Below are 57,671 nucleotides of genomic sequence, written 5' to 3'. Positions count from 1 at the left end.
AGTCGGTGAGGATGTGCTCCTGCCAGAGGGCTTGGTCGATGATGGGCTTGAGCACCTCGAACGAGTCGAACTCCACGGCCATCAGCAGGCCGCAGTTGCGCACTTCCCGAATGGCGGGGTGCCGGAGCTGCTGCCGGAAACGGGCCGCTTTGTCGGCCACGTCCGCCAGCAGGTTCTCCTCCTGAATAACCAGCAACGTAGCCAGCGCCGCCGCGGACGACACCGGGTGGCCGCCAAACGTGGTGCAATGGCCCAGAATCGGGTCGGTTTTGAAGCCGGCCATGATATGCTGGGGAGCAATGAAGGCCCCGATAGGCATCCCGCCGCCCATGCCCTTGGCCGTGAGCAGAATATCGGGCTCGATGCCGAACTGCTGGAAGGCCCAGAACGTGCCCGTCCGCCCGAACCCCGACTGAATTTCGTCCAGAATCAGCAAAGCTCCCACCTCAGTGCAGCGCTGGCGCAGGGCGGGCAGGTAGCCGGGCGCGGGCAGCCGCACGCCAGCCTCGCCCTGCACCGTTTCGATAACCACGGCCGCTGTGTGCTCGTCAATAAGAGCCAGGTCCGGGAAGTGGTTGTGGCGCAGGTGCTGCACGTCGGGCAGCAGGGGCCGAAAGGCATTCTTAAAGCCTTCGGACCCCGTGATGCTGAGGGCCCCGTGGGTGGAGCCGTGGTAGGCGTTGTAGCAACTGAGCAGCTTGCGGCGGCCGGTGTGGCGCTTGGCCAGCTTGAGGGCGCCCTCCACGGCCTCGGTGCCCGAGTTGGTGAAATACACATTGTCGAGGTGGGCGGGTAGGGTGGCCGTGAGGGCCTGGGCCAGGCGGGCGGGCGGGGCCTGCACCACTTCCCCGTACACCATCAGGTGCAGGTATTTATCCAGCTGGTCCTGAATAGCTTGCAGCACGCGAGGGTGGCGGTGGCCCACGTTGCTCACGCCGATGCCCGAAATCAGATCGAGGTAGCGCTGGCCTTTGGGGCCGTACATATACACGCCCTCGGCCCGCTCAATTTCCAGCAGCAGCGGAAAATCGGAGGTTTGGGCCTGGTGACGCAGGAAAAGCTGACGGGGGGTAAGCATCCGGCAAAGGTACGCCTCAAAACGGCGCAGTGCCACGGTTTGGGAGCCGTGGCACTGCGCCGCTTGTCATTCCAACATTCCGCGCATCAAGCGGCGAGAGGAATCTGGGTGAATCGTTGCTACGAAGCTGTTTAGTAGAACCAATCAGAACGTCATGCTGAGCTTGTCGAAGCATCTCTACCGCTTCGTTAGGGTCGTTCAACGAAGCGGTAGAGATGCTTCGACAAGCTCAGCATGACGGCCTTTCGACAAAACAATACACCCAAATTCCTCGCTCCGCTCGGGGTGACAGTTGATTATCTAATCATCTAAACCATCGGCCGCGGCGGGCATACCGGGGCGGCCGGCTACGCGCTTGAGCACTTCTTTGGTAAACTGTCGCTCGGCTAAAGCCAGCCGGCCCACCTGCCGCACACTGATAACGCGCTGGAACCGCTCGAAATACTCTTTTTCCAAGGTTATTTCCTGCTGCCGCAGCGCAAACGACTGGGCCAGCCCGTCCCGTATCTGCTGGTCGCTGAGGCCATCGGTGTTGACAGGGCGCAGCTGGCGGAGGCGGCGGTTCAGCTCCCGGCGCTTGGCCGTGAATTCGTTGTAGAGCGGCCAAAACTTTTGGGCCTGCTCGGGGGTGAGGGCTACTTGCTCGGTGAGGTAGGCAATGCGGGCATTTTCGAGCTGACTCAGGCGCTCCTGTCGACGCAGGCCACCCTGGGCCGCCGCCTCGGAGGCCGGCAGCGCCGCCAGCAGCCACAGCAGCAGCGCACTACGAAGGAGGTATTTCATGGGGAGAGTAAACAAAACGGATGGTAGAAGGATGGCTTACAAGTAGGTTTCTTCGGTGGGTTGGGTGTCCAGCAGGTCCTGCAGCTCATCGGGCGAGGCTTGCAGCGTACCGGCCGGTACGCTCTGGGCAGCGCCGGGCAGCTCGGCCAGGTCAGTGAGGGTTACGCGCTGGTCGCTGGCCAGCAGGTACTGCACCATTTCCTCCCGCGACACCTGGGCCAGCGAGGCCGTGGCCACGGGCTGGATGGTGGCCGGGGGGCTAAGCAGAAACGAGGCCGCAAACCCGCCCAGCACCACCCCCGAGGCCAGGGCCGTGCGCACCGGCGCCGATAGGGCCGACAGCCAGCCCCAGGCCGCCGGACTCGGGGCCGAGGTCTGCACGCGCTGCATCAGGCGCGTGGGCAACTGCTCGAAGTAGCGGTCCGGGGGCGGGGCCAGCGGCGGCTGGGGCCGGCGGCGGTGTTCATCCAGACGAAAAGGCTTGTTCATATAGGTTAGAGGCGGCCGGGGCCGCTGGGTTTAATGCATCATGTATTGACGCGGATTTTTGCGCGGGTTTCGCAGATTCCTGATTGGGATGTGCTTATGCAGTTGGAAAAAAAGCGAGTTCATAGTCTGTGAAATCCGCGCAAAAATCCACGTTAATCTGTGATGCTGTTGATGTATTGCTCAATCTTCTTGGCGGCGTGGTGGTAGGAGGCTTTCAGGGCACCTACGCTGGTGCCGGTTACTTCGGCCATCTGCTCGTAGGGCATCTCGTCGTAGTAGCGCAGGTTGAACACCAGGCGTTGCTTGTCGGGGAGGCGCAGGATGGCTTTTTGCAGCTTGAACTCCACTTCGTCGCCAGCCAGGCTTTCGTCGGCTTCGATTTTGGCCGTCAGCTCCGCGCCCACGTCGTTGAGAGGCAGAAAGAACTTGCGCCGCTTGCTGCCCAGAAAGCTCAGGCACTCGTTGGTAGCAATGCGGTAAATCCAGGTGAACAAGGACGCATCCTGGCGGAAATTCTCCAGGTGGTTCCACACCTTAATGAATACGTCCTGGGTCAGGTCGTCGGCGTCGTCGTGGTCCACCACCATCTTGCGCACATGCCAGTACACCTTGCTTTGGTACTTGCGCACCAGCTGGTTGAAGGCCACGTTGCGGGCGGCGGGGTCACGAAACTTAGCGAGTATCTCCTGGTCTTCCAAGGCGCAGGCAGGGCGGGGTTAGGGCGGCGGTTGTAGGAGGTTAGAGCAGCCGGGTGGGGCAGGGTTTAAAACCTGCGGCGTTAAATTATTCATCTTTATACTAGCGCGTTGATTTCCACTTATTTCTTGCCTTGCTTTTAATTATGATACTCAGCTCAGTATCCAGAATTATTAGTGGAACGCTTATCAGTGGCGCACTGATGTTGCCGGCGGAAAGCGAGCAGTACCGCCGCCATATCCTGACCAGCCCCGACTTGATGCCAACAGAGCAGGTGGCACGCTATGCATCCCGGTCGTTTGCCGGCGTCTGGCTGCATTCGGAGCCTGAAACGACGTTTGGCTTTATTGGCAGCGACTATCAGCGGTTGCGGGTGAAGCTACTCACGATACATCCTGATGCGCAGAAACCCGGCCGCTACGTGGTAACCGGAAAATCACAAGTGCGCGCTACAGTTGCGCCGTTTCAGGGAAGCTTTACAGTGGTACATGTCCGGGAGAACAAGCGGCTCCCCCGCACCCTCGATGATGTTCCATCGGATGCCGTGAAAGCCGGTATTGTGCTGGCTGAATATGAGTTGTGGGAGCCGGAAAGCCAGGCCACTAATGGTGTGTTTCGGGGGATTGTGTACACGCAGTGGTACCAGGACAAAGCCGGTAAGCTATGGTACAATGACCTGGAAAATTTCTCGGATGGCTACGCTAATAACCAGTTTGTGGGTACTTGGCAGTCCTATAAAACCGGCCGGACCAAACGCTGCAACTGGGGCAACAACCGTGTTCCGAACAGCGGACCGTTAGACCAAGGAGTGGGAGAGTTTAGTCCAACTGATGCTTACCTGCAAAACGGTTGGCAATCCTACCGCAAGGCTTGGGATCAGAACGACAAAGCCGCCCAACTGCAGGAGCGGGCGGCTTGGTGGAAATAAACTTGGGTCAACATAATATTCAAGAAACCCTACTTTTACCCCGTTCCACTACTCCCGCAACCACCAGCCGCAGCTATGAGCAACATGATTCAGTTCGTCGCCAACCACGACGACCTCAGCACCGACAAAGGCTTCCAGTTCAAATTCTACTGCGACAAATGTCGCAATGGGCACATGTCGCGCTTCTTGCCCAACAAAATCGGAATTGCCGGGGAGCTGATGCGGGCGGCCGGGAGCCTGTTTGGTGGGCATTTTTATGATGCTGGCACGGCGGCCTACCACGTGCAGCGTGCCATTGGGGGCAAGGCCCACGACGATGCCCTGGAAACGGCCGTGCAGGAAGGCAAAACCTACTTCAAGCAGTGTACCCGCTGCGGCCACTGGGTGTGCCCCGATGTATGCTGGAACCACCGCGCCGGCCTCTGCGAAGATTGTGCCCCCGATGAGCACGAGGAGCTGGCTGCCCAGCAGCGCCAGGCTGCTCGGGAGCAAATCCATACCAAAACCCGGGAGCAGGATTACACCCAAAACCTCGATTTTCTGGGTACGGCCTCTCTGGCGCAGTGCCCCAACTGCCAGAGCAAGCTGGCGGCCGGCCAGAAGTTCTGCCCCAGCTGCGGCACACCCAGCGCCGCCGCTCAGCCCCGGGGCAAGTTCTGCGGCGACTGTGGCGCCGAGGTAAAGCCCGGCCAGAAATTCTGCGCCGAGTGCGGTAGTAAACAGTAAGCGGGACCTCACCCCCAGCCCCTCTCCTCAGGGAGAGGGGTGCGTTCAACAGTTTTCCGTCTGATACCTCCCTTCCTGAAATGAGGAGTTGCGGGTAAAGTGCTGCACCGAAGGCGGCCGGCTTCTTGATAGACGTCACCCGCAGCCCGTTCATCTCGTCCATTCTGGTCATTAAAATTCATCTTCCGCCTGATCCTCACGGCACTATTGGTCAACCTGATTTTCAACCTCGTCACCCGCTACACCTTTTACGACCAGCTCAAGGTGCGGTACATCCAGGAACTCCACCGCACGGAGGATCAGGCGGGGACATCTGCTATTGAATAGGCAGCGGGTCGTTCTGAAATAATTGCGGGTAGGTATCGGTATATTCATGTCCGATTAGCGTACTATCATGCCCATTTTTAAGGATAAATCAGCGAGACAAGCATGAAGCTAAATGAAGTTATTGCCGCTATTGACGAGCAGCATGAAGCAGCAATTATATTCGTCAAAAAGGTGAATGGTAAGGTGTTGCCTAATTCAGAGGCAGTGCTGGTAGTGATAGGTGAGGAGGAGGGAGACTGGAAAACGGATCAAATAGCAAGTAAATACTGTCCTGGGTTTGAATACTTTTTAGAGGTGTTTATCATACAGGATATGATAGATGATTTAAAAGGTATGGCTAACTATAACACATTAGATCAGCAGGTAAATCGAATTATTCATTACGCTGAATTTGATGCATAAAATAATGCTATTCCTGCTGTTTACTGCAGTTGCAGCAGTAGCTAACGGCCAAACGGTGCTTCAGGGTGACTCGCTGTACCGAGGATTGCAAATAGGTAGGTCAACTTTCAAGGATATCAGGCGAGTAATGGGTAATGGATATAAGAGAGGGAAAATGATCCGGCAATTTCACGTCAAGTGGCGCGTGGGTAGTGCGGGTTCGTATCAAGTCGTTTATGGGTATACTCTTGAGTACCAAAAGGCAGGCGTTCAATTTGCCATAGAAACTACAGAAAAGCCCGAGGATCAGCAGACAATAACTGGAATACAGTTTAGATCTAAGGCATCCATAATTACTTCCAAAGGTATTTCGCCAACAAACACCTTTGCGGATGTCATAAGCCAATATGGCCCATTAGATACAACACAGACCAGAAGAACTATACCGTACGTTTATGGCTGGAGTGTTGATAGAGGAGAGAAGACAGAAAAGCGGTATACCATTCTCCGGTATGGCAATGGCATTCGCTTTGTGAGTTATGGTCCAATGAACAAAGCCGAAAATCTGAATATGCGTAGAGTAGATGAAATTTGGCTCGATTGAATGAGTAAACACAACGCCCCGACTGCAACAAGTGTAGTCGGGGCGTTGTACTTAGGAGAAGTCGTTAAAACCTACTTGCGGCGTTTCATCACCTTCTCCACGGCGGCCACAATGGCGTGCTCGTTGAGGCCGTATTTCTCCATCAGCTGGTCGGGGGTGCCGGACTCGCCGAAGGAGTCGTTGACGGCTACCATTTCCAGGGGCAGGGGTTCCTCGCGGGCCAGCAGCTGGGCGATGGAGTCGCCGAGGCCGCCGTGCATCTGGTGCTCCTCAGCCGTTACCACGCAGCGCGTTTTGCGGGCCGATTCCAGAATCAGCTGCGCATCCAGGGGCTTGATGGTGTGGATGTTGATAATTTCGGCGTTGATGCCCTTCTCCGCCAGTAGCTTGCCGGCCAGGATGGCCTTCCATACCAGGTGGCCTGTGGCGAAGATGCTCACGTCGGCCCCTTCGTTCAGCACGATGCCTTTGCCTACCTCAAACGGCTGGTCGGCGGGGGTGAAGTTGGGCACTACCGGGCGACCGAAGCGCAGGTACACGGGGCCTTCGTAGTCGGCAATGGCAATGGTGGCGGCTTTGGTCTGGTTGTAGTCGCAGGGGTTGATAACCGTCATGTGGGGCAGCATCTTCATCATGCCGATGTCCTCCAGAATCTGGTGAGTAGCGCCGTCTTCGCCCAGCGTGAGGCCGGCATGCGAGGCGCAGATCTTCACGTTCTTGCCCGAGTAGGCAATGCTCTGCCGAATCTGGTCGTACACGCGGCCGGTGCTGAAGTTGGCGAAAGTGCCCGTGAAAGGAATCTTACCACCAATGGTGAGGCCGGCGGCCAGGCCCATCATGTTGGCCTCGGCAATACCCACCTGGAAAAACCGCTCAGGGTTATCCTTGATGAAGGCATCCATCTTGAGCGAGCCGATGAGGTCGGCGCAGAGGGCTACCACGTTGGGGTTGGTGCGGCCCAACTCCTGCAAGCCAGCGCCAAAGCCGCTGCGGGTATCCTTCGATTCGGTGTAGGGAAAGTCTTTCATGAAGTATGGTAGGGAAATGGGTTGCGTTGGGTGAAATACCTCTGTCATCCTGAGCAGCGCGAAGGACCTTCCTCCGTTCTACTCACAAGCCGAGACAAAGCTCAAAGTTCCGCATAGTTAAGCGTCAACCATTGCGGATTATGGGTGGCAATCAGTGTGTTCTTCTTAGCCCGCGTCCAGCCTTTGATTTCCTTCTCGCGGGCAATGGCATCGTCCACGTGCTCGAAGAATTCATAGTAGACGAGGTTATAGCAAAAGTAGCGCCCGGCGAATGTGCTGGGGTTACCCCGGTTTTCAAAGTGTTCCTGAATTCTGCGCCGAACGTCATTGGTCACGCCCGTGTACACCGTTGATTTAGCCGGGTTAGTGACGATGTAGACGTAGTAGCAGTGGGTTGCCATGGATGGGATTAGCGCATTGACTTAGGGCTTCGAGTGTGTAAGAGAAAGGTCCTTCATTCCGCTGCGCTGCATTCAGGATGACAAATTACCTCCCGCCGCTCCTGCCACTGCAGGCCCGCTGGCAGCTCGGCGGCGCTGAACTCCAGGTGAATTACGCGGCGGGACCGGGTGCTGGTGCTGCGCTGGGAAGCGTGCAGGGTAAGGGGCTGCATCAGCATGAGTCCGCCGGCCGGCACCGCGCAGGTAACGGCCTGGGGCGTGAAGTCGGGGTGCTGCTCGTTCGGAATGACGCCGTGACGGTGGGAGCCGGGCACTACGCGCAGCGCCCCGTTGGTGGCGTCACAGTCGTCGAGGTGCAGGCGCAGGGTCACGATACTTTCCAGGATTCCGCGGGGAGGCAGCACGGCGGTTTCACCGTTCTTCCCCGACCAGGGGCCGTAGCCGGGCAGGTCGAGGCGCCGGTCCACGGCCACCATCACATCCTGGTGCCAGGCCACCAGCCAGTTGGAGCCGGCCGGCTTGTCGAAGTAAATGGCCTTCACCAGATGCGGCATTTGCTCCGGAAACAGCTCCGTCAGTACCGCCCGCAGCCGCGGCGTAAGCAACTGGGCCCACAGCTGCGGCACTTCGCTTAGCAAATTCCGAATGGCAAACACATCCTGACTGCGTCGGAAATTAGGCGAGCTAGCCTCGGCCGACTCGATGGTGCGCAGCAGACCGGCCGTTTCCTCCGGGGAGAAAACGTTAGGCAGAATAGCATAGCCGTCGGTGCGGAGGTGGGCGGCGGTAGCGGTTTCAGTTGAAAATGATACTGTTGATATAGTCATCGTTTAAAACCGAATGTTGTCGCGTTGGCAGTGTGCTCTTGCTCCGCCACTGATGCAGCCTTCATACAGTTTCCGGCCAATGATACTAGAGTAGGTAGTATCAGTTCCGGTGATAGTTCTACGAACCAGAGGAGCTTCGGAATTGACAATAGTCACCGTTTTATCCGACTTATGGCATTTGGGGCAGACGTAATGCCCAAGCAGGTTTTTGCGGAGCACCAGCGGAAGCCGCAGCTGCACCGCCGTATCCTGCGCCGCAACGGAGCCCACGTACAGTGTATCACTGCCGGGGCCTTGATAAAAGAACAGATCAGCCGGAACCGCATCAGCCGAAAGGTGATAAACGCCTGACTTCTGCCAGCCACCGGAGGAAAGCAGACCCATTTGGCGGGCCGTCAGCAGCTCCCCGATAATGTGTTGCTTTGAGGGTGGAAACGTTATCCGCACCGTAACTGGCGGCTTGTTCCCACTGGCAGCGCTTAGCAGGGCAGAAAGCAGCAGTAAGCCTGGTATTTTCATCGTCCAAAAATGCTGACTGAGGTGGTTTGGCCGGGGCGGATGGTGAACGTGCGCACATCGGTGAACTGGCTGCCGGTGGCGGTTTTGGTGCGGAACACGAGGCGGTAGGCCCCGGGCTGCATCGGCAGGTTTACTTTGCTGCTGGTTTCGGGCAGGTTGTACACCCACGTCTGCTGCTCGTCCTGGCCGAGGCGGTAGATGCTGCCGTAGCCTTTCAGGTCCGATATGATATTGAGGATGCCGGGCGCTTCGTAAGTTACGGTCGTTTCCTGGCTCTGCTTCACCGTGATGCGCCGCAGCTGCCGGGGCAGCGTGAGCAGCTCCACCTCGTAATTGCCGGCCAGCAGCTTCTGTCGCGCCCCGAAGGGCAGGGCCACCACCGTGGCCGGGTTGCCCTGGGCCCGCACTACCGCCTGCACCGTGCCGTAGGGGTTGGGCGAGGCGGCGGGGTTCTGTAGCCACAGCGTACCCTGAGGCGTTTTGTAGCTGAGCACGTTGGCCCGGCCTGGCCGGATAGGCAGGTTGGGCTGCCGCACCGGTGGTACCGTGTTAATCACCAGGTCGTAGCTCTGCAGCGCATCGATGTCGAGCACATCGGGCTTGCCCTGGGCGTCGCGCCAGTGCACGTAGTTGTACTCGGGCAGCTCCGTCACGCTGTTCATGAACGTCAGGTTCACGTTTGATTCCACGGGGCGGCCGGCGTCATCGGTGAGATTTACGCTCACGGTGGTTTTGGCCAGCGTCTGGGCCACTACATCGTTGAGGATGGTGCGAAAGGTCTTCACATCGGCTGCGTTGTAGTACTGGCCCAGGCATTCCAGTTGCTTGCCAAACTCCCGCTCGGCCCCGATGCCAATCACAAATGGCTTCAGGAACACCCGCTTGCGCTGCAGCGCCAGGGCCGTAGCGCACGGGTCGCCCTTGCACGATTCCAGCCCGTCGGTAATCAGAATGAGCACGTTGCGGGCCGCCTTATCGGCCGGAAAATCTCCGGCCGACTGCAGCAAAGAGTACGTAATCGGCGTGTTGCCCTTGGGCTCAATTGTTTTGAGCCGGGCTTTGATGGCCGCCGCGTTCTTGGGCGCAAAAGCCACTTCCAGCCGCGAATCCTCACAGTTGTTCTCCTTGTTCTCGTGCTGATGCCCGTAGGCCCGCAGCGCCAGCTCCAAGTGGGGGTAGGCGTTAAGCGAGTCCACCATTTTCGACAGCAGCCGCTTGGCTACGTCCCAGCGCTGCTCACCCTCCCAGGGTGCCCGCATCGAGCCGGAAGCATCCAGCACGAACAGAATGCGCGTGGTTTTAGGCTGAGTGGGCGCTGCGTTCTGGGCACGCGCAGGCCCGGGGGCCAGCAGCCCCGCAAACAAACACATAACCAGAACCAGATGGCGCATTTTGGATATAGCCGCAGGAAACGAACGTCATGCTGAGCTTGCCGAAGCATCTCTACCGCTTCATTGCAGTAGTAATCCAACGAAGCGGTAGAGATGCTTCGGCAGGCTCAGCATGACGGTTTTAGGAGCTTAGTAGTCGCCGGCTTTTTCAACGGCCAACTGCTGCAGGGCTTTTTCCAACTGCTCGTCGTTGGGAGCTACGCCGTGCCACTTGTGGGAGCCCATCATGAAGTCCACGCCGAAGCCCATCTGGGTGTCCATCAGCACCATGATGGGCTGACCCTGGCCGAGCAGGCGCTGGGCTTCCTCGATGGTAGGAAGCAGGGTTTCGAACTGGTTGCCGTCGGTTTCCAGTACGTGCCAGTTGAAGGCTTCGAACTTGGCGCGCAGGTCGCCGAGGCCCCCAATTTTCTCCGTGGGGCCGTCAATCTGCTGACCGTTGCGGTCCACGAAGGCAATCAGATTGTCTACTTTGTGGTGGGGGGCGTACATGGCCGCTTCCCACACCTGGCCTTCCTCCAGCTCACCGTCGCCCATCAGCACGAATACGGTTTGGGGGTCGTTGTTGATCTTTTTGGCTTGAGCAGCGCCCACGGCCACACTCAGGCCCTGGCCCAGGGAGCCCGAGGCCACCCGGATGCCGGGCAGGTGCTCATGGGTGGCGGGGTGGCCCTGCAGGCGCGAGTTCAGCTTCCGGAACGTAGTCAGCTCACTTACCGGAAAGTAGCCCGAGCGGGCCAGTACCGAGTAAAACACCGGCGAAATGTGACCGTTGGAGAGGAAAAATAGGTCCTGCCCGATGCCGTCCATATCGAAGGGCTGAGGCGTGTGCTTCATCACCTTGAAGTACAGGGCCACCAGCAGATCGGTGCAGCCCAGTGAGCCACCGGGGTGACCCGAATTTACGGCGTGTACCATGCGCACGATGTCGCGCCGCACCTGGGCGGCAATCTGTTTCAGCTCAGCTACCGATTTGGTGGCTTCGGGCGTGTGGGTTTCGGAAGAAGCGGCGAATGACGTGTCCTGCGACATGGGTTCGGGTTGAGAATGGAGTTAGTAAGGCAAAGGTAGGAAGTTGGCAGAGTAACCATTGTGGCACTCTCTGTCATCCTGAGCGCAGCGAAGGACCTTATCACACTGTAACGGTTTGTCTAAAAGTGATGCAGACATAATAAGGTCCTTCGCAAGCTCAGGATGACAGAAAAAGCCCTAAGTAAAAAGCCCCGCCGGAGGGGCGAGGCTTTCAGTGGGAAAACTACAGCAGCTGAGCCGCGTGGTTCTTGGTGTCGACTTTAGTAATGACTTTCTCAATCAGGCCCTTTTCATCAATGAGAAAGGTATAGCGCATGGTACCCATGTATTTGCGGCCGTACATCGACTTCTCCTGCCAAACGCCATAGTCCTGCACCAGCTTTTTATCCTCGTCTACCAGCAGCGGGAAGGGCAGCTCGTGCTTGGTGGCAAACTTCTGGTGCGACTTCTCCGAGTCGATGCTCACGCCCAGTACCTGCACGCCGGCGGCCTGAAGCTGCGCGTAATTGTCGCGGAGGTTGCAGGCCTGGGCCGTGCAGCCCGAGGTGTCGTCTTTGGGGTAGAAGTAGAGGGCCACTTTGCGGCCCGCGTAATCCTGGAGGCGGTGGAGGGTGCCGTTCTGGTCTTTGGCTTCGAAGGCCGGGGCCTGTTCGCCAGCGTGGGGTACTGCCATGCCGCGAAGATAAAAGGGATTTTTGGGGATTACAGGGGTAACATATCGATTTGTCTGTCATCCTGAGCGCAGCGAAGAACCTTGTCACGTTTGGGTGCTATGTGCAAACGTGACAAGGTCCTTCACTGCGCTCAGGATGATAATCAGTTCACTCTATCACACCTACGGCTTGCCGGCAATGGGTTGCGGGGTGAAAATCAGGTTTTCGACGGGGAAGCCCAGCTCCCGGCCTTTGGCCACCAGCCGGTCGCGGAGGTTACGCTCCAGGTGGGGCTGGCGGCTCAGAATCCAGAGGTTTTTGCGCTCCGGTTCGCCCACCAAGGCATACTGGTAGTCGGCGTGGTCGAGGTCCAGAATCCAGTAGTCGCCCTCAAAAGGCCAGAAGAACTGCACTTTGAGGCGGGCGTTGGTGGCATCCACGGCGCGGGCTACGGCGGTGGCGGTTTCGGCGGGGCCGTTGAGGCCTTCCTTATGACAGGTGTTACGCACGTTTACCTTGCCATCGGGCCGCAACTTGTACTCAGCCGTTACGTGCTGGCAGCCCTTCTCGAAGCGGGTGGGCAGGCGGGCCACCTCGTACCAGAGGCCGGCATACTTGTGCAGATCCACATGGGCCACGGTGGGCAGGTCAGGATGAGCTTTGCGGCGGGTGTAGGCATACGCGGCCACGCCGGTGGCAATAACGGCCGCCGCGGCTCCCAGCAGTACGGGCTGGCGGCGTTTGAGCAGGTTCTTGGGCATAGGGTTGAGGTTGGAAGTAGCCGCTGTTTACGCAGAATCACTGTTGGCGGCTTGGAGAATTGCAGAGGTTCAAACAGAACGGGAAATCTGAAAATAAGCGAATTACCGAACTCCTGAGTTCTACTCAGCCTCATCTTTCTCAGACCAGCGCAATACTACTTCAGGGAGATTGGGGTTTCCGATGTCAGCTACCCAATAATAACGCCAGTCATCTGCCGAGTGTACATATTGGGCGAGTGTACCGTCTTTCACCAGTTCCTGCAGGATCTGCGTCACTTTTGTGTCATTGGTCAGCGACGGGTATTTAGCCTGTATGGCTGGGTTGTTTTGGAGAAAATTTATCAGGAACCAAGGGTCAATGCCGGTACAACCACCTTCCTTCGCATAATCGAAATCCACCTCTACCCCGAACATGTTAACCAAACAGCCCGCGCCGTGGAACGCATACCGTACACGCTGTTGCGCATCCAGATAACCTGCCCGATAACCAGGGCTTTCTTCGCGCTGCTGAAAGCCGCAGTCTTGTTCTGACTTGGCATTCAGCAAGGCTACGGCTTTGTAAACAGCTGTTTGGTAGTCTTGGATAAGTTCTGTGACTTGCTGCTTGGCTGAAAACATGACAGAAGTAATGAGTGTACAGAAGCGGCCAGATTTTATAACAGACTTCACTTTCCGCATCTCGAAAAGCATCCTTGTCGAAACACAATAGTTGAAGGCATTTCAAAGATCTGGTGTTGCTCAGCCTCAGCACGTCTGCAAAGGCTACCAAAACGAGAACCCCGGAACTGGGCTCCGGACCGCGCAACAGGGGAATTACCTTCTCACGCAAGCCGGAGTTCAGCTCCGGGGTACTCGTTCTTACAGCACCAGATTAATCACCTTCTCATTACCGGCCTGGTCCATCAGGCGCAGGGTGGCGGGGCCGCGTAGGGGTGGGCCTAGCGTGTCGTCGCGCTCCGAGTAGATGGTGGCGTTCTTGTGCTCGAAGCGCAGCAGGCGGAACTGCCCGTTCACTTCCAGCTTGTAGCTGGCCAGGCCCGAAAGGTCGTCGCCCACCTTGAATACCACGCCGCTGGGGCCGCGGCTGATGAGGCGGGCCGAAGGCGGAATGGTATCGGTGAGGAGCTTGAATTGCCCAAAGGCCTTGATGGGAGCCGTAATGGCCGTGGCATCAGCGTTCCACTTGCCGCCCACGTAGGCCCGGCCGCCCTTGGCCGTTACGCTGTAAATGGCCGTGCGGCGCGGGTCGGTGGCCGGGGTTTCGGGCTTGAGGGTGAGGGCCAGGGTTTCGTAGAGCGGGGTGCGGGGGTGGTGCACCGTCCAGATGCCCTGCTTGTAGCTGGTTTGCACAAATAAGGTGTCGAACAGTGTTTTCGGCCCGAAACCCAGGGCCAGGTTAGCCGTGCTGAACCCAAACTCCCGGCCCGCCGGAATCAGGGCCTGCCGGTCGAACCGCTTGGTAACGCGGCCGAACTGCAGCGAATCGGGGCGGCCGGCGCGCAGGTCGTAGAGGTATACGTTCTGGCTGTTCTCGGTGTAGCTGGGCCGCAGCGTAAGGCGGCGGGCTCCCCGGTACAGCGTGAGGGGGCCACCCACCGCGGCCGTGTCGGGGTCCTGGGCCACGGCTACCAGCAGGTTACGGCTGATATCGAAGCGCAGGGCCGGGGTTTTCACGGCTGCCGAGCGGGTTTTGCGGTAGCTGTCGGCCACGCCCCGCAGCGTAAAGCGCAGGGGCGTGAGGTTGCCGTAGGAGTCGCTCAGGCGCACTTCCACGGCGTATACCTTGCCCGGCTCCACGCGCAGCTTGCCCTTGCCGGGGCCGGCGGTGTACATGCGCAGGTCGTTGCCGTCGTCCACGAACAGCTTTTCCAGCTGCCGGCCCTGGGTGGCGCGCCACTCGTAATCCAGGTGATTGTTGATCTGGCGGGAGCCTTCCGGAAACGGAATGGCATCCACCACGTGCTGGTAGTGGGGCTGGCCGTTCACGAGCACCTCCACCTTCTGAATGCCGTTCTTGTTCCACACCTGGTCGAACCGGTCGAAGCCCTGCATGAGCAGGCCCACGGTGCCGTTGGCGGCAATGGTATCGGCCCATACGTAGCCGCCACCGTTAGGCAGGGGCGGGGCCTTGGGCACGAAAACCGACTTGCCGAACCGGCCCTGTACCCGCGCATCGATGCTCAGGGCTTCCACCCCGAAGGCCAGCAGCACGGGGGCCACATGATCCTGAATTTCGGGAAAACCGTCCCACTGCAAGGGGTTCAGCTGCTCATCCTGGGCGGTGCGCACTTCCCAGTGCAGGTGCGGCCCGGCCGATCCGCCGGTATTGCCCGACAGCGCCACTACCTCACCGCGCTTCACCGGAAACTGCTCGGGCTTGAAAAACAGCTCCAGGTCGTAGGTCTGCTTTTCGTACTGGCGGCGGCGCAGCTCTTCGGCCACGGGGCCTTTGAAGCGGTTGAGGTGACCGTACACCGTGGTGAGGCCGTTGGGGTGGGTGATGTACAGTACATTGCCGTAGCCGTAGCTGCTTTGCTTCAGACGCGAAATGTAGCCGTCGGCCGAGGCGTGCACTGGCAAATCCACCCGGCCGTCGGTCTTAATATCGAGGCCGCCGTGGAAGTGGTTGGGGCGTAGCTCGCCCATGCTGCCGGCCAGGAAGTTCTGCTGACCCGGCTTGATGGGAAACAGAAAGTAGCCCTCGGGCACTTCAGGGCGGGACGGGGCCGCAGCCAGGGTGGGCTTGGGCTTCTCCGCCGAATCGGGTTCCTGCCCCCCGCAGGCAGTGGGCTGGAACCCCAGCAACAGCAAAAACGGCACCGCCACGCTCAGCAGGCGGCGGGGCCGGGTATTAAGGAAATCGGGCATTCAGGAAAGGAAATCAGCAGCAGGAAGGAAAAGCAGACGGATGCCGCAGCAACGCCAAGGACCGGCACCCTCGTGCCTCCCCGGACGGAAAAAAGAGTGTGAAGGTTGTTGAAAGCCGGAACGTCAGGCAACTAGCACGTTATTCTAAGCAGAACGTCATTCCGAGTGCAGCGGAGCGGAGCCGAGGAATCTCGCGTGCTGACGTTGCCAAAGTAGCTGTCATTCCGAGCCTGCGAAGAATCTAGCCTGCCTAACATTGCTTCACTAGCCCAGGGTTTGAACCCTGGGCTACGGAGCGGTTACCATTGAATTAGTCCAGCAAGCTCAATACGGGGGGATGCTTCGACAAGCGGCCGACCAATGAGGCATGACGTTCTGGGGTTTAGTTACCACTACAACGTCAGCACGCGAGATTTCTCGGCTCCGCCTTCGCTGCACTCGGAATGAGGGGCTGATTGCCCTACTTCACCGCCAGGTCAAACATCTTCTCCTCCCCGATGAAACCAGCCAGCTGGTCGCCGATGCGGACGGGGCCGACGCCACTGGGGGTGCCGGTGAAGATCAGGTCGCCCATTTTCAGGGTAATGAACCGGGAGATATAGCTGATGATTTTCGAGAAATCGTGCAGCATCAGCCCGGAGTTGCCCCGCTGGCGCACTTCGCCGTTTACCTCCAGCCGGAAGTCGATGTTGCGGAGGTCGGTAAATGCCGAAACCGGTTTAAACTCTTGGGAAATAGGGGCCGAGCCGTCGAAGCCCTTGGCCAGCTCCCAGGGCAGGCCCTTACTTTTGAGCTGGCTCTGCAGGTCGCGGGCCGTGAAGTCAATGCCCAGCCCGATGGCGTCGAAGTAAGTAGGCGCGAATTTCTCCTCAATGTTCTTGCCGTTTTTGCAGATGCGCAGCACCAGCTCCACCTCGTGGTGAATATCCTGGGAGAAATCAGGCAGAAAAAACGGCTGGTTGCGCTGAAGCAGGGCCGTATCGGGTTTGGCGAAGATGACGGGCGCGTCAGGTGTTTCGTTCTGGAGTTCAGCAATATGCTCGGCGTAGTTGCGGCCGATACAGAGAATTTTCATGCTCAGGAAGTTGAGAGATTGGGAGCGGATATAACCGCCAGGAGGCAGCAGGTGTAGAAAAACACGCGGCAGACGGTCAAAAATAGCGTTTAATTCGCGGGGCCAAAACCCAAAGTGCCGGCCAAGTCGGCTCCCAGCAGATGGGCCAAACATTTTGCCTACTGCTGCACGTATAGCACGCAAGTGAGGGACAGCTACGCCGTACCGCCCTCCGTAATTCCCGTATCCTACCCTGTTCTCTCTTCTCAACCGCTTTCCATCCATGTTCAGGAAAATAGCTCTGGCCAGCTGCTTGTTCGTAGCTGTGGCCTGCTCCACGGTGCCCATCACGGGCCGTCGGCAGCTCAGCCTCGTGTCCGATACCGAAATGAATACCATGGCCGCGCAGGAATACCAGAAAGTACTGGCCAGCAGCCGCGTTGTCAGCAGCGGCGAGCAGGCCGCCATGGTGAAGCGGGTGGGCCAGCGCATTCAGCAGGCCGTGGAGCAGTACTTCCGCCAGCAAAACCAGCAGGCCCAGCTGGAGGGCTACCAGTGGGAGTTCAACCTGCTGGACGACAAGCAGGAAAATGCCTGGTGTATGCCGGGCGGCAAAGTAGCCGTGTACAGCGGTATCCTGCCCATTACGCAGGACGAAAACGGCCTGGCCGTGGTTATGGGCCACGAAATTGCCCATGCCGTGGCCCGCCACAGCTCGGAGCGCATGAGCCAGCAAATGGCGGCTCAGGGCCTGGGCGGGGTAGTTTCGGCGGCGGTGGGCCAGAACCCCACGGCTACTCAGAGCGTGTTTTTGCAGGCAGTAGGCGTGGGTTCCTCGTTGGGACTGCTGAAGTACGGCCGCAGCCAGGAGTCGGAAGCCGACCACCTGGGGCTTATCTTTATGGCCATGGCTGGCTATAACCCCGATGGGGCTGTGCAGTTCTGGCAGCGGATGGATGCTCGCGAGAATACGGCCTCTCCACCCGAGTTTCTCTCTACTCACCCCTCCAACGGCACCCGCATTGCCAACATTCAGAAGGAGCTACCGGAGGCCCGAACGTATTACAAGCCCCGCTAGCCCTGCGCTGACTTACCTCGTTGCTAACTAGAATGAACTATATCCTGCGCCCTGCGCTGTTTTTGCTGAGTTCCGGCCTGCTTTTGCTGGGCGGGCTGACTGCCTGCGAAACTACTAAGCGAGGTTTCCCGGAAATGAGCACCCCCACCACCGACACGGAAGAGCTACGGCGGAAGCGGGAAGTGGTCAGTAAGCAGATAGCCGAAGTATCGGAGGGTAAAATCCGTTATGTAATTCCTCGGGAACAGCTTTCGGCAGCCTTCACCCGCGAGTTCGGGGATGGTACGGCCATCGACAAAACCATTATCCGCAAGGTGCAGGAAACGCCCAAGGATAAGGCCGTATACTACATTGTAGGCATGGGCCTGCGCAACGGCATGTACCGGGCCATGGCCCTGCCCCTACAAACTTCCACCGACAATAGCCTGTACCTGCCTTCCAACTCGGCCCGCTACATTATTACGGGGGTGGGCTGCACGTTCTGCTTCTTCAATTTTGAGAAAAACGAAATTGTGGGTACCACCTGCGAGGAGAATACCGGGGGCAGCCGCTGCGACCTGCGCGTGGAATCCAACAACACCTTTTTTGTACGCCGGTAGCCATGCTGAGTCGTAAGTGGATCCTGCGCCTTTCCCTCACAGCCCTGGCTTTGCTGGTCACCACCGACAGGCGCCGTAAGGGCAGCGGGGAAAAGTAAAAGGGAGAACGTCAAAGGGAAAAGCCCGGCGCTTACTATAAGCGCCGGGCTTTTCCCTTTGACGTTCTCCCTACACCATACCTTCCTCCACCGTTTCCACAAACCGGGCAATGCGATTCACGAGCACATCGGGGTTTACTTTTTCCAGTGGGTGGGGAGTATTCATGATAATTTCGAAGGAAGCACGAGGCATGTGGTCGGCGTACGCGCGGGAAGCATCTACGCCGGCCGTTTTATCCAGTTCCCCTACCAGCACCTGCACCGGCACCTCCAGAGTAGCCAGGTTGTGTGCGTGTAGCAGGGGGGCGTCGCCAAGACCGCGCAACAGAGCGGCCGTGGCAGCCAGGAACTGTGGCAGGGGCGTGGGCGCATGTAGCTGTTCCAACTGGCTGGCAAACTGCGGCACTTTCTCACGCATGATGGCCGCGTCCAGAAAGCCAGTAGCCTGAGCTGCCGTGGCCGGGGTCCAGTCGAACTTGGTGCCCAGGGTGGTGATGCTGCTGAACAGTTCCGGCCACTGTACGGCAGCCGTGAGGGCCGCGTAGCCACCCATGCTGTAGCCAAATACATGCACCGGGGGCAGGCCGTGGTCCAGAATAAACTGCCGAACTTCCTGGGCCATAGCCTTCATCGAAAACGCCGGGCCTGCCAGGGGCTGCCCCCCGTGCCCCCCGAAGGAAAAAGCGTGTACCGTGTAGAATGGTGGCAGCTCCCGCTTCAGGAACTTCAACTCAGCAGCTGAGCCCAAGGCTCCGTGCAGGAGCAGAATGGTATGCTTCATGACTTGGTCCGGCCCTATGCCGCCCGCATGAGCGCAAGGCTCATGCGGGCGGCATAAGCCAGCAAATTAAGTGGTTACCACGGTTGCCAGCTGGTGCAGGTCCAGCCCATCAAACGTGCCCGACGACATCATCAGCAGATTGGCATTATGCCAAGGTTGGGCGTGCAGAAAGGCTGCCAGTTCCTGGCTGTCGGTAAACACCCGCAGGTCGGGGCGTTGGAAGGCCTGCTGCACGGCTTCGGGGGGCAGCGGCGGCAGGCGCTTATGCTCCAGCACGTGGGGATTAAAATACACTACCGCCACATCAGGAGCATCGAAGGTATGGGCGTACTGGGGCAGAAAGGCCGGGTTGAGGGAGCTGAAGGTATGCAGTTCCAGGCAGGCCACCAGCCGGCGCTCCGGGTACTGGTTTTTGAAGGCCGTAGCTGTGGCTTTCAGCTTGCTGGGGGCGTGGGCAAAATCCTTGTACACCACCGAGTCGGCCCCCTCTTTCACCAACTCCAGGCGGCGGGCGGCTCCTTTAAAAGTGGATAGTGCTTCATAAAACTCTTTGCCCTTGATGCCCAACTGCTTGCACACCTCTTTGGCCGCCGAAATATTGCGCAGGTTGTGGGCCCCGAACACCTGTACGGGCACTTCCTCGTCCTTTTTAGTCAGCAGGAAAGTTTTGCCGTTCCGGATAATGTGCTCGTGGGGGCCGTACCCAATGTACTTCACGTCGGGCGAGCTGGGCACCGTTACCAGCTGCACCTGTTCGTCGTCTTGGTCGTAGATGAGCACCCCGGCCTTAGGCGTCATCTCCGCAAAAATTTTGAACTGCTCCCGGTACACCTCCTCCGTGGGAAACACGTTGATATGGTCCCAGCTGATGCCGGAAATTACGCCAATATGGTGCTGGTAGAGGTGGAACTTGGGCCGCCGGTCGATGGGAGAGGACAGATACTCGTCGCCCTCAATTATAATGATAGGCGCCTCATCCGTCAGCTGCACCATCAGGTCGAAGCCTTCCAGCTGGGCCCCCACGGCGTAATCGAACTGGCGGCCATGGTAGCGCAGCACATGCAGAATGAGGGAGGTAATGCTGGTTTTGCCGTGCGAGCCACCTATTACAATGCGCTGCTTGTCGCGGGAGGCTTCGTAGATAAACTCCGGAAACGAGTACACCCGCAGGCCTAGCTCCTGCGCCCGGAGCAGCTCCGGATTATCGGGGCGGGCATGCATACCCACAATTACAGCATCCAGGTCCTGAGTAATCTTCTCCGGAAACCAGCCTTCCTGGGCTGGCAGCAGGCCCGCCTTGGCCAAGCGGCTTTTGGCCGGCTCAAATATCTCGTCATCGGAACCCGTAACCTGCGCGCCGCGCCGGTGCAGGGCCAAAGCCAGGTTGTGCATAATACTGCCCCCGGTGGCAATCAGGTGCAGGCGTTGGAGAGAAGAAGGAGTAGCGGCCATTCAGCAAATAAGTAAACAGGCCGCAAAGGTACACTGCCCGGCCGAGGTGTGCATGGGCAATGCCGGGCACCGCAAAGCCGACCCTGGCCACGCGGCAGGTGGCGGGCCTGGCAATAAATGTACTCTTCTCACTCTTAGAGTGTCAGCTCGCTGCGGAGCCGTTGCACCTGCTCTCAGCATACAAAAAAGAAACCTTTTGCACTAGTCCCGGATTGTAAAGCCCAGCCGTTAGCTTTGTACCCCTTTCGCTGAAAAGTTGAAGAGCCCGGGAAGAAACTCTGCCCAAAACCGGCCCAACCTGCTTACCTTGTAGTGCTCAGTTAGTAATGAACGACCGGATGGATGACCGCCTGAAACTTTCGGCCTCACGGGCCAAAGCTGCCTGGAACAGCCGCCCGGCGCAGCTGCCCATGGGCGGAGCCGCCGGCAAACTGCCGCCGCAGGCCCTGGAGCTGGAAGCCGCCGTGCTAGGTGCCCTCATGCTGGAAAAGGACGCCCTAACTACGGTAATCGACATCCTGAAGCCCCAGAGCTTCTACAAGGAAGGTCACATCCGCATCTTCAAGGCCATCCTGAACCTGTTCGATAAGTCGGAGCCAATTGATATTCTGACGGTTACCCACGAGTTGCGGGAAATGGGTGAGCTGGAGGCCGCCGGCGGTGCTCATTACGTGGCCAACCTGACGTTCAAGGTAAACTCGGCCGCTAACATTGAGTACCACGCCCGCATCATCACCGAAAACGCCATCAAGCGGGAGCTAATCCGCATTGCTTCCGATATTCAGCGGGAGGCGTTTGAGGATACGACGGATGTGTTCAACCTGCTGGATAGTACTGAGCAGTCCTTATTCGAAGTGTCGGAATCCAACATCCGCAAGAACTTTGATGACATGCGCAGCCTCATGGGCAAGGCCATCAAGGAGCTGGAAGAAAAGAAGGATCAGAAGGACGGCCTCACCGGTGTGCCCTCCGGTTTCTCGGCTTTGGACCGCGTAACCTCCGGCTGGCAACCATCTGATCTGGTGATTATTGCGGCGCGGCCAGGCATGGGAAAATGTCTCGGCAAAGGCACCAAAGTGCTGATGTTCGATGGCACCCTGCGCAACGTGGAAGACGTGCGGGCGGGTGAGCTGCTGATGGGCGACGACTCCACCCCGCGCCGGGTGCTGAGCATTGCCCGGGGCCGCGAGAACATGTACTGGGTGCGCCAGAACAAGGGTGAGGCCTACCGCGTGAACGAGAGCCATATCCTCTCCCTGAAGCGCAGCCGCACCGAAGGCCCGCACCGTCACGGCGACGTGCTCAACATCACGGTAAAGGACTGGCTCGGCAAGTCGGCCAAGTTCCGCTCCAGCTACAAAGGCTACAAAGTGCCCGTGGAGTTTGCCGCGCAGGAAGTGCCAATTGATCCGTATTTTCTGGGCGTGTGGCTCGGCGACGGGGCTTCGGGTAACTGTCGTATCACGGGACAGGATGCCGAAATTATTGCCTATCTGCACGAATATGCCGCTGAGCTCGACATGCAGGTGACAGTAGGCACGGCGGAAGACCGATGCAACAGCTACGGCATCACCCGGGGCCGGCAGGGCGGCAACCTCACGCAATACTCGGTGCAGGATGAGCTACGGCAACTGGGCGTGCTCGGCAACAAGCACATTCCGCAGCAGTACCTGAGCAACAGCACCAAAAACCGCCTGCGCCTGCTGGCCGGGCTGATTGATTCCGACGGCCACCTCGACCCGGTATCCAACGGCTACGAAATCACCCAGAAGAACCACCGCCTGGCCCGGCAAATCAAGTTCCTGGCCGACTCGTTGGGTTTCCGCACTTCGCTGAAGAAGAAACGGGCAGCCATCAGCACTATCGGCTACGAGAGCGAGGTGTACCGGGTGCGCATCTACGGCGACATCAACCGGGTGCCAGTGCGCGTATCTCGCAAGCAGGCCCAGCCCTGGCCCAGCCCCGTAGACTGGCGCATGACCGGTATTTCGGTAGAGTTTGACGGCGAGGACGACTATTATGGCTTCAGCATCGACGGTAACCGGCTGTTTCTGCTTCAGGACATGACCGTGACGCACAACACCGCCTTCGTAGTATCGGCCATGCGCAATGCGGCGGTGGAGTTCAAGAAGCCGGTGGCTATTTTCTCGTTGGAAATGTCCTCGCTGCAGCTCGTGAACCGTCTGATTTCGGCCGAGGCGGAGCTGGATTCGGAGAAAATCAAGAAGGGCAACCTGGCCGACTACGAGTGGGCGCAGCTGAACCACAAGATTTCTGCCCTGTCGTCGGCTCCCATTTACATTGACGATACGCCGGGCCTGAGCATCCGGGAGCTGCGCACCAAGTGCCGCCGTCTCAAAGCCCACCACGACATCCAGATGATCATCATCGACTACCTGCAGCTAATGACGGGTAACACGGATGGCAAGGGCGGGGGCAACCGGGAACAGGAAATTGCCTCGATTTCGCGGGCCCTGAAAGGTATTGCCAAAGAGCTGAACGTGCCGGTGCTGGCCCTGTCGCAGCTGAGCCGCTCGGTGGAAACCCGCGGCGGCGACAAGAAGCCTCAGCTCAGTGACCTTCGGGAATCGGGCTCCATCGAGCAGGACGCCGACATGGTGGTGTTCCTGTACCGCCCCGAGTACTATAAGATTACGGAGGACGAAATGGGTAACCCCACCCAGGGTACCGGCGAGGTGATTATTGCCAAGCACCGGAACGGCTCCCTGGAAACCGTGCAGCTGAAGTTCATCGGCAAGTTCACCAAGTTTGCCGACCTCGACGGGGCCGGCGGTGGCTTCGGCGACGCGGGCTTCAACCCCGGCGCTTTCCCCACCAGCACCTTCGACGATGATGCCTCTGGTTTTGCCCCCAACACCATCCGCCTGGGCTCCCGCATCAACAACGACGGCCCGCCACCCGCGCAGCCCTTCCCCCGTAGCAACTTCGACGACGGCCCGCCGCCGTTTTAATATTTAAAGAAACACAAACCGCCCGCTGCTACCAGCGGGCGGTTTGTGTTTCCAGTACGTCATGCTGAGCTTGCCGAAGCATCACTACCGCTTCGTTGCAATGGTAATCCAACGAAGCGGTAGTGATGCTTCGGCAAGCTCAGCATGACGTTCTGTTCGGTTCCAAACGGCCTACCCAAACATGCCCACCGCGTCCTTGCTGGGCAGGGCGGTTTTGCCGGTCAGCAGCAAGTCTACCTGCCGGGCAGCTTCGCGGCCTTCGGATATGGCCCAGACCACCAGCGACTGGCCCCGGCGCATGTCACCGGCCACGAATACGTTGGGCTGAGAGGTGAGGAAGGCGGCGTCGGAGGTGGTGCGCACGTTGCCCCGGTCGTCGAGGGCTACGCCGAGCTGCTCCAGGAGGCCTTCGTAGCGGGGGGAGGCGAAGCCCAAGGCCAGCAGGGCCAGCTGGCAGGGAATTTCGCGCTCCGAGCCTTCGATTTCGGCGAAGGCGAGGCGGCGGCCTAGTACGTCGGTTTCCCAGGTAACGTCGGTGACCAGCAGGGCGCGGAGGCGGCCGTTTTCGTCGCCTAGGAAGGCTTTGGTGTTGATGCCCCAGTAGCGCTGGCAGCCTTCCTCGTGGGAGGTGCTGGTGCGGAACATAGCCGTGGGGTAGTGAGGCCAGGGCTCGAAGTGGGGGCGCTCGGGGGCAGGCTGGTGCATGAGGGCAAACTGCGTGACGGAGCGGGCCTGCTGGCGGTTGGCCGTGCCTACGCAGTCGGAGCCGGTGTCGCCGCTGCCAATGACTACCACGTCAAGTCCGGTAGCTTGGATTTCAGCCTCCAACAGCGGCAGCCCGCTTACGCGGCGGTTGTGCTGGGTGAGGTAGTCCATGGCGAAGTGGATGCCGGGCAGCTCGCGGCCGGGCAGGGGGAGGTCTTTGGGTACCAAGGCCCCACCGGCCAGCACCACGGCATCAAACTGCTGTTGTAACTCGGCCGCGGCTATATCCCGGCCAACCTCCGTGTTGCAGCGGAATACCACGCCATCTTCTTCCAGTACCCGCAGGCGGCGGTCAACTACCCATTTGTCCAGCTTGAAATCGGGGATGCCATAGCGCAGCAGGCCGCCGGGTCGGTCGTCACGCTCGAATACGGTTACGGTGTGGCCAGCCCGCACCAGTTGGGCGGAGGCCGCCAGCCCGGCCGGGCCAGAGCCCACTACGGCCACGGTTTTGCCCGTTTTCAGGATGGGTGCCGTAGGCTGTACGTAACCTTTCTCGAAGGCAATTTCAATGATGTGCTTCTCGATTTCCTCGATGGCCACGGGCGCGGCATGAATGCCCAGCACGCAGGCCGACTCGCAGGGGGCGGGGCAGATGCGGCCGGTAAACTCCGGAAAGTTGTTGGTGGAGCTCAAAATCTGGTAGGCCTGCTCCCAGTCCTGGCGGTATACCGCGTCGTTGAACTCCGGAATGATGTTGCCCAATGGGCAGCCCGCGTGGCAGAACGGAATGCCGCACTCCATGCACCGCCCCGACTGTTGCCGGAGTTGCGTGTCGGCGTACTGGCCCACAAACTCGCGGTTGTGCGCTATCCGCTCCTGCGGGGTGGCCTTGGCGGGCAACTCCCGCTGAAATTCCTTGAAACCAGTGCTATTGCCCATATGCGTGGTGCCTCACCCCCCGGCCCCCTCTCTGGGAGAGAGGGGGAGCGAGACGATTCGGACGGTTGTAGAGACGCGACACTTCGCGTCTCATCGTTGCTGATGTTGTTTTTGCTGCGCGGTGCTGACGGCTCGTGCCGGCTGCTATGCGTTCTGGCGGCTCGTTCTGGCGGGAGACGCGAAGTGTCGCGTCTCTACATCCTGCTGTCAGGCTCTCCGTCTCCCTCTGGAGAGGAGGCCGGGGGGGGTGAGGCGTCACCCCACCGCCACCCGGGTCTTTTGCAGCACCTTTTTGTATTCGCTGGGGAACACCTTCACAAACTTGCCGGCTTCCTCGGGCCAGTTGGTGAGCAGGAAGGCGGCCAGTTGGCTGCCGGTAAGCTCGTGGTGCTGATGGAGCAGGTGCCGGATATGGGTTTCGTCGTCGGCGTCGAGCGGATCGAGCTCTACCATTTCGGGGTTGCAGTTGTGGGGAAAGGAGCCGTCGGCATCGTACACCCAGGCAATGCCCCCGCTCATGCCGGCGGCGAAGTTGCGGCCGGTGCGGCCCAGGATGAGGGCCCGGCCGCCGGTCATGTACTCGCAGCCATGGTCGCCCACGCCCTCCACAACGGCCGTAGCCCCGGAGTTGCGCACGGCAAACCGCTCCCCAGCCTGCCCGCGCACGAACAGCTCGCCGGAGGTAGCCCCGTACAGCGCCACGTTGCCGATGATGATGTTCTGCTCGGGCTCGAAGTGGGCATCGGGGGCCGGGTAGATAATGAGGCGGGCCCCCGACAGCCCTTTCCCAACGTAATCGTTGGCTTCGCCCTGCAGCCGGAACGACAGACCCCGGACGCTGAAAGCCCCAAAGCTTTGCCCGGCCGAACCCCGGAACGTGTAGTTAATGGTATGCTCCGGCAGCCCACTGGGGTGGCGTTTGGTTATTTCGTTGGAAAGCAGTGTGCCCAGCGTCCGGTCGGTGTTGCGGACGTAAAACTCGGCCTGCACGGGCTGCTGATGGTCCAGGGCCTGGTAGGCGTGTTCAAGCAGATGCCAGTCGAGGATGCCGGTAAGGCCGTGGTCCTGCTGCTCGCTGTGGTGCAGGGTGCTGCCGGGCTCGGGTGAGGTCAGATACAGCAGGTCGCGCAGGTCGAGGTGGCGCGCTTTCCAGTGCTGGATATTCGGGCGCGGCTTCAGAAACTGGGCCCGGCCCACCATATCGTTAATGGTCCGGAAGCCCAGCTCCGCCATAATTTCCCGCAGCTCCTCGGCCAGAAAGCGGAACAGGTTTACAATGTGCTCGGGCTGCCCGCTGAACAACCGACGCAGCTCGGGGTCTTGAGTGGCCACGCCCACGGGACAGGTATTGAGGTGGCATTTGCGCATCATTACGCAGCCGCCCGCTACCAGCGCCGCCGTGGCTACGCCCCACTCTTCCGCCCCCAGCAGGGTTGCAACGGCCAGGTCGCGGCCGGTTTTCAGCTGCCCATCCGTCTGGAGCACCACGCGGCTGCGCAGCTGGTTGCGCACCAGAGTCTGGTGAGCTTCCGCCAAGCCCAGCTCCCAGGGCAGGCCGGCGTGGCGGATACTGCTCATGGGTGAGGCCCCGGTGCCGCCGTCGTAGCCGGCCACCAGAATGACGTCGGCGTGGGCCTTGGCTACGCCGGCCGCAATGGTGCCCACGCCCGCCTTGCTCACCAGCTTCACGTTGATGCGGGCCTGGCGGTTGGCATTCTTGAGGTCAAAAATCAGTTGGGCGAGGTCTTCAATGGAGTAGATATCATGGTGGGGCGGGGGCGAGATAAGGCCGACGCCGGGCGTAGCGTGGCGCACCCGGGCAATCCACTCATCCACCTTATGGCCAGGCAGCTGGCCCCCTTCCCCGGGCTTAGCGCCCTGGGCCATTTTAATCTGCAGCTCGTCGGCGTTAGTGAGGTAGTGGGCCGTCACGCCAAAGCGGGCCGAGGCCACTTGCTTGATGGCGGAGCGCATGGAATCACCATTTTCCATGATATCGTAGCGCATGGGGTCCTCGCCGCCTTCGCCGGTGTTGCTTTTACCCCCGATGCGGTTCATGGCAATGGCCAGGGTGCTGTGCGCCTCGTGCGATATGGAACCGAACGACATGGCCCCGGTAGCAAAGCGGCGCATGATATTCTCGGCCGGTTCCACTTCGCTGAGTGGTACAGCTGGCCGGTGATGGGCAAAATCGAGCAGGCCGCGCAGCGTGAAGGTGCCTTTCCCGGGGGCATTAATCAGCTGGGCGTAGCGGCGGTACGTGTCGTAATTGCCGGTGCGGGTGGCCTGCTGCAGCAGGTGAACCGTTTCGGGGTTGAACTGGTGGGCCTCGCCCCGGCGCCGCCACTGGTACACGCCGCCTTCAGGCAGCAGGAGCTGTTCTTCCAGGGTACTGCTCCGGAAGCCCTGGAAATGCTTGAACAGGGTTTCGCGGGCAATTTCATCCAGCCCCAGCCCGCCAATGCGCGTTACAGCCCCGGTAAAGTAATCATCAACAACCTGCTTGTTAATACCCAGAATTTCAAATACCTGTGCTCCGTGATACGACTGCAGAGTGCTGATGCCCATTTTGGAAAAAATTTTCAGCAGCCCGTCGCATACGGCTTTCAAGTAGTTGGCTTCCAGCTTATCCAGGCTCAGATTGGAGTGGCTGAGGCGCCCTTCGTAGTGCAATACCCGGATGGTGCTGAGGGCCAGATAGGGGTTGATGGCCGTGGCCCCAAAGGCCAGCAGGCAGGCAACATGATGCACCTCCCAGACGTCGCCGGCCTCCACCACCAGCCCCACCGAGCCCCGGTAGCCTTTCCGGATAAGGTGGTGATGCACCGCCGATACCGCCAGCAGTGACGGAATGGTGGCATGTTCCGAATCAAGGTACCGGTCGGAGAGAATCAGTACTTCAAATCCATCATCCACGGCGTCTTCGGCGTAGCGGCACAGGCGGTCCAGACCGGCCCGCAGCGCACCCGGCTTGCCATCGGCCCGGAAGTAGGTGTTGATGGTTTTGGCGTTGAACAGCCCCGTATCAATGCTGCGCAGCTTTTCCAGCTCCCGGTTGGTGAGAATGGGCTGGTGCAGCGCCACGCAGTGGCAGTGCATCTTGTCCTCGTCCAGGATGTTGCCGTTGTTGCCGATAAAAGTAGCCAGGCTCATCACCAGCCGCTCCCGAATGGGGTCGATGGGTGGGTTGGTAACCTGGGCGAAGAACTGCTTGAAGTAGCTGCTCAGGTGCTGGGGCTGGTCGGAAAGGACGGCCAGCGGCGTATCCACCCCCATTGAGCCGATGGGCTCCTTGCCCTCCACGGCCATGGGTGTCAGAATGGTGTCAATATCCTCGCGGGTGTACCCGAACACCTGATGGTACTTGAACACCGATTCCGCCGACAGGTCCGTAAACACCAGCCGGGGCTCGGGCAGCTCCTCCAGCCGGATCTGGTAGTCGCTGAGCCACTGGCCGTAGGGCTGGCGGGTGGCGGCCTGGGTTTTCAGCTCTTCATCAGTGATAATCTGGCCGGCCTGGGTATCAATGAGCAGCATTTTGCCGGGTTGCAGGCGGCCCTTGCGCACCACGCTGGCTTCGGGCAGGCCCAGGCCCAGTACGCCGGCCTCGGAGGCCACCAGCACCAGGCCGTCGTTGGTAACGGCGTAGCGCAGGGGGCGCAGGCCGTTGCGGTCCAGCATGGCGCCCACCATGGTGCCATCGGTGAAGAGCAGGGCCGCCGGCCCGTCCCAGGGGGCCATAAAGGTGGCGTGAAACTCGTAAAACGCCTTCTTGAGCGGGTCCATCTGCTCGTTGCCGTCCCAGGCTTCGGGCACCAGCATCATCATTACGTGGGGCAGGCTCCGGCCGCAGTGCAGCAACAGCTCCACCACGTTATCCAGGCAGGCCGAGTCCGACTGGGTGGGGTCGATAACGGGCAGCAGAATCTGCATTTCCTCCGCCGTGAAATAGGGCGAGAGGTAGGAGGGGAGGCCGGCGTAAAACCAGTTGAGGTTGCCACGCAGCGTGTTGATTTCGCCGTTGTGCGCCAGCAGCCGGAAGGGCTGGGCCAGCCGCCAGCTAGGGAAGGTATTGGTGGAGAAACGTGAGTGCACCATGCCAATGCCCGAGGTGACCCGCTCATCCGACAGATCGGGGAAGTAGCCGCGCACCTGGTAGGTAGTCAGCTGGCCTTTGTAGATGATTACCCGGCACGAAAGGGACGTGAAGTACACTTCGGCGGCGGGCAGCTGCGCTGCCACCTCACTGCTGATCAGGCGGCGCAGCACGTACAGCTTGCGCTCAAAGTCCTCGGGAGTAGCCACGCCGGCCGGGCGGCCCACAAACAACTGCTCAATGGCCGGCTCGGCGGCCAGGGCCGTGGGGCCGATGCCGGCTGGGTTAGTAGGCACCGGGCGGTAGCCCAGCAGCGGCAGGCCCAACCGTGCCGCTGCCGCGTTAATGATGGTCCGGCAGGCTTCGCGTAGGTTGCCCTTCCGGGGCAGAAACACCATGCCCACGCCGTACTCACCGGGCTCCGGCAGCCGGATGCCCAGGGTGGTGCACTCCTCCAGAAAAAACCAGTGTGGCAGCTGCAGCAGAATGCCGGCCCCGTCGCCGGAGTCGGCGTCGCAGCCACAGGCTCCACGGTGTTCCATGTTCTCCAGAATGGTGAGGGCATCTGCAACAATCTGGTGCGAGCGGCGGCCGTCTACGTAAGTAATAAATCCCGTGCCGCAGGCATCATGCTCAAACTCGGGACGGTACAGGCCTTGGGACGCTACAGGCTCCATAAGGGAAAGGTCGGTTGGTCAGGACAGCTGAAATGACCCCGGCGGCAGGTCAAAAATCCAGTATACCATTCCCCGGAGGGCTATCATGCCGGCAGCTGCCAGGGTTTCCGGTTTCTAACTTTGGATGTTTGCCGTGCTGAACCCCAACCAACCGCTCCGAAAACTGCGTTGCAGCTGGTAGTACAGCCTTTTTTTCCTGCCGGGCCTGCCTGGTGTCTACGATTTCCAACCCCGATATTTACCAGCATGAAACATTTGCTCCGCGCTGATCTGAACTTCCGCTTGAGTGGCCGCTTATGGGTGGAAACGGCCGACGACCGGTACATGGGCATTGGCCGACTGGAGCTGCTCACGCTGATTCAGGAGCACGGTTCCATCTCGAAAGCGGCGCAGGAAATGGGTATGTCATATAAGCGCGCCTGGGATTTGGTCAGCTCCCTGAATACGCAAAGTGCCAAGCCGCTGGTGCACACCCAGACTGGTGGTAAGCGCGGTGGCGGAGCCGAGGTGACCCCGGAAGGCCAGCATCTGATTCAGGAATTTCGGGAGCTACAGGAGCGTTTTCAGGCGTTTCTGGCGGCGGAGGCAGTACGGCTGCTGTAAGGCAAAACCGATAAAATCAAATTATGTAATAAATAATGTAAGCGCTTACGTAAATACTGCTAGGTTTGCGTTATGGACTTTTTTGATGAAATAGGCCCGGCGGCATTAGGAAGCCGGTTGCGCCGGTTGAGTGAGTTGATGACGGGGCAGGCGGCCGAGGTGTATGCCCTGTATCATGTGGCATTTGAGCCGCGCTGGTTCCCGGTGTTTTATGTAGTGGCCACGGAGCCGGGGCGGCACGTAGGGGACATTGCCGGGCGTATTGGGCAAACCCACGCGGCCGTCAGCCAGACGGTAAAGGACTTGGTAAAGCACGGGTTGGTGCAGGTGCAACGCGGCGAAACTGACCAGCGGCGCAGCGTTATTTCTCTTACCGAACAAGGCGCAGCGCTGTGGCCCGCCCTGCAACAGCAAACGGCCGACGTGCAGCAGGCCTCGGAAGCATTGCTGGCCGAAACCCGCTATAACCTTTGGCTGGCCATTGAAGAAATGGAATACGCTTTGTCGCGGCAGAGTATGGCCGGGCGGGTAAAGGCTGTCCGGGACCAAAGGGTAGCCGGCGCGGTGCGTATCCGGGAATATGAGCCGCAGTTTCAACCCGAGTTCAGGCGCCTGAACATCGAATGGATTCAGCAGTATTTCCGGGTTGAAGAGCCTGACCTGAAAGCACTGGACCACCCCGAAGAGTACATTCTGGCACAAGGAGGGCAGATTCTGCTGGCTGAATATAATGGACAGATAGTGGGAGCCTGCGCCCTGTTGCACATGGATGCCCACACCTATGAGCTGGCCAAAATGGCCGTTTCACCGGAAGCCCAGGGCCTGGGCATTGGGTTTCGGCTGGGAGAGGCCGCCATTGCCCGGGCACGGGCCCTGGGTGCAACCCGGCTGTATCTGGAAAGCAATACCAAGCTGGTACCGGCAATTCAGCTCTACCACAAGCTGGGCTTTCGCAAAACCGTGGCCGGGCACCCTTCGCCCTACGAGCGGTGCAATATTCAGATGGAGTTGCTGCTTCAGTAAACCATACTAAGAAACGGTTCGGTCAGAAATTCCGGTGTGCAAGTGAGTAGGGGGCGCAAACCATTCGCCTTTTCCTGCGTTATGTTTGTGAAAATATAACGACGGATGCCTCTGCTCTATGGTGAAATATACTCCTGGCCTTCGGTGGGCTTTATTAATGACCCTGAGCGTAATGGGGCAATCTGCGTGGGCACAGAACCGCCTGAAGCAACCGGTGCCGCCTCTAGCCTTGGCCGATACCACCCGGCTGAGCGAGGTGGTAGTGGCCGCTTCCAGGGTGGAGGAGAGCATTCTACAGTCGCCGGTGACGGTGGAAAAGCTGAACGCCCGGCAGCTGCGCCTTACGCCGGCTCCCTCGTTTTTTGATGCTATTGAGCACATCAAAGGCATTCAGGTGATTACGCCCAGCCTGGGTTTCAAGGTGATAAACGCCCGGGGCTTCACCAATACCACCAACGTGCGGTTTGCTCAGCTCGTGGACGGCATCGATAACCAAGCCCCGCATATTGGCGGGCCTATCGGCAACGTGCTGGGGCCGAGTGACCTGGATATCCGGACGGTGGAAATAGTGCCGGGTACGGCGGCGGCACTGTACGGGCTGAATGCCATCAACGGGCTGGCCAACTTCAGCACCCGCAACCCGTTTCTGAGCCAGGGCCTGAGTGTGCAGCAGAAAACCGGCGTCAATCACCTCCACGACCCGAACACCAGCGCGCATGTTTTCTCGGAAACCAGTGTGCGCTACGCCCGGGTGCTGGGGCCGAAGTGGGCTTATAAGGTAAACGGCACCTACCTGCGCGGCTACGACTGGATTGCCCGCGACATGACCGACATCAACCCCAACGGCAACGCCACCACCAACCTGTTCGGGCCCGATAACCCCGCCCGCGACCCGGTGAGCAGCTACGGCAATGAGTCATCGGACCGCTCCAGCCTGACGCTGGGCGGCAAAACCTATCAGGTGGCGCGCACCGGCTACCGGGAGCAGGATGTGGTGGACTATCACCTGCAAACCCTCCGCTACGACGCCGCCCTGCACTACAAGCTTACGCCCAGCGCCGAGCTGGCCTACACGTACCGGGGCAGCAACTTTGACAATGTGTACCAGCGCAGCAACCGGTTTCAGCTGGATAACTACCACCTGCAGCAGCACGCCCTGCAGCTAAGCGGCCCGGTAGTACAGGCGCGCGTGTATCTCACCCGGGAAAACACCGGCCGCAGCTACAACCTGCGCTCCGCCGCCGAGAATATGGAGCGGAGCTTCAAGCCCGATGCCCGCTGGAATCAGGAGTACACCACTGCCTGGAACGCCGCTACCCAGGCGGGCCAGACGGTAGCGCAGGCTCACGCCACGGCCCGCACGGCCGCCGATGCCGGCCGCTTTCAGCCCGGCACCACGGAGTTCCGGCAGCGCCTGCGGGAGCTGGCCGATATCAACAACTGGGATGAAGGTGCCGCGCTGCGGGTACACGCGCAGCTGCTGCACGCCGAAGGGCAGGTGAACATTGGGGAAGCCATCCGGAGAAGTGGGGGCAAGGGGCTGCCGGCCTGGGCCGATGTGCTAGTGGGGGCCGACCACCGCACGTACTTCATCGAGCCTGATGGCAACTATTTCATCAACCCGGAGAAAGGGGAGGACCCGTACAGCACGCTTACCTACGGCAAAACCGGAGGCTTTGTGCAGGCCGGGGCGCGGCTGCTGCGGGAGAGGCTGCGGCTGACGGCCACGCTGCGGGCCGATAAGAACGACTACTTCAGTGCCCGCTTCAATCCGCGCTTCACGGCAGTGTACTCACCCACCCAGCGGCACAACTTTCGGGTAAGCTACCAGAGCGGGTACCGGTTTCCGAGTCTGTTTGAAGGGTTTTCCAACGTAAACAGCGGACAGGTGAAGCGCATCGGGGGGCTGCGGGTAATGTCGGATGGGGTGTTTGAGAACAGCTACCTGCGCAGCTCCATTGATGCCTTTAACGCCGCCGTAACGCGCGACGTGAACACCGGCGGCCTGACCACTGCCCAGGCTATTGCCAAATACCAGGGCACCCTGGTGAAAACCCCCTACACCTACCTCCGGCCCGAGCACATCAGGTCCGTGGAACTGGGCTACAAAGCCGCCCTGCTGCCCGGTGGCCGCCTGCTGGCCGATGTGGATTTCTACTACAACACCTACCGCAGCTTTATTGCACAGGTAGAAGCCTACGTACCCCTGAATGCCAGCGGCCAGCCCCTCAGCACCGGCACCGACCTGAATACCATTGCCACGGCCCTTAATAAGCGCAGCGGGCAGGCGCGCTACCGCCTCTGGACCAACTCTCAGAGCCAGGTGTACAACTACGGCGGCTCCCTGGGCCTGCGCTATGATGTGGCCAGGGGCTACCTGGCCGGTGCCAGTGCTACCTACACCCGCCTCGACCGTACCGTATCCGGCGACGGCCTGGAAGATGGTTTTAACACGCCGCGCTGGACTTACAACCTCAACGTGGGCAACGAAAACGTGGTGAAGAATTTCGGGTTTGGTCTCAACTACCGGTGGCAGGACCGGTACTACTCCCAAACCTTCCTGGTGAACGGCTACGTGCCTGCCTACAGTACGCTGGATGCCCAGCTGAGCTACCGTTTGCCCGAGCCCAATCTGCGCTTTAAGCTGGGGGCCAGCAACGTGCTTAACCACTACTACGTGAGCTACCTCGGTGGCCCCAGCATTGGCGGGCTATATTACCTGCAGCTCACGTATGGTTTGTAACTGCCCGCCGTCGTCCCAAGCCTGCCAAAAACCTTGGCATGGCAGAGCCATTTGGCGTCCTCTGCAAAACCTCTGCGCGCTGCAAGTGCCTAAACAAGCATCTTGCAGGTAGAACACCCCCATTCTTCACTATGCCCGACGCCCTCCGGACGTATTTCCACGATAAGCTGTTGCTCACCGAAACCCAGTTCACTGAACTGGCGGGTTTGCTTACGCCCCGGCATCTGGCAAAAGGGGAGGAGTTGGTACGACAGGGAGAAGTAGCCCGCTTTGGGGCGTTTGTAGTGCAGGGTTGCCTGCGCAGCTACGTTACCGACACCCGGCAAAAGGAGCACGCTCTGCAGTTTGCCCCCGAACAGTGGTGGATTGCTGACCAGCACAGCCTGCTGCGCCATGTACCGGCGCTGTTTTCCATTGATGCCCTGGAAGATTCCGAGGTATTGGTGTTTGGGGCCGACTTTTATACCCGCTTTCAGGCATTCGGGCCCGGGTTTCAGGCATTTTTCTATCAGCTGCTGCAGAATAGCCTGGTAGCTATGCAGCGCCGCCTGATTGGCGTACTGAGTGCCCCGGCCGAAGTACGGTACCAGGAGTTTTTGCAGCTGTACCCTACGCTGGCCCGCCGCCTGCCCCAGCGGCACATTGCAGCCTACCTGGGCATTACCCCTGAGTCGTTGAGCCGGATCCGCAGTGAGTGGGCCCGGCAGTAAACTCCGGGGGCTGGCCTCAACGCTTCACTGGTGCCTACCGCTTTATCGGGGTGTGCATAGAAACATACCCGTAGCTTGGCGCTGCTATACTGTTGAGCTTCTGGCTGCTCTTCGGAAATTTAGAATGAATCTGCTTACCCGGTAAACCGGCTGATATCTGCTAGTTCACGCGGGGCAGCCGCTGTATATAGGATTATAGAGTGGAGAAATGCGCGCCTGAGCATAACGTACGCAACTGGAAAAGCGTACGTCAGTCAGACAACCTCACTGGCAGGGCCTCAACACCCTTTCACTCCTCACCATAGCTATTCTTTTATGATTCAGCACCCGACTACTTCATCAGCCGGTGGCCTGGCCGCGCCTCCACCGGCCGGTACGGTCCGCCTCACCATCAATGGCCAGCTGCATACACTCGAAATTGCCCCCTGGACTACGTTGCTGGATGCTCTGCGCGAATACCTTCACCTGACGGGTACTAAAAAAGGCTGCGACCATGGGCAGTGCGGGGCTTGTACGGTGCTGGTGGAAGGCAAGCGCATCAACAGCTGCCTGACGCTGGCCGTCATGCACGAGGGCGAGGAAATTACCACCATTGAGGGCCTGGGCACCCAGGAAAATCTGCATCCGTTGCAGCAAGCCTTCGTCGACCACGACGCATTTCAGTGTGGCTATTGCACTCCCGGCCAGATCTGCTCGGCCCAGGGACTCATTAACGAAGGCAAGGCCCACACCGAGGCCGAAATCCGGGAGCTGATGAGCGGCAACCTTTGCCGTTGCGGAGCCTACGTAGGCATTCTGAACGCCGTGAAGGAAGTGGTGGATAAAGGAATTAAAAATTATGAATTAAAAATTAAGAATTAAAAATGGCCGGTTTTGCACCGCGTAACAGCCAGTAGCTCAGGCCACAATTCTTAATTTTTAATTCATAATTTTTAATTGACTCACATGAACTCATTTACCTACCACCGCGCAACGGCCATTGGGGATGCCGTGCAGGAGAAGGCCGAACATCCTGGTTCTGCCTACATCGGGGGCGGCACCAATCTGCTGGATCTGATGAAGGAAAACGTGGAGCGCCCTACACACCTGGTAAGCGTGGGTAAGCTGCCGCTGGCTGCCATTGAATCCCTGCCCGATGGGGGCCTGCGCCTGGGTGCTATGGCCACCAACGCCGATACAGCCTGGCACGAGGACGTGAAGCAACGCTATCCGCTGCTGAACCAAGCTATCCTGGCCGGGGCCTCGCCCCAGCTGCGCAACATGGCTACCAACGGCGGCAACCTCATGCAGCGCACCCGCTGCTACTACTTTTATGATCTGGCCACGCCCTGCAACAAGCGGGAGCCGGGCTCGGGCTGCTCGGCCATTGGCGGCTACAACCGCATCCATGCTATTCTGGGTACCAGTGAGGCCTGCATTGCCACGCACCCCAGCGACATGTGCGTGGCCCTGGCTGCGCTGGCTCCTTCTGTGCGCGTAAGCGGCCCCAACGGGGAGCGGAGTATTCCGTTCGAGGACTTTCACCGCCTGCCTGGCAATGAGCCCGAAAAAGACAATACCCTGGAACCCGGGGAACTGATACTCAGCCTCGACCTGCCGGCCCAGGGCTTTAGCAAGAATTTCAGCTACCTCAAGCTGCGTGACCGGAGCAGTTACGCCTTTGCCCTGATTTCGGTGGCAGCGGCGCTGGAACTGGATGGCCATATCATTACCGATGCCCGGCTGGCTCTGGGGGGCGTGGCCCACAAGCCCTGGCGCGACCAGGCGGCCGAAAATCTGCTGAAAGGTCAGCCAGCCACCGCAGAAACCTTCGCCCGCGTGGCCGCCAGGGTGGTAGAAAACGCCCAGGGTCAGGGGTCCAACGACTTCAAAATTGAGTTGGCCCGGCGCGCCATTGTGCGGGCTCTCAAGCAAGCCGCCGAAGGCACGCAAAAAGCATCCGACGTTTTTCTAAACTCGAATCCATGAGCACTACCAACTATATCGGGAAAGCCCCCAGCCGTGTTGATGGACCGGCCAAGGTAACGGGCGCGGCTACCTACGCGGCCGAGTACAATGTGCCCGGTCTTACCTACGGTTGGGTGGTCAGTAGCCCTATTGCCAAAGGGAAAATTACCAAAATCCACGCCGATGAAGTGCTGGTACTGCCGGGAGTGCTCCAGGTGTTCTCGCACGAGAATGTGCCTTCCCTGGCCTGGTTCGATAGGAGCTACAAGGACCAGGTAGCTCCGGGCGGCTCGCCCTTCCGGCCCCTGCACGACAACGAAATCAAGTTCAGCCAGCAGCCGGTAGCCCTTATTGTGGCCGAAAACTTCGAGCTGGCCCGCTACGCCGCTTCGGTATTGCGCATTGAGTACGAGGCGGCTCCGCACGAAACCAATCTGGAAACCAAGCGTCAGGAGGGGTTTGAGCCGGGCCGGGGCAAAACCGGTTACATGCCGCCGCCACCGCCCCGCGGCAACCCCGACAAAGCCTGGGAAGAGGCAGCTCACCGCATGGAGGCCGAGTATGTGCACGGCACTCAGCACCACAACCCCATGGAGCTGTTCGCCACCACGGTTGAGTATCACGCAAACGGCAAAATAACGGCCTACGACAAAACCCAGGGCGTGTACAATGTGCAGGCCTACCTCACCAAAATCTTCGGCCTGAGCAAGGACAACTGTCGGGTGGTAAATGAGTACATGGGTGGCGGGTTTGGCTCCGGGCTGCGGCCCCAGTATCAGGTGTTTTTGGCCGTACTGGCGGCTCTGGAGCTGAAACGCTCGGTGCGCGTCACGCTCACGCGCCAGCAGATGTTCAGCTTCGGCCACCGGCCCCACACGTTGCAGTACCTCAAGCTGGCCACTAACCCCGATGGCACCCTGGCCGCCGTGCAGCACCATGCCCTCCACGAAACCTCGCAGTTTGAGGATTACACCGAAAATGTGGTGAACTGGAGCGGTATGCTCTACCAGTGCGACAACGTGAAGCTAGGCTACCAACTGGCCAAGCTAGACGTGTACACTCCCCTGGATATGCGCGCCCCGGGCGCTGCCACTGGCTCCATCGGGTTGGAAGTGGCCATGGATGAAATGGCCTACGCCGCCGGCCTCGACCCTCTGGAGTTTCGCCTGCGCAACTACGCCGAGAAGGACCAGAACATGAACAAGCCGTTCAGCAGTAAAAAGCTGCGCGACTGTTACCACCAGGGAGCCGCCAAGTTTGGCTGGGATAAGCGCACCCAGGAGCCCCGCTCCATGCGCGACGCCGATGGCAAACTAGTAGGCTGGGGCATTGGCGGCGGCGCATGGGATGCTTCCCAGATGAAGTCGGCGGCCAAAGCCACCATTACGGCCGATGGGAAACTGCTGGTCCTGAGTGCCTCCGGCGAGAATGGCACTGGCACCTATACCATCATGACGCAAATTGCCGCCGAAACGCTGGGTCTGCCCCTTGAGGCCGTAACCTTCCGTCTCGGCGACACCGACCAGCCCGAAGCACCGCTGCAGGGCGGTTCCTGGACGGCTGCCTCGGTGGGTACTGCCGTGAAGAACACCTGTGAGGCCCTGGGCGAAAAGCTGCTGAAGCTGGCTCAGAAGATGGAAGGCTCCCCGCTCAAGAATGCCAATTTTGAGGATGTGGAGTTTGTGAACGGCCAGATCCGCCTGCGTACCGACGCCAACCAGGCCGTTGTGCTCCGCGACGTGCTGCAGGCCAGCGGGGAGGCCAAAATTGAGGTAGATGGCTCCGCCATGCCCAATATGGTGAAACAGATGCCGTACTCCATGCACTCCCACAACATGGTGTTTGCGGAAGTGAAGGTAGATGAAGACCTGGGCACCGTGCATGTTACCCGCGTGCTGAATGCCGTGGCGGCCGGCCGCATCCTTAACCAGAAAACCGCCCGCTCACAGGTACTGGGCTCCGTGGTGTGGGGCATCAGTATGGCTCTGATGGAAGAAACCGTCATGGACCACAAGTTCGGGCGGTACATGAACCACAACTACGCCGAGTACCACGTGCCCGTCAACGCCGACATCCATGACATTGACGTTATTTTTGTGGAGGAGGAAGACGATATTGTGAACCCGCTGGGGGTAAAAGGCATCGGCGAGGTAGGTATGCTGGGTGTAGCGGCGGCCATTGCCAACGCCGTGTTTCACGCCACCGGTAAGCGCGTCCGTGACCTGCCCATTATGATTGACAAGCTGCTGTAACCGTAACAGCTTTGTGTAACACACAACCGCCCCGTAACCGTGAGGTTGCGGGGCGGTTGTGTGTGGTAGCAAAACCGTAATTAAATGATTTTATAAGTAAACTGAGTCAGCCCTCACTGTTTACGATGAAGTAAGTATAATTTTTTCTGGTAAGATTAACTGTTAAGTTGAAATAGCAGCTTCCTCCATCCACCATGTTAACTATTTTTCTGCGCCAATTGGAATGACCACTTCCACAAAAACAATTAATCCAGACTATTTTTTCATTGTTAACTTGATAAGGCACATACTGACGCCTATAGGATTGAAGTTCCCTGTTAAGAGTAGGATGTCCGGCTTTGTCTGCTGCAAATTTACCCCTAGTATCCTTGGTATAGGTTTCTAATAGTGAGTCGAGTAGTAGTAATTCTCCTTGTGAAAGGGTTGTAGCTTGATGATTAGTTGATTTATGAGCTAAACTATCAATTGGAATTATGGTAATAAACGATGGACTGTCGTGCATATATATATTAGCTTTATCTGACAATCTACTTCTATTCTCGCAAGCTGATATGATAATACATAATAATATAAATGTTGTATTTATCAATTTAATTTGAGCTGTGTGATTATGTGTTTGTATCATTATGTGTTTGTGTTATAGTGAAATATGCACAATATATACAGTTGGCGCTATTTTGCAAAACTTTATATAGAATTACTAAGGGCATTACAGTTAATCAACTCATTTCTTATCATACATCAAGGCGCCGCTGCCCAGTGTCGGATACTTTTGTTATCGTTAACTCAATGTCCCCATGCAGCGCCGCCAGCTTGGTACGCTGCCCGTTGCTACTGCTATGAACTCACTGCGAGACCTCCATACAACCGCCAGCAGCTTTCAGAAAACAGCCAAGATGCCCGTGCTCTTCGTGGGGCACGGCTCACCCATGAATGCCCTGGCGGACAACCCGTTCACCCAAACCCTGCACCAGCTGGGCCATGATATTCGTAACCTGCAGCCGCCCCGGGCCGTGCTGGTGGTATCGGCGCACTGGCTCACGCGCGGCACTTTTGTGGCCATAAACGAGCGGCCCGAAACCATCCACGACTTCGGGGGCTTCCCGCAGGAGCTGTTTGCTATGCAATACCCTGCGCCCGGTGCGCCCGAGGTGGCCCGGGAGGTGCTCGAAGCTCTGCCCGACGCCCACCCCACCGACGAGTGGGGCCTCGACCACGGCACCTGGACGGTGCTGCACCACATCTTCCCGGAGGCCGATATACCGGTATTCCAGCTCAGTATTGACTATTACAAGCCCATTACCTACCACGCCGGGCTGGCCCGGCAGCTGCAGTTTCTGCGGCGGCGGGGAGTACTTATCCTGGGCAGCGGCAACATTGTGCACAACCTGCGCCAGAGTATGCCCAAACTCATGCAAGGTGATGCCACGCCCTATGCCTGGGCTGCGGAGTTCGACGAGTGGGCCAAAGCCAAGATTGACCAGCGCGACCTGCTGGCGCTGGCCCAGTATCAGCAGGCGGGCGCCAGCGGGCCCCTCGCCGTACCCACCCCCGACCACTACATTCCCATGCTCTACAGCCTGGCCCTGGCCGAGCCAGACGATGCCATTCGCCACGCCTACGAGGAGGTGAGCTACGGCGGCATGAGTATGCGCACGTTTATGGTAGGGTAGAGGCCTGCCGGCACTCAGCTCCGGGGCGTGCAAGCCGCCTCACTTTTACGCGGCCTGTTAGCAGGCAGCTTGTGGCGTATCAGAACGCATGGCCAGCCAGCCGGTTGATACGCGGCTGGATAAACCAGATGCCCACCGGATAAAACCAGAGCAGAAAAAACTCGCCTACGAACTCAGCGAACTGCGCCGGGCGCTGCAGCTCGACGCTACGCAACGCCCGGGCCACATAATACAGGCTGTAAAATATGCAGCCCATGGACAGCAGATGCAGCGGCACAATAGCCAGTGCCCACGCCGGCTTAAAAGAAGGCATGGAAGTAGAAAACACGCGCGCTAGTGCGGACAGAAACAGTAAAATATATCCACTGGGAATAGCCAGGGCCGCGTGGAGCCACCGCGCGGAGGGTATTGTAGCCTCGGGTAGTTGCCGGACCAGGTAGGTGCCCAATGCCCACAGCCAGCCAAACACGCTGCCAAGTAGTAGCAGCATACTGCAGGAGTAGAGGATGAGAAAAACAGCTGGCCGCTGGTGTCCGAAAAACAGCGCCACACTGCCAGTCATCATCAGGCCAAAGGGCAGAATACATGTGAGCAGGAACAAAGTCCAGGGTTTCAGAAGCAGGAAAAACCGCATTGGCTGAGCATATGGATAAAACCGGGTAAAGATAGCGCCGTACCGAAACCGAATAGTCTGGGGTCGTGAAGCATAGGACCTGCGCGCTGCCTGTCGGCGTGTGCCGGTATATTCGTCAGTATTGACCGGTAATGGTGCTGGATGGCCTGAAACTGTGCAAATCGACAACCAGTCGCGCCTGCACCCGTACCTTTGCGCTTGGAGCATTCCCTCAGATGCCATGATGCAAGAACAACTACGCCTACAGGAACACCGTACCGGGGCAGCTCCCTGGAAGAAGTTCGGCCCCTACCTGACGGAGCGCCAGTGGGGTACAGTGCGCGAAGATTACAGCCCTGACGGTAACGCCTGGAATTTCCTGCCCCACGACCTGGCCCGCAGCATAGCCTACCGCTGGGGCGAGGAAGGCCTGGGTGGTATTTCCGATGACCGGCAACACCTGTGCCTGAGCGTGGCCCTCTGGAACGAGCAGGATGAGATGCTGAAGGAGCGGCTGTTCGGCCTCACCAACGGCCAGGGCAACCACGGCGAGGACGTGAAGGAGCTGTATTATTACCTCGACAGCACGCCTTCCCACAGCTACATGAAGATGCTGTATAAGTACCCGCAGCGGGAGTTTCCGTACGAGGAGCTGCGCCAGGAAAACGGCCGCCGCACCCGCCTGGAGCCTGAGTATGAGCTGCTGGACACGGGCATCTTCGCCGAGAACCGCTACTTCGATGTGTTCATTGAGTATGCCAAGGCCGGCCCCGATGATGTGCTGCTGCAAATAACTGCCCACAACCGGGGCCCCGAGGCCGCGCCCCTGCACGTATTGCCTACCATCTGGTTTCGCAACACCTGGGCCTGGGGCTATGAGGCCCCGGTACCAGCCCTGCAGGCCACCGGCCCCCAGGGTGCCCTGGCCGACCACCCCGCCCTGGGCCGCTACCACGTGTACTGCGACGAGCCCGCCGCCCTGCTTTTTTGCGACAACGACACGAACTACCTGCGTACCGGTGACCCATTCGGGCCCACCAGCAGTGGACGTTACTTCAAGGATGGTATCAACGACTATCTGGTGGAAGGGGATGTTACGGCCGTCAACCCCCAGCAGTGCGGCACCAAGCTGGCCGTGCATCATTCGCTCCTCCTCGGGCCCGGCGAGGCCCGGGTGGTGCGCCTGCGCCTGAGTCAAGATCAGCTAACGGCCCCCTTCTCGGATTTCGGGCAGGTGGTGGCGGCCCGCCAACAGGAGGCCGACGACTTTTACAGGTGTATGCAGGAGGAGCTGCCTCCCTCGGCCGACATGCGCAACATTCAGCGGCAGGCATTTGCGGGGATGCTCTGGAGCAAGCAGTTCTACTATTACGACGTGACGCAGTGGCTGGATGGGGACCCCGCCCTGCCCCGCCTGCCCGCCCGCCGCCGCAAGGGCCGCAACAGCAACTGGCGCCACCTGCACAACCAGGATATCATCTCAATGCCGGACAAGTGGGAGTATCCGTGGTATGCGGCCTGGGACCTGGCGTTTCACTGTATCCCGCTGGCGATGGTAGATGCCGACTTTGCCAAAAACCAGCTTCGGCTGCTGTGCCGCGACTGGTACCTGCACCCCAGCGGCCAGCTGCCCGCCTACGAGTGGAACCTGAACGACGTGAACCCGCCGGTACACGCCTGGGCTACCTGGCGGGTATATCAGATGGATAAAAAGCTCCACGGCGGCGAAGGAGATATAGCCTTTCTGGAAGCGGTTTTTCATAAGCTGACGCTGAACTTCACCTGGTGGGTGAATCGGAAGGATAAAAGCGAGCAGAACATTTTTGAAGGCGGCTTCCTGGGGCTGGATAACATTGGGGTGTTCGATAGGAGCGCCCCGCTGCCCACCGGTGGCTACATTGAGCAGAGCGACGGTACCAGCTGGATGGCCATGTTTGCCCTGAACATGATGCGCATGGCCATGGAGCTGGCCGGCCGCAACCCGGTATACCAGGAAATGGCCGGCAAATTCTTCGAGCACTTCCTCTACATTGCCGACGCCATGACCCGGGGCGGCGACGGGCAGTTCAACCTCTGGGACGATGAGGACCAGTTTTACTACGATGTGCTGCACACCCCCGACGATGCCCGAACCAAGTTGCGCGTGCGCTCCATTGTGGGCCTGATTCCGCTGTTTGCCGTGGAGGTGATTGACGAGGAATTGCTCAACTCGCTGCCCGAGTTTACGGAGCGGGCCCGCTGGCTGCTGGAAAACCGGCCCCACCTGGCCCAGCTGGTGGCCCGTTGGCAGGAGCAGGGCAAGGGTGCCCGGCACTTGCTGAGCCTGCTGCGCCGCAGCCGCCTGCGCCACTTACTCAAGCGTATGCTCGATGAGCAGGAGTTCCTCTCCGATTTCGGCATCCGGGCCATGTCGCGCTACCACCTCGACAACCCCTACGTGTACAGCACCCCCGATACCGACTTTACGGTGCAGTACGTGCCCGGCGAAGCCGAAAGCAGCATGTTTGGGGGCAACAGCAACTGGCGCGGCCCCATTTGGTTTCCCATCAACTACCTCATCATCGAGTCGCTGCAACGGTTCCACGCCTATTACGGCGACTCATTCCGGGTAGAGTATCCTACCGGCTCCGGGCAGCGCCTTACCCTACAGGAAATTGCCGAGGCCTTATCGGGGCGGCTGGCCCGGCTGTTTCTGCAGGACGAGCACGGCCGCCGTCCGGCCTTTGCCCATGACGAGCTGCTCCAGACGGATCCTCATTTCCGTGACTACCTGCTTTTCCACGAATACTTTCATGGTGACACGGGTAGGGGGCTGGGTGCCAGCCACCAGACCGGCTGGACCGGCTTGATTGTGCGGTTGCTGCGCTACCAGAAGCCGCACAGCCAAGCGGCTAATTGGACAGCGGGAGCAGCCACGGCAGGCGTAGCGCCTGCTCCATAGGCCCCCGAAATACCAGGCGGCTGTTGCGTAAGGGCCCTGCATACACCGCTACCTCTGAGCTGCCAGCCGGAATAAAAATACGGACGGTTTCCAGCGCCCGGGGCCGTACGTAAGTGGTACCAGGTTGGTGGGGCTCAACTGTGTCGGATATTTCAAAAAATCCGGCCTTAGTCAGTTGGGTATCAAGCATATAGTTGGTGTAAGATTGTTTCGGCTGCTAAAGCCAATACGGATAGGTATAGTTCCGTTGATATAAAATTTGTAGCAAGAAATACTGTCTTTGTACAAAACATTTCTGCGGATTGCTGCCGCGCCCATGTACTCTCTCAGCCGGATCAATGGGTGGGGTCCGGGCCGGTGGATACTGCCACAATACAAAAGGCCGGAAAGCTGGTTCCGGCCTTTTGTATTGCTTAAGTGCAAAAACTACAGCTTACTCTGAATGAGCTTTACCACATCGGCGTTTCCGCCTTCCTTGGCCGTGGCCAGCACATCCTTGCCATCCTTGTCTTTGGCTTTGGGGTTTGCTCCGCTAGCCAGTAGAAACTGTACCACATCGAGGCTGCCCTGAGCTGCTGCTGCCATCAGGGGGGTTACATCGAAGGAGTCGGGCTTATCTACCTGGGCTTTGTTTTTTAGCAGGGCTTTCACCACCTCCAAATGGCCATTGCCAGCGGCTAGTACCAGAAAAGTAGTCGGAAAGCCAGGCACCATCTCCACCGGAGCATTGGCATCGGCCCCGGCCGAGAGCAGGGCATCTACCGCCGTCGGCTGATTCTTGACGACGGCCGCGTACACTTTCTGCGTGGCAGTTTGGGCCTGTGCAAACGATAGGGTAGCTATAAATAGAGTTAAACCGAGAAGAAGTTTTTTCATGCCGGGAAATACGGGCGAGTGAGGAACATACGTTCAAATATACACGCGCATAGCCAGTATATCCCAATTTTGAGGAATCCGGATAGCCAGGAAAAGTGCCAACCTGCTCGTCGGTTTATTCCCCTGTGGTGCGGACCGAATGAGATACCCATAACTCGTACGAGGAGTAGCGTTGCGCTATGCTTCGGCCACCTGGCCCATGCGTTGAGCCATCATGCTGGCCAGAATAATCTGTAGGGCATGGTAAAGCATGAGGGGCAGCAGCAGCAATCCGGTGGCGGCCATCCCCGGAAACAGCAGGCTGGCCATTACGCTGCCATGAACCAACGACTTTTTGGACCCACAAAACAGGGCGGTAATCCGGTCTTGGCGGGAGAAGCCTAGGAGCTGGCTCAATGCCCAAACCGCTCCAAATACCGCCAGGTACAGCCCCACCATACCCACCGCCAGCAGGGCCACATCGGTGGGCGCATAGCTGCGGAAAATGCCTTCGGCAAACGATTCGCAGAAAGCCGTAAACACAATCAACAGAATCACAAGCTGGTCGGAGATGCGCAGGCGGCCCTTGTGCCGCTCGGCAAGCGCCCCCCACCGCCGGTTAAGCAATACCCCCGCCACTACCGGCAGTATAACCTGCCAGGTAAGGCTCAGGGCCAGCCCCCACAAATGCCCGCCGTCGGTGGTGGTATGCAGCAGCAGGCCGGTCCAGAGCGGGGTAAGCACAATGCCGAGCAGGCTACTGATGCTGGCATTGAAAATGGCGGCCGGCAGGTTGCCCCGGGCAATACTTACCATCACTACCGAGGTGGAAACCGTGCTGGGTAGCGTACACAGGAAAAAGATGCTTTGCCAGAGCTGCACGCCCTTCACGCCCTCAAATAATGGCCGGAACAGTAGCGCCAGTACCGGAAATACTACAAACGTAATCAGCTGCACCACCACATGCAGCCGCCAGTTGCGCAGACCGGCCCGCAGCTTTTCCATGCTCAGCCGCAGGCCATAAAAAAAGAAAATAAGCGCTACCCCGGCCATGGTAATTGCTTTCCAGGGAACCGGACTGCTTTTGCTGCCAAGGTCCGGCATCATGTAAGCCAGGGCCACCACGCTTATCAGCCCCAGTAAAAACCAGTCGAGTAAGCCAGCCCGGCGCAACATGGCTACCAGGCGGTTTTGGGTGGGCGGAAGGGGAGCAGGTGCGAGAGACGTAGGCTGGTTCATGGGCAGGTAGCAAGCACAAGCGCCAGGCAACAGCAGCCCGGCGCTTGTGGCAGTACGGATGAGGAGTAAGAAAGCTGCCTGCCAGCAGGCGGCCCGGGTCAGGCCACCGCTACCCGCCGAAGCTTCTTCCGCTCTTTCTTCAGGCGGTTCAGCCACAGAATAACACCCGTAACAGGAAAGGTAACGCCCAGCAGGCACACAAGGGCGCTGATAAGCTTGGAAGGCCACCCAAATATGGAGCCGGTATGCACCGGCTTGAACATGCCCCGCACCCGCTGGCCCAGGCTGCGCTGCTCATAGGTTTGCTGACGCAACACCTGGCCCGAGTACTGATCCAGGTATACTTCATCGGTGGCATTTTCGTAGCTGGCACCGGGCCGGAGCGTGGCTACCCGAATGCTGCCAGTGGCGTCCTTGGGCAGTTGCAGGGCGTACGAAACGGCCACCGGAGCCAACTCCCGGGCGCGGACCAGGGCCGCTTCGGCAGTGAGCGTGCCGGCTGGGGCAGCCGCTACGGTCGGGGCAGCCGAAACCGGTGGCTCGGGGCGCTCCATGGACGAGTTGGTGAGAGCATAAATGCCCTTGTTGAACCACTCAAACGACCAGGCCAACCCCGTGAAAGCAAACACAAACAAGAACAAGGCCGAGTAAAAGCCCAGCACAATGTGCAGGTCGTGGTTGAGGCGCTTCCAGCCCCCGCTCCACTTTAGCTGCAGCCGCTGCTTCACGGCGTTGCGGCTGGCCGGCCACCACAGCACCAATCCGGTGCCAATGATAAACAGGAACAGCAGGGTGCTTACGCCCACTACGAGCTTGCCAATGGGGCCACCCACCATGCCGCGGTGTAGGGCCATTACTGTGAAGAAAAACGACTCGCGGTAGTTTAGCTCCCCGGTAACGGCCGCCGTGTACGGATTGACAAACACAGTAGGTCCCCGGCCGCCTTCACCGCCTTTTCCCCCCTTGCCCTCGGGGCCCTTGCCTCCCCGGCCAGCTTGCCGGAGGCCGCGCTTTTCCTCTGCCCCAGCAGCGGGCTGTTTGCCACCCTCCGGGCCACCAGCCAGACTGAACTCCACGGTGCGGGTTGGGTCGGCGTACACTTTTATACCCGCAAGTGTGGCATCGGGCTTGTAGGCGCGCACGGCCGCTTGCAGGCGAGCTAGCGGCAGGGCCGGGGTGGAGGCGGGCTGTACGAAATACCGCTCTGGGTGCCAGGCCTGCTCAAGGTCTTTCTCAAAAACCAGGATACCCCCCGTCAGGCACACAACCGCAATTACAAGCCCCGAAACCAGGCTGAGGTAGAGGTGAATGTTGCGAAAAAAAATCTTCATAACTCAAAAAAACACGGGTCAAAAACCTGAATGAAAACCCGGAAGCAACCGGTTGCAGCCAGCTACTTCCGGGTTTGTCTCACTCACTCACTGACTCACTCACTCACTTAAAGGCGGTAGCCCAATGTAGCTGAGAATTGCCGGGGGGCAATGGGATTCACGCTGTTGTCGTCGTGCACATTGTAGCTAAGCTTGTTAAGCACATTGGATAGTTTCAGCCGCAGACTCAGCCGGTCGTAGGTGTAGCCCACGGAGGCATCGAGCTGGGTGTAGGCGGGCAGCGGAATCAGGCGGTAGTTGTCACCCTGTACGGTTACACGGGTGCTGCGGCCGGCCTGCCGCTCTCCAATGTAAAGCGTGGTCAGGCCCAGGTTCAGGCCACTTAGCAGGCTGTTATCAAAGGTGTAGAACACGCTGGCGTTGGCCGTGTGGTTGGGGTTGTAGCGCAGCAGGCTACCCACAACGTACATGCTGCTCTTGGTATAGGCCGTGCGGTTGTAGCTGTAGCCCCCAATCACCGACCACCCTTGCATGGGCTTGCTCTGCACGTCCAGCTCAACGCCCTTGCTGGTTACCTCCCCGGCCAGCTCCTGAGCCGTGGGTATGTTGGCGTTGTAATTGGAGGCTCTGGCGTCAATAGTTTGAGCCAGGTTGCTGTTCACAATGCGGTAGGCCGTTACGTTGGCCGAAAGCAGCCCGTTGAACAGCTCGTTTTTCACGCCCACCTCGTACTGGTCGATGAGGGAGGGCGGCAACGCCGCACCGGTGTTATCTACGCCAGCGTTGGTGTTGAAGGAGTTGGCGTAGGAGGCGAAAACTGACAAAGTTTTCAGCGGCTGGTACACCAGGCCCAACCGGGGCGAGAAGGCGTCGTCGTAGCGTTTGGTGCGGGTGTTGGTTTGCTTGGCGTAGGCGTACTGGAAGCTGCCGGTTTCCTGGTAGCTGTAGCGCACGCCGGCCAGCAGCTTCAGCTTCTCCGTAATTTCGATGAGGTCCTGCACGTATACCCCCACGCGCCGAATGGGCGAGTAGGTGCGGGTGTTGCGGGTGAAGGTGGGCACGGTGCTGTTTTCGGTGTAGCGCTCCGGCTCGAAAATGTTAATGGAATCGTAGCGGGCAATGGCATTGTAGGCAATAGCGCGGGTGTTGTACTTATCGGCGTCCAAGCCCACCAGCACGGTGTGCTTAAGGAAACCAGTCCGCACTTTGCCGGTTACGTCCAGCTGGCCCAGGAAGTAGTCTTCCCTGGTTTCACTGGCTTGCAGACTGCGTACCTGGTTGCCGTAGAGGGCCGGGCTGCCGGTGAGGACTTTCACGGGCTTGCCATTCTTGTCGACTCCCGCAAACACATCTACCCGGTCGCGCACGTTGCTGGGCCGGGAGGCCGAGCGCAGCGCATTGCTGAAACCCTGGTAAGCGGCCACCCCACGCACCTGCCAAATGTCGTTGAGATGATGCGTAAGGGTAGCCGTAGCCGATTTCTGCTCCGTGCCGATATTCGCCCAGCTGGTGTTCAGGAAGCGGCCGCGGGACACCTCGGGAATCCGGTAGTTGATAGCCCCAATGCCGAAGTCGGGCGTGCGGTTATCCTTCAGGTAATCACCTTCCAGTAGAAAATCCGTTTTGCCCCCGATTTTGATAAGCAGGGACGGGTTCACGTAGAACCGCTCCCCCTTCACCTCGCTGCGGAAGCTACGGCTGTTTTCGTAGGTGGTATTCACCCGGAAGGCTACCTGTTCGCTGCCATTTACGGCCCCGTACACATCCAGCGTGGGCTTGTAAAAGTCGTAGCTGCCTACGCGCAAGCCAATGGAGCCGCCCTGCTCGAAGCGAGGCTTCTTGGTAACCAGGTTCAGCACACCGCCGGCGGCCACGTTGCCGTAGAGGATGGCATTGCTGCCCTTCAGCACCTCAAACCGCTCTAGGGAGCTGGTTTCGGGTAGGATACTGTTGTTGTAGCGCACCCCATTCTTGAACGTGTTGCTGCTCCCGAAAGCAAAGCCGCGGCCCGAAATTTCCTCCTGGTAGCCGCCCGTATTACCGCTCACGTACACGCCGCTCACGTTGGCCAGTACGTCACTCAGGCGCAGCACTTGCTGCTGCTCCAGCGTCTGGCGCTCCACCGTGAAAGTGCTCTGGGGCAAATCGAGGGGGGCAATGGGCAGCTTGCCAATGGCCACGGGCCGCTCATTGAGGCTGCGGTTGCCGGTAATGGTTACCTCGTTCAGTTGTTGCTGGCTCCGGCTAACGGTAAAGGCAGGAAGGGTAGCCGTTTCACCACCCACAATGGTTGCCGTAATTTCCTGGGAGCGGTAGCCCAGGCTGCTCACCACCAGCTGGTACGTGCCGGCCGGAGCCGAGAGCCGAAACGACCCATCCGTGCCCGTAGTAGTTCCGAAGGACGTACCCTTCAGCGCCACGGTTACCCCTTCAACTGGCTCCCCTTTCTCATCCACAACCCGGCCGGCCAGGCGGCCCCGCTGTGCGGTGTCGTCGCCGTGATGCGCATTATCGTGTGGGATTGGCTCGGCGGCTAGTGCTGGTGCAGCGGAGGAAAGAGAGAGGAGCAGGAGGAGGGGTAGAGAACGGGACATCTAAGCTGGTTGCTTGTTTAGACTGATTTAAAACAATGCAAAACTCAGCTCTATTTAGATAGATTCAAAATAGTTCTTTAGAAAAATTCCATATTCATATTTAATGCGTTGATAAGCAGTGGTATAATATAAAGTGGTTCCAAATTGTACAGGACAGCATCCCACGTATTTATGCCAGCCTGACTTACTTTTTAGCAAAAGCAAAAGGCCTGGCTAGCAGCCAGGCCTTGCGTAATACGGTATGATAACTCTTTTTCTATTCTGCGCTGGCAAGGGGCCGAGGGGCAGGAACGTGTAAGGCAAAAGCATCGGCCAGTAGCTCGTAGGAGCGAAGCCGGTCGTTGTAGTCGTGGGTAATGGTAACGGCCACTACTTCGTCCACGCCGTATGCGGCGGCTAGCTGCTCCAACTCAGCCTTTACCTTATCAGGGGTGCCGCTCACTATGCGCGTATGATGGTAGGCCAAGCGCGCCTGCAAATCAGCCGACAGGGTGCGTACGTTCACCGTTTCCACGGCTTCGATGGGAGTAAACTGACCGGTTTCCAGCTTCAGCATCTGCAGGGCCAGGTTATCAGCCAGGGCCTGGGCGTGGCCGGCCGTATCGGCGCACACCACAAAGGTGGCCACGTTGGCCTGGGGAGCCAGCAACTCGGGTGAGGGCCGGAACCGTTCCCGGTACGTCTGCACCATGCGGGGGCCACCGTTGGGATTGATGAAATGGGCAAAGCTGAAGGCGGCTCCAACGTGGGCGGCAAACAGCCCACTCTGGCCACTGGAACTTAACAGCCACATTTCCGGTACGGTATCAACAAACGGGGCAGCCTTCACCCTGGCATGGATGGTGTCTTCCACCACCTCGTCGCGCAGGAAGGCGCGCAGATCCATCAACTGCTCGGCAAAATCCTCGTCGCGGAAGGCATTGTGGGGGTTGAGGGCGTGGGCCGTTATCCGGTCGGTGCCGGGGGCCCGGCCAATGCCCAGGTCGATGCGCCCCGGGTAGAGTGCCTCGAGCAGGCGGAAGTTCTCGGCCACTTTCAGGGCTGCGTAATGGGGCAGCATCACCCCACCTGAGCCCAGTCGAATGCGCGAGGTTTCGGCTCCGAGGCGGGCCAGCAGCACCTCCGGGGCCGAGCCGGCCAGTGTGCGGGTGTTATGATGCTCCGACACCCAGAAGCGGGTAAAGCCCAGGCGGTCGGCAAGGCGCGCCAGCTCCACGGTGTGCTGCAAGGCCTCGTGCGGGGTGCGGCCCAGCGGTACCGGCGACTGGTCGAGTACGCTGAGCTGTATAGGAGAAGGAGTTATTTCAGATTTCATAGCAGCTACAACACCCGGCCGGGCCAGGAAGTTTGCGCCGTCCAAAGCTAAGCCCCGGAGCCCGGCTTCAATCTGTGGGAGAGGCTGCTTAGTTTAAGTTGCAGATTACTCCAACCCGCACCAGGCTGAATAGACAGTTACACAAAAGAACCGTCATTCCGAGCGGAGCCGAAGAATGACGGGCTTCGGAATGACGGGCTTTGGTATTCACTGCCATGTCCCAGGCAGGGCAGGTAGCACTTGTCCGCAACCTGGGCTCCTGATTTCCTCGCGTGAGCCGAGCACAGCTCCAGGGTGCACGTTCTGGCAGGCCGCAGTACGGCTCCGGGGTACACGTTCTACTCGGCCTGTTCCAGGGCGTCCACATCAGCCGCCAGAAGTAAGGTCAGATGGCGCGTAATTTTTTCGGCTGGCCAGAACCACCAGGCCAGCTGCTGCAGACGGACAATGGTATCCGCATCAAACCGGGAGCGTACTACCTGGGCAGGGTTGCCAGCCACTACAGCGTAAGCCGGCACGTTGCGCGTTACGACGGCCTTGGTAGCCACAATGGCCCCATTGCCAATATGAACGCCCGGCATAATGGTGGCCTCATGCCCGATCCAGACGTCGTGGCCCACCACGGTGTCGCCTTTCGAGGGATATTTTTCTGCCACCGTCTGCCCCTGCATGGCCGCTTCCCAACCACCCCCGAAAATGGCAAACGGATAGGTGGTAACCGGCGCAGTTTCGTGGTTGCCGCCGTTCATAATGAACTTTACCCCGGATGCCAGCGCACAGAAATTGCCGATTATCAACCGGTCCCCCAGGAAGTCAAAATGATAGAGGACGTTCCGCTCGAAGTTGGCCGGGTCTTCCAGGTCATCATAGTAGGTATAGTCGCCTACCAGAATGGTGGGGCGGGTAACCAGGTTTTTCAGAAACACCAGCTTGCGGTGGTGGGGCAGCGGGTGGAGGGTGGCAGGATCAGGACCGTGCATGGAGCGTATAGGAAAGCAGAAAGTAAGGTGGGCAAGTTGCAGAGGAAAGGCTGAAACGGAGCGTACTTTCTTGAAAAGTAGAAGCCTGAGTGGGGCAGCTCAGGCAGTGCGGCGCCAGTTCCTGCGTAGCTGGCCGGGTGGAACCGGGTGCCGGGGGAGGGCCGCTGGCTGTTGGGCCGTGAGCGTATGCCAATGGCCGGGCCGCGGAGAGTATATACCGGGAGCAGGCAAATGAAGCTGTCCGGCGCTGTACCTTCGCCGCCTATGATTTCATTTTTTACGCTGGCACTGCTGTGCGGGGCCGCTTTTCTGGCAGGCCTGGTTGATGCCATTGTGGGTGGCGGCGGCCTCATTCAACTGCCCGCCATGCTGTTGCTGCTACAAGGCACCCCGGTTCCTACCATTTTAGGAACAGGCAAAGTATCCTCGCTGCTGGGCACGGCGGCGGCCCTGCGGCGCTATGCCGGGCAGGTGCCGCTACGGTGGCGAGCCGTGGGAACGGCAGCGGCAGTGGCGGGGGTATTTTCGTTTCTGGGCGCGCGGGTGGTTAGCCTGCTACCCCAGGAGCTGTTGCCGGCACTAGTGCTGGGCCTGCTCGTGCTGATTGCCATGTACACCTTCTGGCGCAAAGATTTTGGCTCTCTGCACGCCCCCAAACTGCCCCCACAACTGGAGCCGCTGTACGGGGCGCTGGTAGGGATGGGCATTGGGTTCTACGATGGTTTTTTTGGTCCGGGCACCGGCTCCTTTCTGCTCTTTGCCTTTGTGGGCCTGTTTGGCTACGACTTCATTACTGCCTCAGCCTCGGCCAAGCTGGTAAACGTGGCTACCAACCTGGCCGCCCTGGCCTATTTCGCCTATACCGGCCAGATTCTGTGGGCCGTAGCCCTGCCAATGGCCCTGAGTAATGTGGTAGGCTCCACACTGGGGGCGCACTTGGCCCTGCGCCACGGCACCGGCTTTGTGCGCGGGCTGTTTCTGGTGGTAGTCAGCGTATTTATTCTGAAGCTGGGCTGGCAGATAGTGAGTAAGTGAGCGAAGTGGTGAGCCTGTGCTGGGGAGGAGGCCCGACGATGCAGGCCTTCCCTTACGAAGGAAGCTCCCGGCACCAACGCGCGCAAAAGCCCCTGAGGCCCGCATGGCCGTCAGGGGCTTTCTGTTTCCCAAAAGCCGCGCCCCGAAAAAAAGGAATGAGTCGTCGGGCTTGGTCAGAATGCTGCTGCCTTATTCCCCCCCCGGCAGGCCGGGAGCCGGATTGCCCTGGGCTCCTTGCGAGCTAGGGATTCCCATCTTTTCCTCCCGCTTGCGCTGATATTTATCAAACTGAGCAGGTGTTAGCACCTCCTTGAGCATTTCCAGCCTCGACTGGCCAATATCGTCGACCACGCCGGCCATTTTGCGCATGTCCTGGCGGTAGGTCTGGCGGGCAGTTTCCACTCCCCGCACGCTGATGAGGTTGATTTGGCGCACTTTTTCAAGTTGCTGCGGATTCAGGGCTAGGGCCTTCTGCATATTATCCGTGAGGGCCGTGGCCCGGGCCGTAACCTGCTGCTCGTTAACGGGCGGGCGGGCCGGAGTGGGGGCAGCAGGTTTGGCGGGCGCTTTTGGCCGCGCTGGAGCAGTTTGGGCCAGCGCGGCCGGCATTGCCGCCAGAAAAAGCACGGCGGCTACCGAAGTAATTTTCATGGGTACAAGCTAAAGAGACGAAGCCAGCAGGCAGTGCCGGTTCGGGTTTGCAGCAGTAAAGATGATGCCAGTTTTGCGAACTGACTGCCAGAACGCCGCCGCTGCCGGTTGTATTCCACCAGAAGATAAAAAATATACGGTACCCGGTATAAACGCCGCAACCTTTCCGCCCCAATCTGCTTACAACCCCCTGTTCTCCCATTCCATTTGTTTCTGCGTATGAAACCCGATACCCGTAACTCCCTGCTGGTGGCTGCGGCCAGTGCCGTTGGCTTGCTGGCTGCCACACTCTACGCCAACCGCCGGGGCTCCTATAGCCTGGCCGGCCGGGTGGTACTGATTACGGGCGGCTCCCGCGGCCTGGGCCTGATTCTGGCCCGGCAGGCGGTGGCCGATGGGGCCAAAGTGGCCATTTGTGCCCGCGACGCCGAGGAGCTGGAGCGGGCCCGCCAGGAACTGGCCCAGGACGGAGCCCAGGTCCTGGCCCTGCCCTGCGACCTGACCGCCGCCGCCGATGTGAAGGCGCTGGTGGAGCAGGTACAGCAGCAGCTGGGCTTTATCGATGTGCTGATAAACAATGCCGGCATCATCACGGCGGGCCCTTTGGATAATATCGAGCTGCGTGACTATCAGGATTCAATGGATACGCACTTCTGGGCCCCTCTGCACGCCATGCAGGCCGTACTGCCTGCCATGCGCCGCCGGGGCGAGGGACGCATCGTTAATATTGCCTCCGTGGGCGGTAAGGTGGCCGTTCCCCATCTGGCCCCGTACTGCGCCAGCAAATTTGCCCTGGTGGGTCTGTCGGAAAGCTACCGGGCCGAGCTGCTGCAATACGGGGTACAGGTTACCACCGTATGCCCCGGCCTGATGCGTACCGGCAGCCCCCGCAATGCAATAGTAAAGGGCCAGCACGAGAAGGAATATGCCTGGTTCAGCATTGCTGATTCCTTGCCCGCCATTTCAATGGATGCCGACCGGGCCGGGCGCGAAATCTGGAACGCCTGCCGCCGCGGCGACGCCGAAGTGATACTGGGGCTACCGGCCAAACTGCTGGCTGCCTTCCACGGGTTACTGCCCGGCACCACCGCCGACCTGCTCAGCTGGGCTAACCGCGTCCTGCCCGGACCCGCCGAGCGGCACCTGGGCAACGAGCGGCGCTTTGGCCGGGAGTCAGAATCCGCCCTGACTCGCTCACCCCTTACTACCCTCACCCGCGAAGCCGAAGCCGAAAACAACGAGCGGTAATTGAGTTGCTGGTTGTCAGTTGTCGGTTATAGGTTGCTCGCAGCTGAATTAGCTTTACCATAACTCGTCATTCCGAGCGGAGCCGAGGAATCTCGCCTGCTGATGTTGCAATTGTATGCAGGCATCAGCACGCGAGATTCCTCGGCTCCGCTCGGAATGACGTGCTTTAGGGAATGACGTTCTTCGTATCATTGCCACCGACAACAGATAACCAGCAACGGACAACAAACGGCCAGCCCATTTGACTTACCCCGTCCATCTTTCCCTGGGCCCAGTCACGCTGCCGGTGCATTTGCTGCTGGAGGTGCTGGCGTATTCGGTGGGCTTTCGGGTGTATCAACACCTGCGCCGCCGCACCCACGACCCTATTTCGGAGGAACACCGCCTCTGGATATTCGTGGGCTGCGCGGCCGGGGCATTGCTGGGCTCCAGGGTGCTGGGGCTGCTGGAGCACCCGGAACTGCTGCTGCACCCGGAACTGCTGCTGCACCCGCCCGGCGGCTGGCTGTACTACTTCACCAACAAAACCATCGTGGGCGGCCTGCTGGGCGGTTTGATAGGAGTGGAGCTCACCAAGAAACGCCTCGGCGTCACCACGTCCAGCGGTGATTTGATGATGTTTCCGGTGCTGCTGGGTATGGCCATCGGGCGGCTGGGCTGCCACCTCTCCGGCCTCGAAGACGGCACCTTCGGCACGGCTACCACGCTGCCCTGGGCCATCAACTTCGGCGACGGGGTGCTGCGCCACCCCACCAACCTCTACGAAATCCTGTGGCTACTGCTGCTGGGCGTGTTGCTCTGGCTGCGGGAGCGGCGCGGGCCGCTGCCCAATGGCTGGCGGTTCCGGTTTTTTATGGTAGGTTACTTGCTGTTCCGTCTGCTGGTGGAGTTCCTCAAACCCACGCCCGCCCCGGCTGGCTGGGGCCTCACCGCCATCCAGTGGGCCTGCGTGGCTGGACTGGGGTATTACGGGTGGTTGTTTGGACGGGAGGGACAATATTTTAAGAAAAGGAATAGAAATAAATTTAAGGTTATATGAAGTCGGTTATTGCTATTCTTATAATTGCAATTCTTGTGATTTTATCAACAAGTGCAGCAGGTCAGTCATTTGCTCAGAAGGACAGTATTGGTATAGATGATTTTTGGTATAAGTATTATAGTGAACTAAGAAAAAGAGTCGGCGCAGAAGATATTGAGAAAAGTGTGAAAAGTGAATTTTTTAGGGCGTGGTTGAATGAAGTAGTATTAGAAGTTTGGCGCAACGAAAGCAAATTAGGTGGTAGTCTCATTCATTGGGTAGAAGAATATATTCCTGATGGAGAAGAGGCCACAGATAGATATTTTGTTGTCAAAGATGATTTAGATTCTCTGACCTGTGTCAAAATACTTCATGTTATAGATAAATTCAGAATTAGAAAAATGCCTAGCAGTCAGTATATCAATGGTTGGGAAAATGGCTTTGATGGTATCGAGTATATTATTGAAGATAAAATAAAGAATAACTACAAGTTCAAAAATTACTGGACTCCCTCAGTGCAAGTCAATGTCCCTGAGGCTGATATTTTAGAGAAGTTCATAAAGGAACTAATGATTGTTGTAAACGAAAAAGAAAGGAGTAAATATTTTTATGCAAGTATTCCGTTTCATTCATGGATGAATGGTGGTGCAACTATTGCTTCGAGAGTAGTGACCCATGGGGAGGCAATGAGAATGAAGCAAGAACGAAATAGATACCGAAGGCTGAAAAAGAAACACTTGCTAGTTAAATAAGGTATCCGTATGGTGCTCTTAGCTATAGGTAAATCAGTAGTTTTCTACACGTATAAATTACATTGCGTAGTATTCTAAGAGCGTGTTTGGGAATTAGGTAGGGGCTAAAAAGAAACGAGTCAGTAAGTTGCGCGGGGAGTTCCTAGGCTTCCACGGGCATTATGGTTGATGGCTACCAACCCCTTACTGACTCGCAGTGGCA

The 57,671-nt window shown here is 59.0% G+C and carries 47 protein-coding genes (1 of these 47 running past the window's edge); 20 read left to right on the top strand and 27 right to left on the bottom strand.

The features are described 5' to 3' along the window. From EI290_RS18920 to EI290_RS18905, 4 genes are all read right to left on the bottom strand, one after another. Window positions 1–1,078 carry the 5' portion of an aspartate aminotransferase family protein gene (locus tag EI290_RS18920; protein ID WP_125433231.1) on the bottom strand. 116 nt of this gene lie to the left of the window's left edge, so 1,078 of the gene's 1,194 nt are visible here — the first part of the coding sequence; it begins with the start codon at window positions 1,076–1,078; its stop codon lies beyond the left edge, outside the window. Between the two features lie 300 nt (window positions 1,079–1,378). Beyond that, window positions 1,379–1,861 carry a hypothetical protein gene (locus EI290_RS18915; protein ID WP_125433230.1) on the bottom strand — a complete coding sequence of 161 codons (483 nt, stop codon included), beginning with the start codon at window positions 1,859–1,861 and terminating at the stop codon, window positions 1,379–1,381. Window positions 1,862–1,897: 36 nt separating this feature from the next. Then, window positions 1,898–2,350, bottom strand: coding sequence for a hypothetical protein (locus EI290_RS18910; protein WP_125433229.1), 453 nt, complete (start codon window positions 2,348–2,350; stop codon window positions 1,898–1,900). Window positions 2,351–2,502: 152 nt separating this feature from the next. After that, on the bottom strand, window positions 2,503–3,048 hold the full coding sequence (locus EI290_RS18905; RefSeq protein ID WP_125433228.1) for an RNA polymerase sigma factor: 546 nt from the start codon (window positions 3,046–3,048) through the stop codon (window positions 2,503–2,505). 200 nt (window positions 3,049–3,248) lie between these two features. On the opposite strand from EI290_RS18905, the gene EI290_RS18900 reads away from it, so the two are divergent. The 4 genes from EI290_RS18900 to EI290_RS18885 all read left to right on the top strand — a co-directional run bounded on the left by EI290_RS18900 (window position 3,249) and on the right by EI290_RS18885 (window position 6,012). Then, the gene (locus tag EI290_RS18900) at window positions 3,249–3,974 is read left to right on the top strand and encodes a hypothetical protein (RefSeq protein WP_125433227.1); all 726 of its coding nucleotides are present in this window, start codon (window positions 3,249–3,251) and stop codon (window positions 3,972–3,974) included. Between the two features lie 84 nt (window positions 3,975–4,058). Continuing rightward, the gene (locus EI290_RS18895; protein WP_125433226.1) at window positions 4,059–4,700 is read left to right on the top strand and encodes a zinc ribbon domain-containing protein; all 642 of its coding nucleotides are present in this window, start codon (window positions 4,059–4,061) and stop codon (window positions 4,698–4,700) included. Between the two features lie 429 nt (window positions 4,701–5,129). Beyond that, a complete protein-coding gene (locus tag EI290_RS18890; RefSeq protein ID WP_125433225.1) occupies window positions 5,130–5,429 on the top strand; it encodes a hypothetical protein in 300 nt (99 codons plus the stop codon). A 4-nt stretch (window positions 5,430–5,433) separates the two neighbouring features. Then, complete coding sequence (locus EI290_RS18885) at window positions 5,434–6,012, top strand: hypothetical protein (RefSeq protein ID WP_125433224.1); 579 nt, start codon at window positions 5,434–5,436, stop codon at window positions 6,010–6,012. 71 nt (window positions 6,013–6,083) lie between these two features. Here EI290_RS18885 and EI290_RS18880 read toward each other — a convergent pair whose 3' ends face one another. The 11 genes from EI290_RS18880 to EI290_RS18830 all read right to left on the bottom strand — a co-directional run bounded on the left by EI290_RS18880 (window position 6,084) and on the right by EI290_RS18830 (window position 16,567). Further along, a complete protein-coding gene (locus tag EI290_RS18880; protein ID WP_125433223.1) occupies window positions 6,084–7,040 on the bottom strand; it encodes a transketolase family protein in 957 nt (318 codons plus the stop codon). Between the two features lie 101 nt (window positions 7,041–7,141). Next, entirely contained in the window at window positions 7,142–7,441 is a 300-nt protein-coding gene (locus tag EI290_RS18875; RefSeq protein WP_125433222.1) for a GIY-YIG nuclease family protein, read from the bottom strand. A 53-nt stretch (window positions 7,442–7,494) separates the two neighbouring features. Beyond that, window positions 7,495–8,268, bottom strand: a complete 774-nt coding sequence (locus tag EI290_RS18870; protein ID WP_125433221.1) for a phytanoyl-CoA dioxygenase family protein — start codon at window positions 8,266–8,268, stop codon at window positions 7,495–7,497. Between the two features lie 3 nt (window positions 8,269–8,271). Further along, window positions 8,272–8,652 (bottom strand): hypothetical protein, encoded by a 381-nt coding sequence (locus EI290_RS22615; RefSeq protein ID WP_125433220.1) that lies wholly within the window; start codon window positions 8,650–8,652, stop codon window positions 8,272–8,274. 131 nt (window positions 8,653–8,783) lie between these two features. Then, window positions 8,784–10,178, bottom strand: coding sequence for a vWA domain-containing protein (locus EI290_RS18860; protein WP_125433219.1), 1,395 nt, complete (start codon window positions 10,176–10,178; stop codon window positions 8,784–8,786). Window positions 10,179–10,307: 129 nt separating this feature from the next. Next, on the bottom strand, window positions 10,308–11,210 hold the full coding sequence (locus tag EI290_RS18855) for a transketolase (protein ID WP_125433218.1): 903 nt from the start codon (window positions 11,208–11,210) through the stop codon (window positions 10,308–10,310). A gap of 223 nt (window positions 11,211–11,433) precedes the next feature. After that, window positions 11,434–11,883 carry a thioredoxin-dependent thiol peroxidase gene (gene bcp / locus EI290_RS18850; RefSeq protein ID WP_125433217.1) on the bottom strand — a complete coding sequence of 150 codons (450 nt, stop codon included), beginning with the start codon at window positions 11,881–11,883 and terminating at the stop codon, window positions 11,434–11,436. A gap of 162 nt (window positions 11,884–12,045) precedes the next feature. Further along, window positions 12,046–12,624, bottom strand: a complete 579-nt coding sequence (locus EI290_RS18845; protein WP_125433216.1) for a lipocalin family protein — start codon at window positions 12,622–12,624, stop codon at window positions 12,046–12,048. A 120-nt stretch (window positions 12,625–12,744) separates the two neighbouring features. Next, window positions 12,745–13,242 (bottom strand): DUF6896 domain-containing protein, encoded by a 498-nt coding sequence (locus EI290_RS18840; RefSeq protein WP_125433215.1) that lies wholly within the window; start codon window positions 13,240–13,242, stop codon window positions 12,745–12,747. A 240-nt stretch (window positions 13,243–13,482) separates the two neighbouring features. Then, entirely contained in the window at window positions 13,483–15,492 is a 2,010-nt protein-coding gene (locus tag EI290_RS18835; protein ID WP_125433214.1) for a M23 family metallopeptidase, read from the bottom strand. Window positions 15,493–15,952: 460 nt separating this feature from the next. After that, the gene (locus EI290_RS18830) at window positions 15,953–16,567 is read right to left on the bottom strand and encodes a fumarylacetoacetate hydrolase family protein (RefSeq protein WP_125433213.1); all 615 of its coding nucleotides are present in this window, start codon (window positions 16,565–16,567) and stop codon (window positions 15,953–15,955) included. A gap of 262 nt (window positions 16,568–16,829) precedes the next feature. Here EI290_RS18830 and EI290_RS18825 point away from each other — a divergent pair, with 262 nt between their 5' ends. Beyond that, window positions 16,830–17,624 carry a M48 family metallopeptidase gene (locus tag EI290_RS18825; RefSeq protein WP_125433212.1) on the top strand — a complete coding sequence of 265 codons (795 nt, stop codon included), beginning with the start codon at window positions 16,830–16,832 and terminating at the stop codon, window positions 17,622–17,624. Between the two features lie 32 nt (window positions 17,625–17,656). Further along, window positions 17,657–18,223 (top strand): hypothetical protein, encoded by a 567-nt coding sequence (locus EI290_RS18820; RefSeq protein ID WP_125433211.1) that lies wholly within the window; start codon window positions 17,657–17,659, stop codon window positions 18,221–18,223. Window positions 18,224–18,391: 168 nt separating this feature from the next. Here EI290_RS18820 and EI290_RS18815 read toward each other — a convergent pair whose 3' ends face one another. Continuing rightward, window positions 18,392–19,102 carry an alpha/beta fold hydrolase gene (locus tag EI290_RS18815; protein ID WP_125433210.1) on the bottom strand — a complete coding sequence of 237 codons (711 nt, stop codon included), beginning with the start codon at window positions 19,100–19,102 and terminating at the stop codon, window positions 18,392–18,394. A gap of 66 nt (window positions 19,103–19,168) precedes the next feature. Beyond that, the gene (locus EI290_RS18810) at window positions 19,169–20,554 is read right to left on the bottom strand and encodes a UDP-N-acetylmuramate--L-alanine ligase (protein WP_125433209.1); all 1,386 of its coding nucleotides are present in this window, start codon (window positions 20,552–20,554) and stop codon (window positions 19,169–19,171) included. Window positions 20,555–20,964: 410 nt separating this feature from the next. On the opposite strand from EI290_RS18810, the gene dnaB reads away from it, so the two are divergent. After that, window positions 20,965–23,526, top strand: a complete 2,562-nt coding sequence (gene dnaB, locus EI290_RS18805) for a replicative DNA helicase (RefSeq protein WP_125433295.1) — start codon at window positions 20,965–20,967, stop codon at window positions 23,524–23,526. A gap of 171 nt (window positions 23,527–23,697) precedes the next feature. Here the strand turns inward: dnaB and EI290_RS18800 are convergent, their stop codons facing one another. Together EI290_RS18800 and gltB are read right to left on the bottom strand one after the other, a co-directional pair. Then, the gene (locus EI290_RS18800) at window positions 23,698–25,173 is read right to left on the bottom strand and encodes a glutamate synthase subunit beta (RefSeq protein ID WP_125433208.1); all 1,476 of its coding nucleotides are present in this window, start codon (window positions 25,171–25,173) and stop codon (window positions 23,698–23,700) included. Window positions 25,174–25,428: 255 nt separating this feature from the next. Next, the gene (gene gltB, locus EI290_RS18795; RefSeq protein WP_125433207.1) at window positions 25,429–29,946 is read right to left on the bottom strand and encodes a glutamate synthase large subunit; all 4,518 of its coding nucleotides are present in this window, start codon (window positions 29,944–29,946) and stop codon (window positions 25,429–25,431) included. 246 nt (window positions 29,947–30,192) lie between these two features. Between gltB and EI290_RS18790 the strand changes: the two genes are divergently transcribed. From EI290_RS18790 to ygiD, 8 genes are all read left to right on the top strand, one after another. Next, window positions 30,193–30,549, top strand: a complete 357-nt coding sequence (locus tag EI290_RS18790) for a winged helix-turn-helix domain-containing protein (protein ID WP_246009001.1) — start codon at window positions 30,193–30,195, stop codon at window positions 30,547–30,549. 72 nt (window positions 30,550–30,621) lie between these two features. After that, window positions 30,622–31,572, top strand: coding sequence for a bifunctional helix-turn-helix transcriptional regulator/GNAT family N-acetyltransferase (locus EI290_RS18785; protein WP_125433206.1), 951 nt, complete (start codon window positions 30,622–30,624; stop codon window positions 31,570–31,572). Window positions 31,573–31,801: 229 nt separating this feature from the next. After that, entirely contained in the window at window positions 31,802–34,315 is a 2,514-nt protein-coding gene (locus tag EI290_RS18780) for a TonB-dependent receptor (RefSeq protein WP_221766284.1), read from the top strand. A 131-nt stretch (window positions 34,316–34,446) separates the two neighbouring features. Beyond that, window positions 34,447–35,025 carry a Crp/Fnr family transcriptional regulator gene (locus EI290_RS18775; RefSeq protein ID WP_125433204.1) on the top strand — a complete coding sequence of 193 codons (579 nt, stop codon included), beginning with the start codon at window positions 34,447–34,449 and terminating at the stop codon, window positions 35,023–35,025. Window positions 35,026–35,340: 315 nt separating this feature from the next. Then, entirely contained in the window at window positions 35,341–35,886 is a 546-nt protein-coding gene (locus EI290_RS18770) for a (2Fe-2S)-binding protein (protein ID WP_125433203.1), read from the top strand. 84 nt (window positions 35,887–35,970) lie between these two features. After that, window positions 35,971–36,993 carry an FAD binding domain-containing protein gene (locus tag EI290_RS18765; protein ID WP_125433202.1) on the top strand — a complete coding sequence of 341 codons (1,023 nt, stop codon included), beginning with the start codon at window positions 35,971–35,973 and terminating at the stop codon, window positions 36,991–36,993. Continuing rightward, window positions 36,990–39,224: a xanthine dehydrogenase family protein molybdopterin-binding subunit gene (locus tag EI290_RS18760; RefSeq protein WP_125433201.1), complete on the top strand. Its 2,235-nt coding sequence runs from the start codon at window positions 36,990–36,992 to the stop codon at window positions 39,222–39,224. The genes EI290_RS18765 and EI290_RS18760 overlap by 4 nt, the downstream gene beginning before the upstream one ends. A gap of 839 nt (window positions 39,225–40,063) precedes the next feature. Next, window positions 40,064–40,897, top strand: coding sequence for a 4,5-DOPA-extradiol-dioxygenase (ygiD, locus tag EI290_RS18755; RefSeq protein ID WP_125433200.1), 834 nt, complete (start codon window positions 40,064–40,066; stop codon window positions 40,895–40,897). A 79-nt stretch (window positions 40,898–40,976) separates the two neighbouring features. Here ygiD and EI290_RS18750 read toward each other — a convergent pair whose 3' ends face one another. Beyond that, entirely contained in the window at window positions 40,977–41,387 is a 411-nt protein-coding gene (locus EI290_RS18750; protein WP_125433199.1) for a hypothetical protein, read from the bottom strand. 364 nt (window positions 41,388–41,751) lie between these two features. Here EI290_RS18750 and EI290_RS18745 point away from each other — a divergent pair, with 364 nt between their 5' ends. Beyond that, entirely contained in the window at window positions 41,752–44,451 is a 2,700-nt protein-coding gene (locus EI290_RS18745) for an MGH1-like glycoside hydrolase domain-containing protein (RefSeq protein ID WP_125433198.1), read from the top strand. 426 nt (window positions 44,452–44,877) lie between these two features. Here EI290_RS18745 and EI290_RS18735 read toward each other — a convergent pair whose 3' ends face one another. The 6 genes from EI290_RS18735 to EI290_RS18710 all read right to left on the bottom strand — a co-directional run bounded on the left by EI290_RS18735 (window position 44,878) and on the right by EI290_RS18710 (window position 52,765). Next, entirely contained in the window at window positions 44,878–45,327 is a 450-nt protein-coding gene (locus EI290_RS18735; RefSeq protein ID WP_125433196.1) for an ankyrin repeat domain-containing protein, read from the bottom strand. Window positions 45,328–45,504: 177 nt separating this feature from the next. Beyond that, the gene (locus EI290_RS18730; protein WP_125433195.1) at window positions 45,505–46,545 is read right to left on the bottom strand and encodes a bile acid:sodium symporter family protein; all 1,041 of its coding nucleotides are present in this window, start codon (window positions 46,543–46,545) and stop codon (window positions 45,505–45,507) included. 98 nt (window positions 46,546–46,643) lie between these two features. Further along, entirely contained in the window at window positions 46,644–47,876 is a 1,233-nt protein-coding gene (locus EI290_RS18725; protein ID WP_125433194.1) for a PepSY-associated TM helix domain-containing protein, read from the bottom strand. A 107-nt stretch (window positions 47,877–47,983) separates the two neighbouring features. Further along, complete coding sequence (locus EI290_RS18720) at window positions 47,984–50,470, bottom strand: TonB-dependent receptor (protein WP_125433193.1); 2,487 nt, start codon at window positions 50,468–50,470, stop codon at window positions 47,984–47,986. A 256-nt stretch (window positions 50,471–50,726) separates the two neighbouring features. Then, window positions 50,727–51,785: an LLM class flavin-dependent oxidoreductase gene (locus tag EI290_RS18715; protein ID WP_125433192.1), complete on the bottom strand. Its 1,059-nt coding sequence runs from the start codon at window positions 51,783–51,785 to the stop codon at window positions 50,727–50,729. 338 nt (window positions 51,786–52,123) lie between these two features. Next, window positions 52,124–52,765 carry a CatB-related O-acetyltransferase gene (locus EI290_RS18710; RefSeq protein ID WP_125433191.1) on the bottom strand — a complete coding sequence of 214 codons (642 nt, stop codon included), beginning with the start codon at window positions 52,763–52,765 and terminating at the stop codon, window positions 52,124–52,126. A gap of 264 nt (window positions 52,766–53,029) precedes the next feature. Here EI290_RS18710 and EI290_RS18705 point away from each other — a divergent pair, with 264 nt between their 5' ends. Further along, window positions 53,030–53,800, top strand: a complete 771-nt coding sequence (locus tag EI290_RS18705; protein WP_125433190.1) for a sulfite exporter TauE/SafE family protein — start codon at window positions 53,030–53,032, stop codon at window positions 53,798–53,800. A gap of 189 nt (window positions 53,801–53,989) precedes the next feature. Here the strand turns inward: EI290_RS18705 and EI290_RS18700 are convergent, their stop codons facing one another. Next, window positions 53,990–54,451: a hypothetical protein gene (locus EI290_RS18700; protein ID WP_125433189.1), complete on the bottom strand. Its 462-nt coding sequence runs from the start codon at window positions 54,449–54,451 to the stop codon at window positions 53,990–53,992. A gap of 219 nt (window positions 54,452–54,670) precedes the next feature. Between EI290_RS18700 and EI290_RS18695 the strand changes: the two genes are divergently transcribed. From EI290_RS18695 to EI290_RS18685, 3 genes are all read left to right on the top strand, one after another. Next, window positions 54,671–55,699 carry an SDR family NAD(P)-dependent oxidoreductase gene (locus EI290_RS18695; protein WP_125433188.1) on the top strand — a complete coding sequence of 343 codons (1,029 nt, stop codon included), beginning with the start codon at window positions 54,671–54,673 and terminating at the stop codon, window positions 55,697–55,699. A 241-nt stretch (window positions 55,700–55,940) separates the two neighbouring features. Beyond that, a complete protein-coding gene (locus EI290_RS18690; RefSeq protein WP_125433187.1) occupies window positions 55,941–56,738 on the top strand; it encodes a prolipoprotein diacylglyceryl transferase in 798 nt (265 codons plus the stop codon). Continuing rightward, window positions 56,735–57,469, top strand: coding sequence for a hypothetical protein (locus EI290_RS18685; protein ID WP_125433186.1), 735 nt, complete (start codon window positions 56,735–56,737; stop codon window positions 57,467–57,469). Before EI290_RS18690 ends, EI290_RS18685 begins: the two co-directional genes overlap by 4 nt. The last annotated feature ends 202 nt before the right edge of the window (window positions 57,470–57,671 follow it).

The sequence above is a fragment of the Hymenobacter metallilatus genome, from assembly GCF_003944705.1.
Classification (GTDB): Bacteria; Bacteroidota; Bacteroidia; order Cytophagales; family Hymenobacteraceae; genus Hymenobacter; species Hymenobacter metallilatus.
This window is presented reverse-complemented; position numbering and strand designations above follow the sequence as displayed.

Coding starts and splice junctions, on each gene's coding strand:
- EI290_RS18825 (WP_125433212.1), top strand. CDS start 16,830: ATGTTCAGGAAAATAGCTCTGGCCAGCTGCTTGTTCGTAGCTGTGGCC.
- EI290_RS18720 (WP_125433193.1), bottom strand. CDS start 50,470: ATGTCCCGTTCTCTACCCCTCCTCCTGCTCCTCTCTCTTTCCTCCGCT.
- EI290_RS18875 (WP_125433222.1), bottom strand. CDS start 7,441: ATGGCAACCCACTGCTACTACGTCTACATCGTCACTAACCCGGCTAAA.
- EI290_RS18835 (WP_125433214.1), bottom strand. CDS start 15,492: ATGCCCGATTTCCTTAATACCCGGCCCCGCCGCCTGCTGAGCGTGGCG.
- EI290_RS18810 (WP_125433209.1), bottom strand. CDS start 20,554: ATGGCCGCTACTCCTTCTTCTCTCCAACGCCTGCACCTGATTGCCACC.
- EI290_RS18885 (WP_125433224.1), top strand. CDS start 5,434: ATGCTATTCCTGCTGTTTACTGCAGTTGCAGCAGTAGCTAACGGCCAA.
- EI290_RS18790 (WP_246009001.1), top strand. CDS start 30,193: ATGAAACATTTGCTCCGCGCTGATCTGAACTTCCGCTTGAGTGGCCGC.
- EI290_RS18710 (WP_125433191.1), bottom strand. CDS start 52,765: ATGCACGGTCCTGATCCTGCCACCCTCCACCCGCTGCCCCACCACCGC.
- EI290_RS18735 (WP_125433196.1), bottom strand. CDS start 45,327: ATGAAAAAACTTCTTCTCGGTTTAACTCTATTTATAGCTACCCTATCG.
- EI290_RS18700 (WP_125433189.1), bottom strand. CDS start 54,451: ATGAAAATTACTTCGGTAGCCGCCGTGCTTTTTCTGGCGGCAATGCCG.
- EI290_RS18895 (WP_125433226.1), top strand. CDS start 4,059: ATGATTCAGTTCGTCGCCAACCACGACGACCTCAGCACCGACAAAGGC.
- EI290_RS18870 (WP_125433221.1), bottom strand. CDS start 8,268: ATGACTATATCAACAGTATCATTTTCAACTGAAACCGCTACCGCCGCC.
- EI290_RS18725 (WP_125433194.1), bottom strand. CDS start 47,876: ATGAAGATTTTTTTTCGCAACATTCACCTCTACCTCAGCCTGGTTTCG.
- ygiD (WP_125433200.1), top strand. CDS start 40,064: ATGAACTCACTGCGAGACCTCCATACAACCGCCAGCAGCTTTCAGAAA.
- EI290_RS18715 (WP_125433192.1), bottom strand. CDS start 51,785: ATGAAATCTGAAATAACTCCTTCTCCTATACAGCTCAGCGTACTCGAC.
- EI290_RS18910 (WP_125433229.1), bottom strand. CDS start 2,350: ATGAACAAGCCTTTTCGTCTGGATGAACACCGCCGCCGGCCCCAGCCG.
- dnaB (WP_125433295.1), top strand. CDS start 20,965: ATGGGCGGAGCCGCCGGCAAACTGCCGCCGCAGGCCCTGGAGCTGGAA.
- EI290_RS18770 (WP_125433203.1), top strand. CDS start 35,341: ATGATTCAGCACCCGACTACTTCATCAGCCGGTGGCCTGGCCGCGCCT.
- EI290_RS18765 (WP_125433202.1), top strand. CDS start 35,971: ATGAACTCATTTACCTACCACCGCGCAACGGCCATTGGGGATGCCGTG.
- EI290_RS18845 (WP_125433216.1), bottom strand. CDS start 12,624: ATGCCCAAGAACCTGCTCAAACGCCGCCAGCCCGTACTGCTGGGAGCC.
- EI290_RS18785 (WP_125433206.1), top strand. CDS start 30,622: ATGGACTTTTTTGATGAAATAGGCCCGGCGGCATTAGGAAGCCGGTTG.
- EI290_RS18820 (WP_125433211.1), top strand. CDS start 17,657: ATGAACTATATCCTGCGCCCTGCGCTGTTTTTGCTGAGTTCCGGCCTG.
- EI290_RS18730 (WP_125433195.1), bottom strand. CDS start 46,545: ATGAACCAGCCTACGTCTCTCGCACCTGCTCCCCTTCCGCCCACCCAA.
- EI290_RS18855 (WP_125433218.1), bottom strand. CDS start 11,210: ATGTCGCAGGACACGTCATTCGCCGCTTCTTCCGAAACCCACACGCCC.
- EI290_RS18890 (WP_125433225.1), top strand. CDS start 5,130: ATGAAGCTAAATGAAGTTATTGCCGCTATTGACGAGCAGCATGAAGCA.
- gltB (WP_125433207.1), bottom strand. CDS start 29,946: ATGGAGCCTGTAGCGTCCCAAGGCCTGTACCGTCCCGAGTTTGAGCAT.
- EI290_RS18745 (WP_125433198.1), top strand. CDS start 41,752: ATGATGCAAGAACAACTACGCCTACAGGAACACCGTACCGGGGCAGCT.
- EI290_RS18915 (WP_125433230.1), bottom strand. CDS start 1,861: ATGAAATACCTCCTTCGTAGTGCGCTGCTGCTGTGGCTGCTGGCGGCG.
- EI290_RS18695 (WP_125433188.1), top strand. CDS start 54,671: ATGAAACCCGATACCCGTAACTCCCTGCTGGTGGCTGCGGCCAGTGCC.
- EI290_RS22615 (WP_125433220.1), bottom strand. CDS start 8,652: ATGGGTCTGCTTTCCTCCGGTGGCTGGCAGAAGTCAGGCGTTTATCAC.
- bcp (WP_125433217.1), bottom strand. CDS start 11,883: ATGGCAGTACCCCACGCTGGCGAACAGGCCCCGGCCTTCGAAGCCAAA.
- EI290_RS18685 (WP_125433186.1), top strand. CDS start 56,735: ATGAAGTCGGTTATTGCTATTCTTATAATTGCAATTCTTGTGATTTTA.
- EI290_RS18800 (WP_125433208.1), bottom strand. CDS start 25,173: ATGGGCAATAGCACTGGTTTCAAGGAATTTCAGCGGGAGTTGCCCGCC.
- EI290_RS18750 (WP_125433199.1), bottom strand. CDS start 41,387: ATGCTGCTACTACTTGGCAGCGTGTTTGGCTGGCTGTGGGCATTGGGC.
- EI290_RS18860 (WP_125433219.1), bottom strand. CDS start 10,178: ATGCGCCATCTGGTTCTGGTTATGTGTTTGTTTGCGGGGCTGCTGGCC.
- EI290_RS18815 (WP_125433210.1), bottom strand. CDS start 19,102: ATGAAGCATACCATTCTGCTCCTGCACGGAGCCTTGGGCTCAGCTGCT.
- EI290_RS18840 (WP_125433215.1), bottom strand. CDS start 13,242: ATGTTTTCAGCCAAGCAGCAAGTCACAGAACTTATCCAAGACTACCAA.
- EI290_RS18900 (WP_125433227.1), top strand. CDS start 3,249: ATGTTGCCGGCGGAAAGCGAGCAGTACCGCCGCCATATCCTGACCAGC.
- EI290_RS18775 (WP_125433204.1), top strand. CDS start 34,447: ATGCCCGACGCCCTCCGGACGTATTTCCACGATAAGCTGTTGCTCACC.
- EI290_RS18760 (WP_125433201.1), top strand. CDS start 36,990: ATGAGCACTACCAACTATATCGGGAAAGCCCCCAGCCGTGTTGATGGA.
- EI290_RS18830 (WP_125433213.1), bottom strand. CDS start 16,567: ATGAAAATTCTCTGTATCGGCCGCAACTACGCCGAGCATATTGCTGAA.
- EI290_RS18705 (WP_125433190.1), top strand. CDS start 53,030: ATGATTTCATTTTTTACGCTGGCACTGCTGTGCGGGGCCGCTTTTCTG.
- EI290_RS18880 (WP_125433223.1), bottom strand. CDS start 7,040: ATGAAAGACTTTCCCTACACCGAATCGAAGGATACCCGCAGCGGCTTT.